Origin of the sequence: Colwellia polaris, assembly GCF_002104515.1 — a bacterium.
GTDB lineage: Bacteria > Pseudomonadota > Gammaproteobacteria > Enterobacterales > Alteromonadaceae > Cognaticolwellia > Cognaticolwellia polaris.
This window is the reverse complement of sequence record NZ_NBOE01000017.1, coordinates 1-57,671: the sequence shown is the minus strand read 5'-3', so window position 1 is coordinate 57,671 and position 57,671 is coordinate 1. Positions and strand designations below refer to the sequence as shown.

Genomic DNA, 57,671 nt, shown 5'->3' with positions numbered 1-57,671 from the left:
TTTTAGCGCAGATATTAAAGCACTGCTTGATTTTGTGACTACGGTATCTTTTGTCAGTGCACCGATATACGCGTGGTTAAATTATAAAGTAATGATGGGTGCAGATGTTGATGATGAACTCAAGCCACAAGGCTGGTTTAAAGTGTATACCTTAACTTGTTTAACGGTATTAACCTTATTTAGCCTGTTTTTCTTATGGTGGAAGTTTTTATCTTAACGCTTTCATCTTAAAATTTTTGTTTATGAATAAGACTAATTTTATTCGAGATTAACCATTGTTTAATGTTGTGCGGATAGTTGAACAATGATTGAATTTTTATATATCAAATAACACAAACAAGAGACTATTAAGTCTCTATATGTAAGTAGAGTAAAAATAATGATGCATATTAACGGCAGTTGTCATTGCGGTGAAATAACTTTTGAAGCAGAAATTGACGAAAATAAGGTAATATTATGCCATTGCCTTGACTGTCAAAAACTATCTGGTACCGCGTTTAGAAGCGTGGTTATCTCAGAGCCCAATGGTTTAACATTTACTAAAGGTAAAACCAAAGAATACATAAAGATTGCAGAAAGTGGCAATAAACGAGCACAGGGTTTTTGTCAAAATTGTGGAAGTGCAATTTATGCAACTTCAGAGGAGCCTACAAACCGAGTGTATGGCATAAGAGCAGGTTGCATTGAGCAACGCAATTTACTGATACCTAAAAGCCAAATTTGGCATAACTCGGCAGTTCCTTGGCTTAACGAAGTATCAAATATTCCAGCGTTTGAAACAATACCGACTAAATAATTAATTAGGATAACTTACGATGAAAAAAATTAGTATTATGCTCTGTGCCATAGCGCCGTTATTATTGAATAACATGGTCTTTGCCAAACAACTAGAAAATGTAGGTTCTGAGCCTAAAAATGTTGAATTTTTAAATACAAAACCGGCATCAAAGAAGTTACCTTTTTCTGAGGCAGTGCGTGTTGAAAATACCTTGTATTTGTCAGGCCAAATAGGCTTAGATCCTAAAACAAGTAAACTGGCAAAAGGTGGTGTTATTGCTGAAACTAATCAAACGTTAACGAATATACAACAAGTGTTAAAAAGCCACGGGTATGGCATGGAAAATGTTGTAAAGTGCACTGTTATGTTGACTAATATTGCTGACTTTGCAGCATTTAACCGAGTTTATACACGTTTCTTTTCACCACCATACCCAGCTAGAAGTGCATTTGCGGTAAATAAACTTGCTTTAAATGCGACTGTGGAGGTTGAGTGTATTGCTAGCACTCATTAATTGATTGTATTTGCCCAATACTATAAATATTATCTTCATTTAATTATCTTTAAAGTAAAACAGAGTGTTATCACTCTGTTTTTTATTTTTTCTGCAATATTTTTTCATCTAATGTAAGTACGTGTATCTAATTAATTTAGCGTTAGCATTCCTTTAATTATTGTTGACTTAACATAAGGGGATGTAATCGATTTTAGACCGAAAAAATCTACTGCGCTTGTTTGTCTGTTTAGTTTTAAAATTCCATGTAAAAGGGCAAATGAATTTACTACACCAGCTTTGAAGCAAATAATTGGCATTAAACTACAATAAATTCACATATAATTGCTAATTGCTGCTGATAGCGCTTTAATTTAAGGCGCTATCAGGGTATGTTATGCGTTTTTATTCTAGGCATGATTATTAATGAGCAAAAATACTTTCTATCGTGACTTACATTCACAAGTTGAAGCATTGATCAGCGATGAAGCTGATGTTATTGCGAACATGGCAAATGTTAGTGCTTTATTGTTTGAGCAATTGGCTGATGTTAATTGGGTGGGTTTCTACCGAATGATAAACAATGAACTTGTGCTAGGTCCATTCCAAGGTAAAGTAGCTTGTATACGCATACCGGTAGGTCGTGGTGTTTGTGGTACAGCAGTAAGTGAAAACGAAGTACAACGCGTTGCGGATGTGCATGAATTTGATGGTCATATTGCTTGTGATGCTACGACTAATTCAGAAATCGTATTACCCGTAAGCTTAAACGATAAAGTCATTGCAGTGCTTGATATAGACAGCCAAGCCTTTAATCGCTTTGATGCTGACGATCAAGCAGGACTAGAAAAAATAATTAGTTTATTTGAAAATGTTATGATCACGCATGGCGTGTTAAACTAATGAAAGAATTTATTGTTATTCATGACTATCTTGTCTCAGAAGCCGTTGTTGGTGATTGGGATGGTCAAGAAGAAGTAGTCGCTGAACGCATAAACGAGATTTATCATACCGTTTATGATTTAGCAGAAGAAGATATTGCGCCAGAGGAACTCGAGCAATTGCTTGCTTTGGTGTGGGATACGTGGATAGGGCAAGAAGCCTTAGCTGAAATCGAAAGTGAAGATATTTATGATTGGTGCCGACATTTGTTGGAAAATCGAGAACAATATCTTGCAGATCAGAATCAAAATTTTTAAAAGTTGTATTTATGGAAACTAAAAAAGAAAGCGAAGTAAAAGTAGTAGCAGACGAAGTAATTGAACCTACGTCAACTGCTGATGCAGAAGTTAAGCGTATTAGCACAAAAGAAATTATCGCCTATTTGGCTGAAAAATTTCCAGCATGTTTCTCTATTGAGGGCGCTGCTAAACCATTAAAAATTGGTATATTCCAAGATTTAGCAGAAAAGTTAGCGGGTGATGAAACCGTTAGCAAAACTCGCTTACGTCAAGCACTGAGACATTACACAAGCAGCTGGCGCTATTTAAAAGCGATTAAGCTAGATGCATATCGTGTTGATATCGACGGTAACGACGATGCTAAAATTGATCAAGAACAAGCTGATTACGCAAGCAAAACACTTTCGGAAAGCCAAGAGAAATTTGGTAACAAAAAACCTAAAGACAAAGCTGCAAAAAAACCTTATAAAGGTAGTAATACTAAGGGAACTAAACCTGCGGCTAAAGACTCTACTGATAGTAGCCGTAAAGAAAAGTTCAATTCGGTTAAATCAACCAAACGTGCTGTTAGCAAACCTGCTGTTAAACTTAAGCCTGTTGAAACAAGTAATGTTGTTGTCGGCAAAAGTATTAAAGTGCAATTAGGGCAATCATCAATGGACGCTGTTATTACAGAAGTTTCAGGTAAAGATGTTAGCGTACAATTAAACTCAGGTATGGTTGTTAAAACACAAGTTAAAAATATTTTTACAGAATAAATTTGGAGTAAGTGAATGCATAAATTTTGTCGTTTAGCTGTTGCGGTATCGTTGTCACTTGCCAGCATTTCAATATTTGCTGACAGTAAAGAAGACAACTTAGTTTTACCTGTATTAGCGCCAGAAAGTCAACACGCTACATCTACTAAGCGAATAACGGCGCAATTTACGCGTGCACACTACAAACAAATAAAAGTTGATAACTTACTCTCTGAGCAAATATTTGATCGCTACATTAAACAGCTTGATTATGCTCGTAATGTTTTTCTTGCCTCAGACGTAAAGGCATTTGAGCAATATCGAGATGAATTTGACACGGTAATTTCACGTGGAAAACTTGATATTGCTTATGAAATTTATAATCTTAATCTACAACGACGATTAGAAAGATATCAGTATGCTCTTAGTTTATTAGAGAGTGAGAAGCCTTTTAATTTCGAACTAGACGAATATTATAATTTTGATCGTGAAGAAGCGCCATGGGCTAGCTCAACCGATGAGCTTAACGAACTATGGCGCAAAAAAGTAAAGTACGACGCCCTTAATTTGACGCTAGCCGGCAAAGAGTGGGAAAAAATTCAAGAAGTACTAGGTAAACGCTACCGTTATGCGATTAAACGTTTAAAGCAAAGTGAAAGCGAAGACGTATTTCAAGTTGTAATGAACAGTTTTGCTCGTGTAGTTGAACCACATACATCTTATTTGTCACCACGAAATGCTGAAAGATTCCAAATGGAAATGAACCTATCCTTAGAAGGTATAGGGGCAGTATTACGTGCAGAAGAAGATTATACCGTTATACAAAGTGTTGTATCTGGCGGTCCTGCAGACAAGTCTAAAGAATTAAAACCTAAAGATCGCATTGTTGGTGTATCACAAGACGATAAAGAGTTTGTCGACGTGATTGGCTGGCGCTTAGATGATGTTGTAGAACTTATTAAAGGCCCAAAAGGCACTAAAGTAAGACTGCAAGTTTTAGGCGAAGAGTCAGAAGACGATAGCACGATTAAAGTCGTTTCAATTATCAGAGATACGATTAAACTTGAAGACCGTGCAGCTAAATCAGAAGTGTATTATGAAAATGAAGCGGATGAAAACACTAAAAAATTAGGTGTTATCACCATTCCAAGTTTTTATAACAATCTTTCTCGTGATGTTAAATTAGAAATAGCTAAGCTTAAAGATGAAAACGTATCAGGCATTATTGTTGATCTACGTGGCAACGGCGGCGGCTCATTAACAGAAGCGACATTACTAACCGGCTTATTTATTGATAAAGGTCCTGTAGTGCAGGTACGTGATGGTGCTAATCGTGTACAAGTGAATAGTGATAAAGACGGTATTAGCTTTTACGAAGGTCCATTAACGGTAATGGTTGACCGATACAGTGCATCAGCTTCAGAAATATTTTCAGCCGCGATTCAAGATTATGGTCGAGGTGTTGTGGTTGGTGAGCATACTTTTGGTAAGGGTACGGTTCAACAACATCGTGGTTTAGGTCGTGTTTATGACCTTTATGAAAACCCTTTTGGTAGTATCCAATTTACTATTGCTAAATTTTATCGCATAAATGGCGGCAGCACTCAACATCGCGGTGTATTGCCTGATATTGAATTTCCATCAGCAATAGATCCAGCTGATTGGGGTGAAAGTAAAGAAGAGAATGCGCTGCCTTGGGACCAAATTCCACAAGCTCGTTATAATAAACTTAAAGATATTAGCCAAGATGTTACTTATTTAAGTTCATTACATAGTTCGCGCGTTGCGAACAATAAAGAGTTTAACTATTTGCTATCTGACATTGCAGAATACAAAGCAGAAAAAGATGATAAAACTATTTCGTTAAATTTAGTAAAACGGAAAGAGAAAAAAGAAAGCCGTAAAGCCAAGCAACTAGCTCGTGCGAATGAACGTTTAACTTTGATGGGTAAAGAAAAAGTTACTGACTTAGATGATTTACCAGATGATTTAGAAGAGTTAGATCCATTTTTAGATGAAACTGCTAAAATTACTTTCGACTTGGTCTCATTGGGTAAAGTCGTCAAAAAATAGCTTATTTATAAGCGAATATTAAAGCCACCTTTAGGTGGTTTTTTTATTTTAGAATAACCAGGCTAAATTTTTACTTGAAAATTTTGCATAATTATTCTTACATATCCTTATAAACAAAGGGCTAGTTAGCGATAAATTGTCAGAAAAACCTTGCACTATTTGACAACAGTCGGCATCTTACTAACACAAATAATATAACCACTATAATAACTAAGATAATAAGGTGTAAATTTATCTATGTCTGATCCTCAATCAACTCGACCACCGTCTATGTTGGATTCTTTAATTCCAATTTTTGTGCTTATTTGTTTACTCATAGCCGGCGTTACTTTCTTTGGTGATAGCTCATCTTCTGGACCTAATCAAATTGCTTTGTTATTAGCTACTGGTGTTGCCGCCGTAATAGGGCTTAAAAATGGTCATACCTGGCATGCTATGGAGAAGGCGATTATTCATGGCATATCAATATCTCTAGGTGCAGTACTCATTTTATTAGCTGTAGGTTCATTAATTGGTACCTGGTTATTATCTGGCACAGTGCCTACCATGGTTTATTACGGGTTAAAAATTATAGACCCAAGTTGGTTTTATGCTGCAACATGCTTAGTGTGCGGTATTGTTGCAATGAGCATAGGTAGTTCTTGGACAACTGCCGCAACTGTTGGTGTTGCATTTATAGGTATTGCTGGTGGATTTGAACTCTCTACATCAGTAACCGCCGGTGCTGTAATTTCAGGTGCTTACTTTGGTGATAAGCTTTCACCTTTATCAGAAACCACTAATTTAGCACCCGCAGTTGCAGGTAGTGAGTTATTTGAACATATTCGTTATATGCTTTGGACAACTATCCCATCTATTACTATTGCATTGATTCTTTTTCTTATTATAGGTTTTAATCACTCTTCAGCAGAAGTTGGTAGCACAGACAGCATAGCGTCATTAACCAGCACACTTGAAAATACATACAACATTTCAATTTTAAATTTAATCCCCCTATTTATTTTATTGGTTATGGCCTATAAGAAAATGCCAGCATTCCCAGCCGTTGCAATAGGTGCGGTCATTGGCGCCATTTGGGCATTAATTTTTCAACAAGAATTAATTTCAGCGATGGCGGCTGAGGGTGTAGAGTCAACTAAAGCCGTTATTATGGTGGTTTGGACCGCTTTTTTTGATGGTGTAGTTGTAGAAACCGGTAATAGTGAAATTGATCAACTATTAAGTCGTGGCGGTATGTCAGGCATGCTAAATACTATTTGGCTTGTTGTTACTGCGCTAAGTTTTGGTGCTATTTTAGAGCACTTAGGCATGTTGAAAAAGTTTGTCGAAACAATTTTAGCGAAAGCTAAATCAATTGGCAGTCTAATAGCAAGTACGGTGGCAACGTGTATTGGTACCAATTTAATTACTGCGGACCAATACATGGCAATTGTAATGCCCGGTAGAATGTATAAAGAAGAGTATAAAAAACGAGGTTTACATCCCGTTGTACTTAGTCGAACTTTAGAGGACTCAGGTACCATTACCTCTCCTTTAATTCCATGGAATACTTGTGGTGCTTTTATGTTTGGCGCAATGGCATTAACTTCTTATGACTATATATTTTATTGTTTCTTTAACTTAATTAACCCTATATTAGCCGTGACATATGCATATTTGGGCTTTAAAATTAAAAAAATAGTAACAAGCACATAATATATATTAAATATAAATAAATATTCACAAAGCCTGTTTATTACAGGCTTTTTATTACCTGTTAAAAATGCAATTTACTAATAGGTAAATTATGCAATCTATTGAGGATACACATGAGTGATTTTGCCCCAAGATATTTAGCTGACTATAGCGAATCAAACTTTTCAATTTCTACAGTCGAACTAGATTTTAAATTAGACGAAACTAAAACCCGTGTTACTAATCGTATGAAGATGACACGTAAGGTAGCGACCAAAGATCCCCTAGTTCTTGATGGTGAACATTTAACGCTTTTGTCCGTATTAATAGACGATGAAATATTATCAAGTGATGATTATCAACTAAGTGATAACAGTTTATCTTTGCTGGTAGACAAAGCTGAGTTTACGTTAGAAATTATTACTGAAATTAATCCACTAGATAACACCGCGCTTGAAGGGTTATTTAAATCTGGCGATGCTTATTGTACACAATGTGAAGCAGAAGGTTTTAGACGCATTAGTTATTATTTGGATCGCCCAGATATTATGGCAACGTTTAGCACTAAAGTTATTGCAGACAAAGAGAAGTTTCCATTTTTATTATCAAATGGTAATAAAGTTGCTGAAGGAGATTTACCTTCGGGTCAGCACTTTGTGCAATGGCATGACCCATTTCCAAAACCCTGTTATTTATTTGCTTTAGTTGCTGGTGATTTTGATATTTTAAAAGACAATTTCACTACCAGTTCAGGGCGTGATGTTGCTTTAGAGATATTTGTAGATAAAGGTAATTTCAATAAAGCACATCATGCCATGGCCTCATTGAAGCATTCAATGAAATGGGACGAAGAAACTTTCGGGCTCGAATACGATCTTGATATATATATGATCGTTGCCGTTGACTTTTTTAATATGGGCGCAATGGAAAATAAAGGCTTAAATGTATTTAACAGCAAATTTGTTTTAGCTGATGAAACCAGTGCAACAGATGTTGATTATTTTAATGTCGAAGCTGTTATTGCCCATGAATATTTTCATAATTGGACAGGTAACCGAGTTACTTGTCGAGATTGGTTTCAATTAAGCCTAAAAGAGGGTTTAACGGTATTTAGAGATCAACAATTTAGTGCTGATATGCATTCTGCTGCTGTTAATCGTATTCAAAATGTTCGTGTACTGCGCTCGTTACAATTTGCTGAAGACGCAGGGCCAATGGCGCATCCGATCAGACCCGAAAAAGTAATAGAAATGAATAACTTTTACACCCTAACGGTTTATGAAAAAGGTGCGGAAGTTATTCGTATGATCCATACCTTGTTAGGTGCTGATAAATTCAGAGCAGGCATAGATTTATATTTTAAACGTTTCGATGGTATGGCAGTAACATGTGATGATTTCATCAGTGCAATGTCAGATGCTTCAGGTGTTGACCTAACCCAATTTAAACATTGGTATACGCAATCAGGAACTCCAATAATTAATGTGAATGAAAGCTTTGATATTAAAACATCTGAATACACACTTACTTTAGCGCAATCGAATGGAGACAACCCAGCATTACATATTCCCATTGGCATAGAATTAATTACGGCTAAAGATGAACAGAATCAATCAACCTTGTTGCAATTAACGGAAAAAGAGCAATCTTGGACCTTTAAAGGTTTTAGCCAAAAGCCAGTATTAGCTTTGCTAACGGGTTTTTCAGCGCCTGTTAAAGCCCCCTTTAGCCAACCGGATCAAGATCTACAAATTATAATGACAAGAGCAACAGATGAGTTTTGTCGTTGGGATGCAGGGCAAAAGCTGTTAACTACTTACATTATGCAGTTATTACATAATCCAGCGTTAGTACTGCCTGAAAGTTTATATAGCGCATTTGTTGAAATTTTAAATGCTGATATTTCAGAGGCCTTTAAAGCTGAACAGTTAACGTTGCCAAGTTTTAGTGAATTAGCCGATAGTATTGATGAAGTTGACCCGATAGCTTTACTCAATGCCATTGAAAATATTCAGCATCAAATAGCCAGTAAACTAGCACCTATGTTGTTAAAGCAATACCAACAAAATATACAAGCTGACTATGCTAATGATGGTAAAGCTATTGGAAAACGCGCATTAAAAAATATATGTTTAAGCTATTTAACTCGTTTAAATGATCACCAAAATTTAGTTACTCAGCAGTATCAAAGTTCAAATAATATGACAGATACATTGGCTACGCTGAGCTGTGCAGCAAAAAGCTCTCATGAAAAACTTAATGAGATGATGGTAGATTTTGAAGGCAAATGGCAAGACATAACACTCGTTATGGATAAATGGTTTGCCATTCAAGCCAGTGTTAATGATGAGTCTATATTTGACAACTTATCGAAACTTATTGCCCATCCGTTATTTAGTTTGAAAAACCCAAATAGAGCGAGATCGCTTATCGGCGCATTTGTCAATAGTAACCCACGTTATTTTCATTGTGCTTCAGGCAGGGGATATCAATTTTTAATTGACCAATTAATTAAACTTAACGATATAAACCCGCAAGTAGCGTCTAGATTAATAACACCATTGATACAATTTAAGTCTTTTGATCAAGACAGACAAATTATGATAAAAGCTAAACTTGAACAGTTAGCTAAGCAAGAAGTACTTTCTAAGGATTTAAAAGAAAAACTTGATGCGGCACTAGCGTGATAGGAAAGCTGAATGAAGTATTACTTTTACTTGAATATAACTAATCAAGAGTATTTACCTTATTATCAAGGACGAATTCAATCGATTGTAGTGATGTCAGATCAGGGCGTTAAAGTTGAGTTTCCAGCTATGCATTTGCGAAAGCATCTTAAAGGAACAGGTATAAAAGGGCACTTTTGTTTACAAACTCTCAACAATAAATTTTTGTCATTAGATAAAATATCTTGATTAGAGTTTTTGCTTTAAACAGTGGTCAGACCATCCTAGGTGAAAAGTACAAGGTTACAATTACTTTGTCGAAGACTATTTCTGTTCACTAGTTAATAAATGCAGCTCAAATACTAGCCGTTTAAAACATGCGTTTTAAACGGCTTTTCATTCTCATCAGATGACTTAACTCAAGTCTTTAATATAAAGGGCTTTAACTGTTGTTTTAGCGCTTGCCACATGATGTAAATGATGTAATTATTGTTTTATACCATGATAGATGGATATAAAAATAAAAATGCAGAATTACATTTGGGGAGAAATGATATGAAACAGAACCTTCGCAACGGCTTTTACAAAAAGCCACTTGCTGTCAGCATTGCCGCCGCCTTAATTACATTGACTAGTGCTAATGTTCAGGCAAAAAACTTTCAGTTAGGGAACTTCGATATCAGTTTCGATTCTACGTTCTCTGCAGGCACAAGCTGGCGTGTAGAAGATAGAAATTGGAATGATAATGTCGGTAAGTCTAATAATATTAATAATGGCTTTGATTTTAGCCAATATCATCCAATACTCAATGTAAACCCTAATGCAGCAACTGTATGGGATGGCGCTGGAAGTTATTCAACCAATGGCGATAACGGCAACCTTAATTACGATTCAGGTGAAAGTTTTTCTAAGTTAATTAAAGGCTCACACGATTTAGACATTCGTTATGATAACGTTGGTTTCTTTGGTCGTGCGATGTATTTCTATGACTTTGAAATGGTCGACGGTGAAAGAGCTTGGACTAACCCAAGTTCAGGTGTAGTTAATGACCCTTGTCGTGATGATGAAGCACGCGATCAAGTTTGTCGTGATGTTCGTGTTTTAGATGCTTTTGTTTATGGTGATTTTAACTTAGGTGAAATGCCATTTTCTGTTCGCGTTGGTCAGCAAGTAATAAGCTGGGGTGAAAGTACACTAATTTCACACGGTATCAGTGAGCTCAACCCTGTTGATATCTCTCGTCTTAAAGCTCCAGGTTCAGAGTTAAAAGAAGCGTTTATTCCTTTTGGTGCTGTTTGGGCATCTTTAGGTGTAACTGAAAACTTTAACGTTGAAATGTTTTATCAATATAACTGGGAAAAAACGGTATTACCGGCCCCAGGAAGCTACTTTTCAACTAATGACTTTGCTGGTGACGGTGGACAATTTAATAACGTACAATTGAACTTCGCCAGTAACCCAGATATGGATCTTGATTCACTGATTACAAATTTAAATGGTTTAAGAGCACAAATTCTAAACGGCAACCTTGCATTGGCTGATGCCGGTAGTGCTTATGTTGGTGGTTTCCCAACTAAGTTAACGCTACGTGAAGAGGGGGCTGAAAACGATCCTGAAGATGGTGGCCAATATGGTTTACGTTTATCTTGGTATTTACCAGAGCTAAATGATACAGAAATTAGCTTCTACCACATGAATTACCATAGTCGTCGTCCTGTATTTTCTGGTGTAACAGCAGATTTTACTCCTGAAGCTTTAGCGCATGATGTTGGTATGTTAGCTTCTACAGAAATTACTTATGATAACTATACTGATTTAAAAGCATTTTCACGTGTAGAACTTGATTATATTGAAGATATTAAGCTTTACGCGTTAAGTTTTAACACTGCCGTTGGTACAACATCTGTTGCGGGTGAAATAACTTATCGTCAAGACGAACCTTTACAAATTGATGATGTTGAATTGTTATTCGCCGCTATGCCACAACAATTAGCGAATAATCTAGGTCGTACAGAGTTAGATGGTATTTCACAAATGCCAGTATTTGCCGGTGGAGAACGTGCAAACGGTTATATATTGTCTGATACATTACAGGCACAAATGACGTTAACTCATCTTTGGGGACCAAGTTTTGGTGCCAGCCAATTGGTAACATTGCTAGAAGTTGGTGCCATTGATATTCAAGATATGCCGGATCAAGACGTTTTACGATTGAATGGTCCTGGTACTGCAAGAAACGGTGGTGTTGCAGGTAAAGAAGGTTTGGAGTTAGCTTTACAAGATGGCGTTGAAACCAACCCATTTCCAAGTGCCTTTGCTTGGGGATATCGTTTTGTAGCAAAACTTGATTATAACGATGTATTTGCTGGCATAAACGTTTCGCCAAAAGTTGTGTTTTCACATGATGTAAACGGTATAACACCGGATCCTTTATTTTTGTTTGTTGAAGATAGAAAGTCAGTCTCACTTGGTTTAGGTTTCGATTACCAAAGCCGTTGGTCAGCAGACTTAAGCTACAACAGCTTCTTTGGTGGTGTAGGCACGACCAATCAAATGGAAGATCGCGATTATGTATCTTTTAACATTAAGTATTCAATTTAAGGTTGTATGAGGACTATTTTCATGAGAAATATATTTAAAAGTACCTTTAAAAAGGTAACGCTAGTATCAATGGCGGTCACAGTAGCATTAGCATCGGCTTCTGCATCAGCAAAAGTCAGTGATGAAGATGCGGCTAAATTAGAGAAAGAGTTAACACCATTTGGTGCTGTTCGTGCAGCGAACAAAGACGGCTCTATTCCATCTTGGACAGGTGGTATAAAATCAGCTCCTGCTGGTTATACAGTTGGTGATCATCATGTTGATCCATTCCCTGAAGATAAAGTACTGTATACTATTACCGCTGCCAATTTAGCTGAATACAAGAGTTTATTAACACCGGGGCAAATCAAGTTATTTGAAACTTACCCTGATACTTATAAAATGAATATTTATCAATCACGCCGTTCAGCGTCGTATCCTGAGCATGTTTATCAAGCAAGTGTAGATAATGCGACTAAAACTGAATTGGTTGAAGGTGGTAACGGTATCATTGAAGCTGCAGTTGGCATTCCATTTCCGATGCCAACAAGTGGTTTAGAAGCAATTTGGAATCATATTTTACGTTATCGTGGTGAAAAAATTGTTCGTGAAGGTGGTCAAGCTGCACCTACGTCTTCTGGCGATTACACCTATATGGGTTTTGATGATCAATTACTAATTCCATACGGTGTTAAAGGTGTTAAATCCGCAGAGCTGCAAGAAACGAATATTTTATTCAAGTTTAAGCAAAAAGTAACAGAGCCAGCTCGTTTAGCAGGTACGGCATTATTAGTTCATGAAACTATGGATCAAATAAAAACACCTCGTCAAGCATGGACATACAATACGGGTCAACGTCGAGTTCGTCGTGCACCTAACGTTGCTTACGACGCACCTGGTACAGCGTCAGATGGCTTAAGAACTACTGATGATTTTGATATGTTTAATGGTGCGCCAAATCGTTATAATTGGACACTAAAAGGCAAGCAAGAGTTATTAATTCCTTATAACGATTATCGTTTGCATAGCGACAATTTAAAATATGACCAAATATTACAACCGGGTCATATTAATCCAGAACTCGTACGTTATGAAAAACATCGTGTTTGGGTTGTTGAAGCTAACTTAAAGTCTGATACTCGTCATACTTATAAAAAACGTGTGTTTTTTATCGATGAAGATAGTTGGCAAGTAGCGGTTACCGACATTTACGACAATCGTGACGAGCTTTATCGTGTTGGGGTTGCTCATGGTATTAATTACTATGAAGTACCAACACAATGGTCAACGTTAGAAGTATTTCATGACCTACAGTCTCGTCGTTATATTGCGATGGGCTTAGATAATGAAGCTAACATGTACGACTTTTCGGCAGATTTACAAGATGTAGACTTTACTTCTTCGGCATTGCGTCGTGAAGGTAGAAGATAAAATAACTAAATGATTAAAACGGCTGGCTAATGCTAGCCGTTTTTGTTTTAAATGTTATCAAGAGTTTTTATGCCAGGTTGAAGAATTAGCAGTTTGTTGATGGTAGTTAAAATCAATAACGGTGGCGATGGACTATACTGTATGGCTTGTAAATATCTATTTTTTCAGATAAATAGTAAAGCGCTTAATTAATCAATTTGATAATAATTTTCATTCCTCATAATTTTAGCTAAACTAAAATATGAGGGTAATCCGATGCGCTGAACTCTGTTCACGCTAAATTTATAATATTTCAACCTTAGACATAAATCTTAGTCTAAATGAATGGAGCTAATATAGTTAATGATGCGTCTTCTCATTCTTTTACTCAGTTTTCTTACTATCCCAATTATCAATGCGCAACCGCAAGACGCGATTGTTGCTCCTTTAGCGAGCAAATCTCTTTTACTTGATATTACAATTGTAAACCAGTCTACATTAGTCGCTGTTGGCGAACGTGGTCATATTTTGCTTTCTCATGATGGTGAGGTATGGCAGCAAGCTAAAGTCCCCGTGCAAGCTACATTAACTGCTGTTTATTTTTTCGATGAAAATAGAGGTTGGGCTGTTGGTCATGACGCTACTATTTTAGCGACTAAAGATGGCGGTTTAACCTGGCAATTACAGCAACATTTACCCCATGTTCAAAAGCCGTTATTAGATGTGCTATTTACCGATGAAAATAACGGTATAGCTATTGGTGCTTACGGCCTATTTTATCGCACAGTTGACGCTGGTGAACATTGGACTATTGAATATCACAATGAATTTCTTTTCCCAGAAGATCAAGAATATTTAGCTGAACTAAAGTTACAAGACGAGAAAGCTTACCTAGATGAACAAAGTAGTATTCTTCCTCACTTTAATCGAGTGGTTGCTGATGGTCGTACTTTATACTTAGTAGGCGAAATAGGCTTAATTGCAAAAAGTAATGACTTTGGCATAAATTGGCAAAAGTTTGACGAAATATATCCAGGTTCATTTTATGATATAAACCGTACCCAACAAGGCAACTTAGTTGTTGTCGGCTTACGTGGCCATATATTTCGTAGTTTACGTAACGGTACACCTTGGCAAGAAAGCGATAGCCATGTTACAGCACTATTAAGTGCTATTGTACTAACCGATGATGAACGTATATTTGTCCTAGGTAATAACGGCGTATTATTAGAAAGTCGTGATGACGGCTCTACTTTTACAAAGCATCTCCAAAAAGATGGGAAACCTCTGATTGCTGGAGTTTGGTATAAAAATAAAATTATTGCCGTCTCAGATGTTGGCATAAAAACCATTAACGTAATGAAGTAATTGTCATGAAACTTAATTCTTTTTTCAATGTAGTAGAAGCTACACTCTTTCGCCGTCGTTTAGCTGTTTTGATATTTTTTATCTTAACCAGTATTTTCTTGTTGTTTCAAGCATCTCAAATTAAGCTTGATGCCGCTTTTACTAAACACATTCCTCTAAACCACAGTTATATGAAAACCTATCTCGAGCATCGAGAAAACTTTGGTGGTGCAAATAACGTATTAATTTCAGTTTGTGATACAAGTGACGATATCTTCAACCCTGATTTTTTTACCGCTTTAAAAGGTGTCCACGATAAATTATTTTTCATACCTGGTGTTGATCGAATTCAGGTTAAGTCATTATTTTCACCTAGTACTCGCTTTGTAGAAATTGTTGAAGATGGATTTGCGGGCGGTCCTGTTATTCCTGCAAATTTTCAACCAGACGAAGCCGGTTTAGCCATTGTTAAAGGCAATATTGAAAAAGCGGGCATTGTTGGCAGTATAGTTTCAGATGATTACAGCTGTTCTATGGTCAAAACTTCGTTAATGGAAATTGACCCAAATACAGGTGAAAAGTTAGATAGTATTGTTCTTGCTGCGCAACTCGAAAATGAAATTCGTGGTGAGTTCGAAAAAGACAATATTTCTGTGCACATTATCGGCTTTACTAAAATGGTGGGTGATGTAGCTAAAGGCGCAAAAGGTGTTGTGCTATTTTTTGCTATTGCCATAGCTATTACAACCTTAATGGTATTTTGGTTTTGTCGTTCGATTTCACTTACTATTTTACCTATTGCTTGTTCATTAATTGCGGTGGTTTGGCAGTTAGGTATGCTATCAACCTTAGGCTTTGGTTTAGACCCAATGTCGATTCTAGTACCTTTCTTAGTTTTTGCTATAGGTGTTAGTCATGGCGTTCAAATGATTAACTCCATTTCCAAAATGGTTAACAATGGTAAAAGTAGCAAAGAAGCGGCCCAAGCAAGTTTTAGAGTCTTGCTAGTGCCTGGTGGTATTGCATTACTCTCTGATACTGTTGGCTTTATGACTTTATTGTCAATCGATATAGGTATTATTCGTGAATTAGCAATTACCGCTTCTTTAGGTGTTGCCATGATCATATTAACTAACTTAGTGTTGTTACCGTTGCTAGTTTCTTATATGAAAATACCTGCAAAAAAAGCTACAACCAACGAAAAAGTTAATTCAGGCACTGACGGTATTTGGCATTTAATGTCGACTTTTGCTACGCGTAAAGTTGCAATATTTATTCTAGCCTTTACCGCTGTGCTTTATATTGTGGGTTATATTAATGCTCAGAATATGAAAATAGGTGAGTTGCATGCTGGTGCACCTTCGCTACATGAAGAGTCACGCTATAACCAAGACACCTTTTTAATTACCGATAAATATGCCATTAGTGTCGATTACATGTCGATTATTGTGGAAACGACTGCCGATGCTTGTACTTACTATGATCAAATGAATATTATTGATCAATTTCAGTGGCGCATGGAAAATGTCGAAGGTGTTCAATCAGCGGTAAGTTTAGCTTCAATAGCCAAAATCGTAAACTCAGGTTATAACGAAGGTAACCCAAAGTGGCGAGTATTATCACGTAATCAACAAACCTTAGTTCAGTCTATAGCACGAGTACCATCGTCTAGTGGTCTACTTAATAGTAATTGTAGTGCAATGCCGGTAATTCTATTTTTAGAAGATCATAAAGCAGAAACAATTACTCGTGTCGTTGATGCAGTTAAAGTAGTCTCTAAAGATCTAGGTAAAGATGACTTAGTCTTTAAACTTGCTTCTGGTCCAGTTGGTGTTATGGCAGCTACTAATGAGGCTGTAGAAGCTGCTCAAATCCCTATGATGCTTTATGTTTATGGCGCGGTAATCATTTTATGTTTATTAAGCTTTAGAAGTTTAAGAGCTACCATAGCTGTTGTTGTGCCACTTTATGTTGTATCAACGTTGGCCCAATGGTTAATGACTGCATTAGATATTGGTTTAACAGTATCTACATTACCTGTTATTGCATTAGGTGTTGGTATTGGTGTTGACTACGGTATTTATATCCTTTCAACTATGAGCGTAAAACTGCGAAATGGTGCAACAGTACAAAGTGCATATTTTGACGCTTTAAAAGAGCGAGGCAGTGCTGTATTAATTACCGGTGTTACTTTAGCTATTGGTGTTTCAACGTGGTTTTTCTCAGATTTAAAATTCCAAGTTGATATGGGAATACTGTTAACTTTCATGTTTTTGGTGAACATGATTGCCGCTGTGCTGGTACTACCAGCTATTGCAGCATTTCTGTGGCCTGAGCGAAAATAAATTGTAATTAATTGATAATATAATTATGCATAAATAAACAAGAAAATGGCCGAAAGGCCATTTTCTATTTATAACTTATGAATAAACAATTGAATGTTTTCATACTTGTTACATAATTAGACTGTTTTTAAAGTAATGCATCTAAAATAGTGCTCGCAATCGCCTGAGTTTATTAATAAGATCAAGTTTATAGTCTATTATTCTATATAGACTAAAATACAATAATTATTTCAAGCGTTTTATCCAAAAAGGAAAAAGGCATGGCGTTAGTAGACGGTTTACCTTCAGTGATACTTTCGAACGTAGCACAGTTAATTGAAAAAAAAGTTCCATCAGCAACTGCTCCTCTTGTTAAACAGTTTGCAGAGCTGCTTTATAGAAATATTTCAACCTTAGATTTAGATCATAGAAATGATAGTGACATGTATGGTGCCACACTAAGCCTTTGGAATACTTTAAATGACCACCAAGATGATAAACCTGTGATTAAAGTCTTCAATCCGCAGGTATCTAAAAACGGTTGGAAATCTAGTCATACAATTATCGAAATTATCGTTAAAGATATGCCATTTTTAGTTGATTCTGTACGAATAGCATTAAGTCGATTAAATCTAACACCGCACTTAATGTTGAATTCGCCAATAAAAATCATTCGCGATAAAAGTAAAAGTATTACTCAACTTTCTTCTTCTGTTGACCAGTCATTCAAATCAACCTCAGTTGAAACCGTATTTTTTATTGAGATTGATCGTCAAAATGATGCAAAAGTATTAACGAATATTGCTAAAGAATTACACTCTGTTGTTAGCGATATTTCGGTTACAGTTAACGACTGGAAACCGATGAAAGCACGCTTAAGTGCTGTAATTGATGAAGTTAAAAAATCTAAATTACCTTGTTCAAAAGAAGAACAGGAAGACAGCATCAGCTTTTTAGATTGGATTTTAGCGGATAACTTCACTTTATTAGGTTATAGAGCATACGATATCAAAGCTGTAGAAGGTGATTTAGCCCTTGAAGCAGACGTAAAATCTAGCTTAGGTTTAATGAACCAATACGACGGCAGTAAAACACGACTTATCTCCGCTTTAAGTGGAGCTGCTCGTGAAATAGCGCTAGGTAAAAACTTACTTATTTTAACTAAAACTAATTCAAAGTCGCGTGTTCATCGTCCTGCTCATCTTGATTATATAGGTATTAAACGTTTTGATGATAAAGGTAATGTATTAGGTGAAGAACGTTTTGTAGGTTTGTTTGGTTCAGCATATTACACAAACAGTGCTCTAGATTTGCCATTGATTAAGTCAAAAGTTGCTGGCGTGTGTCAAAACTCTGGTTTTGCTGAAGGCACTCACGCTTATAAAGCCTTGATTAATATTCTTGAGACTTACCCGCGTGATGAAATTTTACAAAGTTCACCTGATGAATTGCTGAAAAACGTTCTGGGTATTTTCCAAATGCAAGAACGTGACTATTCTGGTTTGTTCATGCGTCGTGATGCTTTTAATCGCTTTTATTCTTGTATGGTTTATGTCCCGCGCGAACGTTACAACACGGCGTTGCGTATTAACACCCAAAAGCTATTGCAAGAAGCGTTAGGCAGTGATGAAGAAGTAGAATTTACTACTTACTTTTCAGAGTCAGCACAAGCTCGTACTCACTATATCGTTAGAGTTAAATCGACAAAAGCAGACATTAATGTGAAAGAAATTGAAAAGAATTTAAATCATGCAGCTCGCAGCTGGGATGATAACTTAGCAGACGCCTTAAACTCGCATAAAGGTGAAGCTAAAGGTAAAGCTTTAAGCCGAAAATACATTAGCTTTCCACAAGCCTACAAAGATGAAGTATTGCCAGGTACCGCAATCGTAGATATTGAAAAATTCGAAGCGTTAACGTCTGAAAATCAACTTGAAATGTTGTTTTATCAACCTCAAGAAGAAGATGCCAATAGCCGCTTTGTTAAATTAAAACTTTTCCACTCAGGTGAGCCTCTGCATTTGTCAGATGTATTGCCTATGTTAGAAAACTTTGGCTTACGCGTAATCGGTGAAAGCCCTTATGCAGTCAAAGCCGATAACGGTGAAGTATATTGGATTTTAGATTTCTCTATGCTGTTAACAGGCAAAGGAAAGTTCAATTTAGAAGTCGTACAAAGTTTATTCCAAGATGCTTTCGCTAAAGTATGGTCTCGCGAACTAGAAGATGACGGTTTTAACCGCTTAATACTAGGTGCTGAATTAGGTGGGCGTGAAGTATCAATTATTCGTGCTTATGCTAAATACGAGCGTCAAATTGGTGGAACATTTAGCCAAAGTTATATTGAAGACACTTTTGCTCGATACCCAAGCATTGCTAAGTTATTAATTAAACTATTTAAATTACGCTTTACACCGAACAAAAAGTTAAATGAAAAAGCGATCGAAAAAGTCCATACAAGCCTTGAGTCTTCGTTAGACAGTGTAGCCAGTTTGGATGATGATCGTATTATTCGTCGTTTTGTTGAAATGGTTAATGCGACTATACGTACAAACTATTTCCAACCGCATGCTGTAACGGGTGAAAAATCTTATATTTCATTTAAAATTGTCCCTTCACAAATTTCGGATGTGCCATTACCAATTCCTGCGTTTGAAATTTTTGTATATTCTCCGCAAGTAGAGGGTGTTCATTTACGTGGTGGTAAAGTTGCTCGTGGTGGTTTACGTTGGTCTGATCGTCGTGAAGACTTCCGCACTGAAGTTTTAGGTTTAGTTAAAGCGCAACAAGTTAAAAATACAGTTATTGTGCCTGTTGGTGCAAAAGGTGGTTTTGTTTGTAAACAACTTCCAGACGGCGACAGAAACGCAGTATTTGAAGCCGGTAAAGAATGTTACCGTACTTTCATTCGTGGTTTATTAGATATAACAGACAATATTGTTGATGGTGAAATTGTCCCGCCAGTTAATGTTGTACGTTTAGATGAGGACGACCCATATCTAGTTGTTGCAGCAGATAAAGGTACAGCAACTTTTTCTGATGTAGCTAATGCTATTTCTGATGAATACAATTTCTGGATGGGTGATGCTTTTGCCTCAGGTGGTAGCGTAGGTTACGATCATAAAGCCATGGGTATTACGGCTAAAGGTGCATGGGAGTCAGTAAAACGTCACTTTCGTGAAATGGATATCGATTGTCAAACAACTGATTTTACCTGTATTGCCATTGGTGATATGGCAGGTGATGTTTTTGGTAATGGTATGTTGTTATCAAAGCATATACGCTTACAAGCAGCGTTCAACCATATGCATATATTTATTGATCCAACCCCAGATGCGGCTAGTTCATATGTTGAGCGTGAGCGTTTATTTAATTTACCAGGATGTACTTGGGATGATTACAATAAAGACTTGATTTCTGAAGGTGGTGCTATATTTAGCCGCCAATCTAAATCAATTAAGTTAACTCCTCAAATTAAAAAAATGCTTGGTACACAAAAGCAAAATATGTCGCCACTTGAGTTAATGCAAGCCATATTAAAAATGCAGGTAGATCTGTTATGGAATGGCGGTATTGGTACTTATGTTAAAGGCTCTAAAGAGTCTCACCTAGAAGTTGGCGATAGAGCTAACGATGCCTTACGTATTAATGGTTCAGAACTCAATGCTAAAATTGTGGGTGAGGGGGGTAATTTAGGTTTTACTCAACTTGGCCGTATTGAATTTGGTGCTAAAGGTGGTCGAATTAACACTGATGCCGTTGATAACGCTGGTGGTGTAGATTGTTCAGATAATGAAGTTAACATCAAAATTTTATTAAACGGTTTAGTGCAAAATGGTGATTTAACCATTAAACAACGAAATAAAATTTTATACGATATGACCGATGAAGTTGGCGATATTGTTATTGATGACTGTTATCGTCAAACTCATTCATTGTCGATCACTGAACTTCGTGGTGGTGGTCAATTAAAAGAACAAGCACAATTTATTAGTGAACTAGACCGTTCAGGTAAGCTTGATAGAGCGCTTGAGTTTATTCCAAGTGATGAGGAAATTGCTGAGCGTTTAGCACTAGGTAAAGGGTTAACTCGTCCAGAGTTATCAGTACTGCTTGCTTATAGTAAAATGGTACTTAAAGAAGAGCTTGTTTGTCCTGAAATTACCGACAACGAATATCATCAAAGTTTACTCATTGAAGCTTTCCCTAAACAGTTACAAGCAAGCTACAGCGCGCAAATGCAAGGGCATCCGTTACGAGCTGAAATTATCGCGACACAACTAGCGAATAATATTGGCAACGATATGGGCTTTAACTTCGTCCATCGTATGAAGGAAGAAACTGGCGCTAGCACATCAGAGATTGCAAACTGTTATACCATGGCAAGTGCTGTATTTGAGCTTTCTGATGTTTGGAAGCAAATCAGTGATTTAGATAATAAGATCTCTACAGCCATACAAACTGAAATGCTATTTCAATTACGTAGAACGGTACGCCGAGCAACACGTTGGTTCTTACGTCATCGTAACAAATCACTTAATATTGCAGAATCAATTGCTTTTTATCATAAAACTTTTGTTGAGCTTTCGAGCAACATTGCAAATTTCATGATTGAAAAGGAAGCAACGCAAATTAAACGTGTTGAAACTGACTTAGTTAAAGCTGGTGTGCCTGAGTCTATTGCTTTGAGAATTTCTTTATTAAGTACCTTGTTCTCAGTAATGGATATTGCTGAAATTTCAAAATCTGATGAAGTATCAACTGAATTAGTAACAGACCTTTACTTTAAACTTGGTGCAAAATTAGATTTACATTGGTTCCTAGACCAAATAACTTCTCAACCTGTTTCTAACCATTGGCAAGCATTGGCTAGAGCATCGTTTAGAGAAGAGCTAGATTGGCAACAACGCTCGTTAACCTCTGTTATATTACGCGGTAATAAAACAGCAACAGACGTAGATACTATGATTGAGCAATGGCTTGTAGAAAGCGCTCAACCTTTAGAGCGTTGGCAGCATATTTTGGCAGACTTTAGAATTGGTAAAACCCACGAGTTTGCTAAATTCTCGGTTGCATTACGAGAATTGATGTTGTTAAGTTTACACTGCGACCCAGTGAAATAAGTGTTAAGATCCCCGCCAAGAGCGGGGATTTTTTTGTTATCAAGTTTATTTCATGCCAGTTTTTGTACAGGCATTATTATATTTATTTAAAGAGGTATTATGTTTTACTCAGCTATTCGTAAAGTGTTTTTTAAATTCGACCCAGAAGCAATTCACGAATTAACGATTAAAGGCTTTAAAGCTACAGGTGCTTCGCCACTTAATAAACTTTACAAGCAAACTTTACCCAATAGGCCTGTCGAAGTTATGGGCATTAAATTTCCTAATCCAGTTGGTTTAGCGGCAGGTTTAGATAAAAATGGCGAATGTATTAAAGCTTTTGAGGCTTTAGGTTTTGGCTTTGTAGAAGTTGGAACAGTTACACCACGTCCGCAACCTGGTAATGAAAAACCACGTATTTTCAGATTGCCTGAAGCTAACGCTATTATCAATCGAATGGGCTTTAACAATAAAGGTGTTGATTACCTTGTTGATCAAGTTATTAAAGCTAAATACAGTGGTATTTTAGGTATTAATATTGGTAAAAATAAAGATACGCCAGATGAAAATGCCAAAGATGATTACATTCATTGTATGCGTAAAGTTTATGACTTTGCTACCTACATCACGGTAAATATTTCTTCACCTAACACTCCGGGCTTGCGTTCATTACAATATGGTGATGCTTTAAATGAGTTATTATCTGCATTAAAAGCGGAACAAACAGCGCTTGCTGAGAAATTTGGTAAATATGTTCCTGTTGCGGTAAAAATTGCGCCTGATTTAAATGCTGATGAAGTCGACTCTATTGCACAATGTTTAATTGCTAATAATATTGATGGCGTAATCGCGACAAATACTACTTTAGCGCGCGACAAAGTGGCACATTTACCTTACGGTAATGAGCAGGGCGGGTTAAGTGGTGCACCGGTAAAAGACAAGAGCACAGAAGTTATCCAGCTACTTGCAAAAGCATTAGACAACAAATTACCCATTATTGGCGTTGGTGGTATTGCTTCAGCAGCAGACGCTCAAGAGAAAATAGCTGCTGGTGCAAAGCTTGTTCAAGTATATACGGGGTTTATTTATCAGGGACCTGAGCTAATTAAAGATATTGTAAAAAGTTTTAAGTAAGAGTAATGCTAACTTGTTTTGCCAACTTTAATTGCTTAATTAGCTGTTCACTTTTACGCTTGAAAAATTAGTACACAATATAAGTTAACTGGCTATAGTTTCTCAATATAAAAACTGCAAATAAAGCATTATCTGTTTAAAAATTTAAAAGGCCATCAACAATATTATTGTTGATGGCCTTCTTTTGTTTTCGTACTGAAAATATTTTTTATGAAACGAGATAATTAAGACTTACTTACTAAAATAGCTTCTAATCGCTCCATACGCTCTAAAAGTAATTGTAAGCTGGTATCAAACTCATTTACTGTAGTAGCCGTGAACATTTGTTGTTTATCACGACTTTTAGCGTTTGCATCTAGTGTACTTAATGCAGAAGACAAGCTCTTAATTTCAGTTTTTACACTGTTTAATGCCATTATTTGTTCAGACACAGAATTAACCGAAAACTCAGTCGCGGTAATTTTATCTTTTAATTCGTTTATTGTATTACTTTGAAGGCTCATTGCTTCTATGGTTTTATCTTGCTGCTGTACTATTTTTATACTTGTAGAGTTCAGCTCTTTGATCTCTTTTTGATTTTTTCGCCAAGCAGAAGCCCACAGTTTATCCATTTCAGAAAGTAGTAATTCAGTTTTTTCACCAATAGCTTCTAATTTAACTTTTAACGCTATTGTTGATTCACCCATTTCTTCGCCTGTGGCTGAGAGCTGGTTTTCTAACTGTTGTATTCGTTGCGAACTTGATTCTAATGAACGAGTAACATTTATTTGTTGTTGATAAAAATACCAAGCAGTTGCACCTAGCGCAACATAAGGCATTAGCAATAAAAGCGCTTTTATCATAGATGAAGGTTTTTTTGTTTTAACCGTGTGCTTTGACTCGTGGACTTTCTGTGATTTTATTGCAGGTTCACGAGCAACTTTAACTTGATCTTGATCTATGGTGATTGTGGGTAATTCAGGCTCTACACGTTTTGACAAAAGAACATCCTACTAGCAGTGGTTATCATATTAATTAAGTTTTAACTTTATATGAATGATATTTTAACAGTTGAGAGTAACTTTATAATAATTCTTAAATTTTGTACAAAAAAACCGACTAATAAGTCGGCTTTTTATGCAATTAAATGTAATGCTAATTACACGAGATGATACTAATAGCTGTCGTTATGTACGCTTTGAACAGCTCGACCAGATGGATCGGCCATATTAGCAAAACTTTCATCCCATGCTAATGCTTCTGGTGTACTACAAGCAACTGATTTACCACCTGGTACACAATCAGCAGCAGATGCAAGCGGAAAGTGTTCTTCAAAGATACATCGGTAGTAATAAGCTTCTTTAGTATCTGGTGTATTAACAGGGAACTTAAATTCAGCACTTGCTAATTGTTGATCGCTAACTTGTGCTTCAACATGTTGTTTTAAGCCATCAATCCAAGAGTAACCTACGCCATCAGAAAATTGTTCTTTTTGACGCCACAAAATCTCTTTAGGTAAATAACCTTCAAAAGAAGAGCGTAAAATAGCTTTTTCCATTTTACCACTGCCGCACATTTTATCTTCAGGATTAATGCGCATAGCAACATCCATAAAGTTTTTATCTAAAAACGGTACACGTGCTTCAATACCCCACGCTGACATAGACTTGTTAGCACGCAAACAATCATACATGTGTAATTTATCAAGTTTACGTAATAGCTCGTTATGAAATTCTTCAGCGTTTGGTGCTTTATGGAAATATAAATAACCGCCAAAAATTTCATCAGCACCTTCGCCCGAAAGTACCATTTTAATACCCATAGCTTTAATTTTTCTCGCCATTAAATACATAGGTGTAGAGGCACGAATAGTGGTTACATCATACGTTTCTAAGTGGTAAATCACTTCTTTAAGCGCATCTATACCTTCTTGCTCTGTAAAAATAACGCTGTGATGTATAGTACCAATGCTATCTGCTACAGTTTTTGCGGCGACTAAGTCTGGAGAGCCAGCTAAACCACAAGCAAAAGAATGTACTTTTGGCCACCAAGCCTCTGAAAGGTCGTTTTCTTCAATACGTCTAGCGGCAAACTTTTGTGTGATGGCAGAAATTAACGAAGAATCTAAGCCACCTGAAAGTAATACGCCATAAGGTACATCTGTCATTAAATGACTTTTAACTGACTCTTCAAGTGCTTCACGAATTTTTTCTTTGCTAGTATTGTTATCTTTAATAGCAGAATATTTTTGCCAGTTACGTTGGTAATATTTGACCAATTTGCCTACACGACTATCTAAAACATGACCAGGAGGGAATTCTTCAACAGTTTTACAAATTGGCATTAATGCTTTCATTTCTGAAGCAACGTAGAAGTTACCTTCAGCATCATAACCCGTATAAAGTGGAATAATACCCATATGATCGCGGGCAATTAGATAACTATTGTCAACTTCGTTGTAAAGGCAAAAAGCAAACATACCTTGAAGTTTATCAACAAAATCACTACCAAATTTTTCGAACATTGGAATAATAATTTCGCAATCAGACGCCGTTTGGAAAGGGTAGTCAGGTGTATGTTGGCTAGCTAATGTTTTATGGTTGTAAATTTCACCATTAACCGCTAAAACTAAAGTTTTATCAGTGTTATATAATGGTTGTGCGCCGTGCTCAGTATCAACAATTGATAAACGTTCATGTACTAAAATAGCGTTATCATTGTTGTAAATGCCAGACCAATCTGGACCACGATGACGAAGTAAACGAGAATATTCTAAAGCTTTAGGACGAAGTGCGTCTGCACCTGTTTTAATATCTAATATACAAAAAATCGAACACATTGAAGTGCTACCCCTTTATATTAATTAATGACAAATTGTGTGATGAATACGCAAGTAAATTTACTGAAGCGTATGTCGCTGTTTAACTTCAAAGTACACATAAATATGTTGGCAGAGAAATTATTGCTCAGCAAATTGCTGTAGCTACACTTTGACACCATTTCATAATAAATCAATAGAATTTTTACTCTAAAGTAATAAAAAAGAAAAAGAACATCTGTATTCGATATAATAAACGCTAGTGTTAAAAAAATAGATACCTTAATATGTTGATGAAAATAATCGATAAATTCATTTTTTGATTCGAAATTTAATCCCAATAAGGTTATCAATGTTAAGTACATTAAAAACAATAAAACTAAACACTTTGGTTATCGCTATGTCGCTAAGTTTAGCCTCTAGTGTAAGCAGTGCAGCAGTAAGTAATAAAATAGCGAACAATGTTGAATTAACTGTTGAAGAGTTACGTATTGATAAGGCAATTAAATCAGTGCCTGAAGTCGCCCTAAGATTAAGTGAGCGCGTTGACGAGTTTACTCAGCAGGTGAATAAAGCGAATAATTACACAGCTTTAACGCAATTAGTTATTCGACATGGCGCTGGTCTATGGCTTGATGCCAAAACATCATTTAATCAGTTAAATGATGTTGATGACCGTCCTCTATATTGGGCACGATTACAAATGAGCAAAGCACTTCGCTCGGCTAAAACCTTTGCTGGATTATTTGAGAGTCAACAAGACAAATTGTTATGGTCATTTGAATTAATTTCACGTGGTAATACGGATATTAAGTTTGATAAAAAAGCAGATAAAAAAATATTATTGACCGGTTTCGATCCGTTTTTTCTTGATAGACATATTGACCAAAGTAACCCTTCAGGCGTTGTAGCGCTATCTTTAGATGATATTGTGGTGAGTATAGAAGGGCAAACGGCAGAAATAGAAGTCCTTATGATCCCTGTACGTTTTGCAGACTTTGATCAAGGCATGATAGAAGAGCTACTTAAACCTTACATTGCAAACAAGTCCGTTGATATGGTGTTAACCGTTAGTATGGGGCGCGAGAATTTTGATTTAGAGCGCTATCCTGCATTACGTCGCAGTGCGAAAGCTCCAGACAACCTTAATGTTTTAACAGGTGCTAGCCAAGAAAATCCTTTAGTTCCATTGTATAAAGATAAAGCATTAAACGGGCCTGAGTTTGTTGAGTTTAGTTTACCTATAACGACAATGTTAAATGGTGAGGGTAAATATAAAATCAACGACAACCGTAAAGTATCAACGCTAACGCAGGGCAGTTTTAATGGTCAATCATTAGTAGCGCTTAACAAGCAAACATCGGTAAGCGGCTCGGGCGGCGGATACCTTTCAAATGAAATTTCGTACCGCAGTATATTACTTCGAGATCAGTTTAATTTAACATTACCTGTTGGACACATACATACCCCTAGAATTAAGGCTTTTGATAAAGAGGCATTAGTAGATATTGTTAATCAAACGAAAAATATTATTACCCAGGGAGTAGCATCTTTATAGCTATTGACTTGAACTTGACTTAAGCAGATATAAAAAACGCTACCTCAGGTAGCGTTTTTTATTTCAACTTAGCTCTATATGTTAAACAGTTAGATGTTATTGGTTACATCTACTGATAGTTTTAGCATTTGGCCCGGTTGTAAATATTTTTTGCGGTTAAGGTTATTCCAACGTTCAATGTCGATAATTTTAACATTAAATTTGTCAGCGATCCGTGCAAATGAGTCTCCCTTGCGCACACGATATTGAATGTTACGCATGATCGCTTTTTCACTCGGGGTTAACTGGTTTGATGAAATTTCTTTAACCGCCGCTTTTTGCCAAATAACGAGTTTTTGCCCTGGTTTAATTGTGTCTCTAGGGGCCATAGCGTTCCATTTCGCAATGCTTCGAGTTGAAACATTATAAGCACGGCTTAAATCCCAAAGAGTGTCGCCCGATTTCACAATATGTATACGCTTCTCACCAGCTAAAACTTTATTTTGTGTTTTAGCTAAACGTTGGTTTTGTGAAAGCAAGTAACTGTCTAACGAAGCGGTAGCTACAGGTATTAATAAGAATTTACCGGCTCTAATTTGGTTACCTTTAACGTTATTAACTTGTCTGATTAAGTCTATCTCAGTATTAAATTTTTGTGCTATTTTGCCTAAACTGTCACCGTTTTTAATTTTATAGCGTTGCCAAGCTAATCGTTCTTTTTTGCTTAACTTTGCTAAGCCTTCTTCAAAAACTGCTACTTTATGGCTAGGTAAAAGTAAATAGTGTGGACCATCAGGATCAGTAGCCCAGCGATTAAATCCAGGGTTAAGTCTTTGCAATTCAGTTAGCGATAACTCAGCTAATTGCGCCGCTTTGGCTAAATCGAGTTGTGAACCAATATTGACATGTGAAAGCACTGAGCTATTTTCAATCTCGTGTAATTTGATTTTTAACTCATCGCTGCGCTTAACAATGTCGGCTAGCGCAAGCAGCTTAGGCACATAGGCACGAGTTTCTTTAGGTAAGTCTAATGACCAAAAGTCAGTAGGAAGATTTTTCTTTTGATTTTTTCTTACTGCTCGCCTAACTCGACCTTCTCCAGAGTTATAAGCAGCTAAAGCAAGCATCCAATCGCCATCAAAAAATTCATTTAAGTATTTCAAGTACTTAATTGCACCTTGAGTTGATGCAACCACGTCACGGCGACCGTCATACCACCAGTTTTGTTTCATGCCGAATCGTTTACCAGTACCGGGTACAAATTGCCACATACCCGAAGCTCTACCATGTGAGTATGCAAAAGGATCGAATGCACTCTCAACTATAGGTAATAAGGCTATTTCGATTGGCATGTTGTTAGCTTCTAACTCTTCAACAATGTAGAACAAAAAAGGCTCGGCGCGTTTTGCTACACGAGTTAAATAAGTTGGGTGCTTAACAAACCAATCTCTTTGACTCGCAACACGTGAATTTTTAGGAATAGTAAGATTAAGGTTGCTCCGTATTCTCTGCCATACATCATCAGAAAAATAATTTTCTTTATCTTCATTACCTAGGTCAACATTGCCATCGGCAACAGGGTGAATTACATCAATCGCTTCATCAACTAATAGCGCTTGATTAATCTCAGCTACTGAGGCTACGTCAATTAGCGCATCCGCTTCTACATTAGTATTGTGTTGATCAGATTGGTTTTGATTTAATATTGATTGGCAACCGGACAATAAAAGAACGGTTGCTACAGATAGGCTTATATACTTCATGAAATATCTATTTGGGTTTACTTGGCGCCAGTGTTACTTATTTAGGGCTGTTATTCAAGATTTGTACAATTAAAATAGCTTAGAAGTTGTCTTTCCAGCCACGAATAATCGTAAATGTTTGTAATTTATCTTGAACAGCACTTTCGCTATATTCGCTAGCACTGGTCATTAAACTTGCTTCATGACTGCGTAAAAAAGGGTTTATTTTCTTTTCAAGCATAATGGATGTTGGGATTGTTGCAATACCATGCTCACGTTTTTGTAGTACCTGGTTGTAATAATGCACCAGCTCGGTATTACAAGGCTCAACGGTTAATGCAAAGTTAAGATTCGCTTGAGTATATTCATGAGCACAATAAACATGTGTGCGCTCAGGAAGGGCACTTAATTTCTCTAGCGATGACAGCATTTGTTCTGGTGTACCTTCGAACAACCTACCACAACCTCCTGAAAACAGGGTGTCACCACAAAATAGATTATCTTCTGACAAATAGGCAATATGTCCACTGGTATGGCCTGGAAGATCAATCACTTTAAATTCTAAATCTAAATCGCTTAATTTAACGGTATGACTCTCGTTTAAAGCAACATCACAATGAGGAATGTTTTCACTCTCAGGGCCATAAATAGTTAATGGCCATTGCTTAGCTTTACAATATTCAACGAGCTTGTTAATACCACCAACATGGTCAGCATGATGGTGTGTGATCAAAATAGTTGATAACTGTAATTGTTGTTGCTCAATAAAATCGATACACACTTGGGCATCGCCAGGGTCTACCAGCGCGATATGTTTACTTTCAAGCGACGAAACAGCCCAAATATAATTGTCTGAAAAGGCTTTGATCATTGAAACTTTCATTTTTGACGTGCTTTGTGTTTGCTGCATCTGTGGCTCCTGAGTATACTGACGTAATGATTATACTGATTTTTTTAATTGTTTAACATAATGAAACCAGCATTAGCGTTTAGGCAACCTGACTATCCTACATCTTGGCAAAATTTGCCTAATGGTGAGCTTATTGTGGCTAATATTAATCAAACATTAGCGCCATGGTGGCCTAAGTTTTTTGGTTATCATTTGCTTAAAATTGGTGCATTAAGTGGAGAGATTGATAGTTCTCAAAGCCCAATTAAACATCAATTAACCTTAAGTGAGCAAGCTCAAAAGTGTAACCTTGTTGGTGACATTGATGATTTACCGTTACTTGAACATAGTGTTGATGTTTGTGTGTTAGCACATGCTTTAGAGTTTTCGTTAGATCCTCACCACGTTGTACGCGAAGCTAATAGGGTATTAATTCCGAATGGTTATCTTGTTATTACTGGCTTTAATCCATTTAGTCTTGCGGGTTTGAACCAATTTATACCTTATAGACGCAATAAAACGCCTTGGAATGAAAGATTATTTTCTCCCATGCGAGTTAAAGATTGGCTGCATTTAATGGGGTTTGAAATTCAATTGGTTAAACGTTTTTTACACTCGACATTGGCAAGGCAAGTTACTCAAGGTGTTATCAGTAACCATTGGCATAATATAGCATCACGGTATTTTCCAAGTTTAGGCTCAGTTTATGTCATTGTGGCAAAAAAAAGAGTGCTACCTTTAACGCCTATTAAAGCCAAATGGCAAATTAGACCTCGTTTTGAACCGGTAAAAGTGCCTACAATGAATTCATCAAGAAAAAACAATCAGCAAATTAAATAAGTCGTGATACGTTTTGTGTCAACATCCATACATAACCAGTAAATTAAGGTCAACAATATCCATGCAACGCGATGAATTTGAAAACTATTTAAACACCTTGTTAAAGCCTGAACAAATTAAAGATTTTTGTCCTAATGGTTTACAAATTCAAGGAACAGAACAGATCAATAACGTGATCACAGGTGTAACCGCTACTCAAGCATTAATTGATCAAGCCATTTTGGAAAAAGCCGATGCTTTAGTGGTACATCATGGTTTTTTTTGGAAAAACGAAAGTTATGTTATACGCGGTATGAAGCATAAGCGTATCAAGGCGTTACTGGAAAATGATATTAATTTATTTGCTTACCATTTACCTTTAGATATTCATCCTACTTTAGGCAATAACGCACAATTGGCTAAGTTATTTTCTATTAATAATGTCTCGCCATTAGAGCAAGGCAACCCACTCAGTGTCGCAGTTCGCGGTGATTTTATTGACGAACTAAGCCCACAAGCGCTTGAACAAAGAATAAATGATACTCTCAACCGCAATTGCATGCATATCGCACCACCTTCAAATAAAGCAATAAAAACTGTTGCTTGGTGTAGTGGTGGTGGTCAAGGGTATATTGAATTAGCTGCTGAACAAGGCATAGACGCTTTTATCTCAGGTGAAGTTTCTGAGCAAACTACACACGTTGCACGTGAAATGGATATACATTTTTATTGTGCTGGCCATCATGCAACCGAACGTTATGGGGCAAAAGCATTAGCTGAGCATTTTAATCAGCAACTACCAATAAATGCCAAATTTATTGATATTGATAATCCTGCTTAAACTAACAGCACTCATAAAAAATTAGGTGATTTTGTTTAATATTACTTTATGAAATTTGAAGTTTAAATATGATAATTTGGCATTTCAGTATGCATGAAATGCCTTACTTATCTCTGTATTTTTTTATAAACTTTTAAACCATTGTACTACTCGTCCTAAGACCTCATACCAAGCCACACTTGTTTGTTGTAACTTTTTCCCACTTGGAAAATAATACTGCCATGGCCTATGCTCGTTATGCTTAACCCAAGGGCTAACGGGTGCTGGAATTGCATATACGCCATATTTTTCGAAATAGGCCATTGCCCGTGGCATATGGTTGGCACTGGTTACTAACACTACATTGCTATTAATTACTCGCGGCGAAATTAGTTGTGCTTCTTCTTGGGTATCTTGTGGAAAGTTTTCAGTAATAATTCTATGAGCAGGCACACCTAATGACACTGCAGCTTGTTTAACTTTTTCAGCATTTGAACTAACATCACCACCTGAGAATCCAGAGGTAATAATTTGTGCTTCAGGGTGCATATTATAAATACGTAAAGCTTCAACTAATCTTGCAAGTGAACTGGAATTTAATTGGCTAGTCGCTGGTAAGCCAGCAACTGTAGTATGCGCGCCACCTAAAATAACAATATAGTCAACCGGCTTAACACTACGAGTAAATGCAGGGTAGTTATTTTCTAACGGCGCCATTAACGTATCTGAAATAGGTGGAAGAGTAGATAACAGCAATAATGAGCTACCGCTAAGCAGGGCGACAAAACTAAGCTTTGGCTTGATGCGATAAAATATAACGGCGAAAAGTAGCAAAATTATTGTAATACTCAATGGCATTATCATCAGGCTAATAATTTTTTTAAGTAAGAATAAATCCATATCTAAAATTCCAAATAGTTTAATTATTTCAAGCTATTGAAGCATAACAAGTCTGTCACTGATTAGCAGTAGCTATTTTTATAGGAAATTATTTTGTTTAGACGTCTAAAAGTCTGTTGATATTTAATTTTAGATAAGGTTAAATACCCGCGTTGAAAATTAAAATATATTTTACATCAGCTTATTGCGTAGTTTAATTTTATTGCCAATAGCTTTTTATTCTAATTTTCACACCAGAAGAGGCGCAATTGCCAGGTAAGTAACAAGAGGATCCCATCCTTTGACTGTTACCAAGGGGGACAATTGCCGAGAATGTTGATACTGGGAGATATCGCATTCGGTCGCTAGGGCTGAATCCTTAGGGCTGTCACCGCTAAAATTAATTTTTTAGTAAAGGGTGGAGAGCTTCTGGCTGAAAAGTACCGTTCAATTAAGCTTTTAATTGTTATTCGCTCTACGCTCAGTCATGCTCTTCCTGTTAGTTATTAGCCTTGAATATTTACTGCACTTTACAAAATACCTTACAGTAAATAGGCTCTTAGGAAGATATTTTATGTTAAACTGTTATTCTTTGCCGTTAATAACGGATGTAAGCTCAATCGAAAATTTATCACACAATATTAGTTTTGAAGTTCTTGAAATCACTTATCAGGAGAACTTACATGTCTGCTAATCAAAACCAAACCAATATCATTACACCAACTAATATTACCGTGGCAAAATTTGGCGGTACGAGTGTTGCTGACTTTGAAGCCATGTTACGTTGTGCTGACATTATTAAAAATAATACGGCTAATCGTGTAGTCGTGGTTTCAGCAAGTGCAGGAGTGACAAATCATTTAGTGCGTTTGAGCCAAGCTGATGTGCCAAGCAATGAGCGTGAACAAATTTTAAGTAATATCGCTGATATTCAATATGCCATTACACAACATTTTACCAATTTTGAAGCGATTAATAGCGAAATAGTTACCTTACTAGAGTCGTTACGTGTATTTACGGATCAACAAGCTGCGAATCACACGATGAAAAATAGTGATGAAATTCTAGCTTTTGGTGAGCAATTCAGTTCACGTATTTTTGCGCAAGTTTTACAATCTGTTGGTGTCAATGGTCACTATTTTGATGTTCGCCAAGTGATGAAAACCGACAGTTTGTTTGGTAAAGCTCAAGTTGATTTAAATCAGTTAGCCAGTAATGCTCAACAGTTATTATTACCATTGCTGAATGATAAAGTTATTGTTACACAAGGCTTTATTGGCAGCGACCAAGACAACAATACCACCACACTTGGCCGTGGAGGCTCAGACTACAGTGCAGCCCTATTAGCGGAAGCACTACAAGCCAACAATTTAAGTATATGGACTGATGTAGTAGGAATTTTCACTACTGATCCTCGCATTACTGATCAAGCGCGCTCAATTAATGAAATAAGTTTTGGTGAAGCCGCAGAAATGGCAACCTTTGGCGCTAAAATACTTCATCCTGCAACGCTTATTCCTGCCATGCGCCAAGATATCCCAGTATTTGTTGGTTCAAGTAAAGAGCCCGACTCTGGCGGCACAAGAATACAGCGTGAAGTAAACTCTAATCCTACTTATCGCTCAATCGCATTGCGCCGAGAACAAACACTTGTAACGGTAAAGAGCCCACAAATGCTACATGCGAGTGGTTTTTTAGCAAAAGTGTTTACTGTATTAGCAAAGCATCAATTAAGTGTCGATTTGATCACAACCAGTGAAATAAGTGTAGCGCTTACCTTTGATAACCCACATGGTTCAACACAGGCTTTATTAACTAAAGCGGTAGTTGAAGAGCTAGAACAGCTTTGTGAAGTCAGCGTTGAGCATGGTTTGAGTTTAATTGCAGTGATCGGTAATAAAATTCATGGCACTAAAGGTGTTGGAAGTAGCATTTTTGATAAAGTAAATGACTTTAACATACGTATGATTTGTCATGGTGCAAGTAATCATAACCTTTGTTTCTTGGTGCCCGAAGCTGATGCTAATCAAGTTGTAGAACGTTTACATAATACGTTATTTACAAGCTAAATATTGTCATTAGCGTTAGTACAATAAACGTCATTTATTAAAAATAAGAAAGGGACATTACACTGTCCCTTTTTACTTTCTTTATTGTGAAAAATTAGCTGCTTTTAAGGCTATTCATAAGCCAAAGGATCAGTAACATTATTATCAGCAAATGCTTCTAAGCGTTCTTGGCAAGCACCACATTTGCCACAAGCTTTCTCGCGGCCATTATAACATGTCCATGTGTTTTCATAACTTAAGCCCATTTTTAAGCCATCAGTTAAAATATCAGACTTATTATTAGTTAAGTATGGACTAAAAATTTCTACAGCTTCGTAGTTTGCTATTTTACAAACGTCATTCATTTTCATGACAAATTCTGGGCGACAATCAGGATAAATTGCATGGTCGCCAGAATGTGCGCCGTAATATACTTGTGAAGCTTTTACCGAAACTGCATAACCTACTGCTAATGACAATAAAATCATATTACGATTTGGCACCACGGTAGATTTCATGCTTTCTGCTTCGTAATGGCCTTCAGGTATTTCAATATCATCAGTTAACGATGAACCAGCTAATAACTGATTTATTGCAGAAATATCGATAACTTTATGAGCAACACCTAATTGTTGGCAAACCTTGCTAGCACAAGCAATTTCTTTTACGTGCTTTTGACCATAATCAAAGGTTAAAGCATACACTTCTTTACCATCTTTTAAAGCGCGGTTAAGTACCGTGAATGAATCCATGCCGCCTGAAAAAATTACTACGACTTTATTACTCATATTTGTAGTTCTCTTGAGGTATAATATAAAACTTGCGCATTCTACTCGAAATTATCTAAGCATTAAAGTAATGACCACACGTTATAAAATAAATGAATTGTTTGAAACTTTACAAGGCGAGGGCTCTTTTACCGGCCAACCGTCAATTTTTCTTCGTTTACAGGGCTGTCCTGTAGGCTGTTCTTGGTGCGATACCAAGCATACTTGGGAGATTCATCCTGAGTTAGAAATTTCAAGTGAAACACTTTTAAATAAGTCAGAAGAGACCGAACAATGGTCAAATTTATCACTTGATAATATAGCCGAAATATTCAATCAACAGGGCTATAAAGCTAAACATATAGTGATCACTGGTGGCGAACCCTGCATGATAGATTTAACCGAGTTGTGTCTGTATTTTGAAGCCCAAGATTATAGCTGCCAAGTTGAAACGTCAGGTACTTTTGAAATAAACGTATCAGAGCAGTGCTGGGTAACCGTTTCACCGAAAGTAAATATGCGTGGAGGTTATAAAATTTTAGCTAGTGCCATGCAACGCGCTAACGAAATTAAGCATCCAGTAGGCACCGAACAACACATAGACGATTTAAAAGCGTTATTAGCTGAACATAAAGTTGAAGACAAACAAATATACTTACAGCCTATTAGCCAAAAGCAACGGGCAACTGAACTTGCTATTGCCACGTGTATTGAAAACAACTGGCGCTTATCTGTGCAAGTGCATAAATATATTGGCATTGAGTAGAGTCACTATTAACGTGAGTTTTTTCTAATGAAGTTGTGCCTAACTATAGCGGGGCAGTCTAGTCGGCTGCCAAATTAAATCGGCTGTAGAGTGCAACTAATTTTACAAAGATTAGTTTTTCTTTGAACCAATTTCACAGACATCGCTAGCTTTTCAATACCATGAGATGGCGTCCACTTTCGATATTCTCGAAAGCCATGTTTCTCGTATAAATTAATGGCAGGTTGATTTACAACAGCGGTTTCAACTATGGCAGTGGTAATATCAAATTTGTTAAGAACATAACTTATCAATTTGTCTGCGATACCTTTCCTAAAATACTTTGGATCAACAGTTAAGCTATGAATATCTAATTGCTTTTCGAGTATTTCTATTTCAATAATGGCTGCAAGGCAGTTATTGTCTATAAAGCCGTAAAATTCAGTTGTTGAATTAACAATGTTTGTAGTACTGCGTGATAAAGGAGGGAAATCATCTACATCGATAAGCTGAGCTTCAACCTTGTAAGAACGTTGAAAAACCGCATGAATTTTATTAGCAATAGCCTCATTATAATTTTCAAGTTTTGTTATCATATTAAGCACTCCTCTGATCTTTTTCTCTGACTTTACTCATTGCATAGATTTTTTAGTACACCCAACCATCTCAATAATTTGTAGGTATACCTAATTCATTAAACTTTTGATTTAAGTATGTTTAGTTAAATCAATGGTAACTTTATTATTACGTCAACGCCTTGTCGATTTGGTTTATTCACCGCAGTTATACTGCCGTTATGAAATTGGCAAATTAAGCGCGCTATGTATAACCCTAAACCCAAGTGTGGTTGGTCATTATTGTGTTTTGTTCTAATAGATACCATAGAGTCGAACAACTGTTCACTCATTTGCTCGGGTAATAATTCACCATTATTGCTTATGGTTAATATTACCTGCTGGCTTGATTCTTTAACACTGACCTCAACATTCTCATCACTTGAAAATTCTACGGCATTGGCGATAACTTTATCTAAAAGCTGGGCAATATGTTCTGGTGAGCCTGATACTTTTAGTCTCTCTATTGTCATTTCATTTGATAAGAAATTAACTTTTGGATAGATCAAACGATAGCCATGCATACAGCCGTTATACACTTGTGCTAAATCGAAGACGTTTTTTTCGGTATTTTGCAACATTTGTTCAATACGTGTTGCTTCATTCATATTGGTTAAAATTAAGCTGAGTCGTTCAATCCCATGTTGTGCGCGCACTAGGTAAGGGTTTTTATGTTCGGCTTTGTCCTCGCTATTGTTTACGATTTCATCAACGCTTTCATTAGTTAGTTTTTGTGTGTTTTTTGTTTGTTGTTGAATGGCTAACGTTTCTAACGATGTACGCACTACCGCAATGGGTGTGCGAAGTTCATGCGATAATCGCGACGACATATTTTCTAAATAATGATTATATTGCCCAAGGCGATTAACGGCGGTTGAGAAACTTCGTGAAAGATCGCCAATTTCGTCATTCGTGGTTGACGTATCAACATTACCGCTAATACGCCCATGCTCGTCTATGGCCATTTCTGCTTGATTACTCAACGTTCTTATGCGGTTTGAAATACGTGTAGCAAATAAGAAAAAAGCTAACGCGCCCAATAACATAATAGCCAGTATTGAGCTGAACAGTTTTTCTAATGCTTGGTTTCTTAAAGTACGAATACCATTGGTGGTTTCTTCAACAATTACCGCGCCTTTTACGATTTCGTCAATAAAAATAGGATAAGCGGCTGATAATACTACCGCTTGTTGGTCGGTAGTTAAACGCCATTGTGACATAGGCTCACCTGATAAAGCACTTTCTATATGTTTACCGGTAAGGTTTTCTGAGTCGTAAAGTTGGTCAATAAAGTTACGGGGTGGCTGGGTTAATATTTTTTCATATAGCGGTTTTAGAATGTTGTGTTCAAAGCTTAACCACGCCGAGTATATAACATTAATATCTGCGTTTTTATCACGCTTATTGTCAAGATTTACGCGTTTATTCCATACGCCATTAGCCTGCTTAATATTGCCCGTTGTGGCTAATACGCGATGATGTTGGTCGACAACCCAAATACTTGAATTAGTGTAACTCATACCTTTTACAATGCGCTCAATTTCAGGCGAGGGCACTAGGATAGTGCCTAGTGTATCAGCAGAGCTTGGATCGGCTGATCCTAACGAGGCTTCAACAATACCTAACGGACTATCTACATCGTGCACGGCAAAGGCTATGTTATCGTTAAATTCAGTCAATGGCACCCGTACTTCAACATTATAACCCTGAGGAGTATCACGCCAATGGCCTTGAATTTGTTTAGCGGGAACAGGAATATTATTTTCAACATCTGTTATACGGTAAGCGTCTATCCAGCCCGTTGTTTTATTGCTGATAATAAAGCGGCTAAATATTCCTTGTGGATTAATAAACGCGAGTTCTAAATGGTCATTATTGATAATACTGCGGGCATTGCTGTTGCGGTAAATAACCTTGTCGTCGATTACCGCAAAGTATAAATATAAATATTTGCCGTAAGTGCCTACGGCGGCAGTAAAGTTTATGGATAATTGCTCAGGTGTAAGTTGGCTGTAAAGCTGATTGTTTTGTTGATAAAAATGCGCCTTGTTAGCAAAATCGGGCCAATCTTGGTTTAAACCATCAAGTTGAATGGGCGCAGACAAACCATAGCTGTATAGATCTTTACCTTTTTCAACACTGGGTAAAAAGCTTGCTTGGTTATTAAATAAGTTTGCCCGCTCATGCATGGCGGTTGCCAATGCTCTTGCTGTACCAATAATGGTTTGTTCTTGACCATATCTAAGGTATTTTTCCATTTCCCAAACATACTGATAGCCAAACCAAGGAATGGTAAATAAAAAGCTCGATAATAATAACAGCTTACTTCTTAGACCAAAACGCCACTTCATTGCCATATTTGCTTAACTACCTGTTGGTTCAACTGCGCTTTGGTTCCAACGATAACCCATGCCATATACGGTTTCGATACAATTAAATGTAACATCAAGCTGGTTGAACTTTTTACGAATACGTTTGATATGAGAAGTAATGGTGGAGTCATCAACATATATATTTGAATCTTGCATTAATTGGCTACGGTTTTTTACATGACCCGGGTGTTTTGCTAAGGCAAACAACATCCAAAATTCAGTGATGGTTAATTCAACATGTTGATTTTGCCATTGTATGGTCATGCGTTGGCTATCTAATGTTAAGGGCCCAATCGTTAATAGGTGATCAGCTTGTTGTGGCTTACCTAAGGCGTCTTGGCGACGAAACAATGCCGCAATGCGGGCTGATAGATGCGGTAAGCTGATATCTTTTGTTAGGTAGTCGTCAGCGCCAATACGTAAACCTGAAACCGTATCTACATCACTGTCGCGCGCGGTTAAAAATATAATAGGTAAAGTGGTCGACTTAGAGCGTAACCATTGGCAAAGCTCAAAGCCAGCGTCATATTCATGTTCAAGGCCTATGTCTAATATAGCTAAATGAGGTAAGCGTAAGTTGAATGCTTCCATCGCACTATTTTTATTAGCGTAAGTTTGCACCTGATAGCCTTGCATACGTAGCACATCAGCATAATTTTCTCTGATGGCGGCATCATCTTCGACAATAGCGATTCGTTTAGACATCTTTAATATTTATCCTTTATTCTTTTGATTAACAACTCTATAGCTTATATAGCTAGATAATATCGAATAAATATCGCTGATGCTGCTAAATGTTGTAATTGCCATAATGTTGCCACATTTGCTCAGTGAATTGCCATTTTTGCGTCCTTTATCCGTCGTTTTTCTCGCGTTTAATAACATCATCAAACAACGGAGCCAACTAAATAACCCGTTAGGCTCTTTATATTTTTAAACTTAAATTTAACGATTTAAATTTTGTAAACAACCGATGAGAGAATTACGATGAAAAATCAATTAACCAATACAGAAGTAAATACACCAGTATCAGCAAACACCAATAACCAAGGCACAACATCGGTATTTGGCAAAACATTAATTAACGTAGCATTAATCTCTGCCTTAACCGTGAGTCCAGTATTTGCGAATGACTATGATAAAACTAAACAAGTGAAGGCTGAACAAGTGAAGGCTGAACAAGAGCGCTCAGCTCAAATTAAAGAAGAAATTGGTTTTGGTACCGGAATGGTTATTGGCGCTATTATAGGTGGTCCTGTTGGTGCATTTATTACCGGTATAGCGGGTAATTTTATTGCGAAAAACATTAATGCTACTGACGAAATTGATAGTTTGTCAATTGCCTATCAAGCTGAAAAACAAAGTAATGAAACATCATTAGCCCGTTATCAAGAAAAAATTGAGCAAACCGAGCAACGCTACCAAACTGAATTGTTGGCATTAGAAAAAAACTACCAAGCAGCAAGCTTATTGCAAGCACAAAATTTATTAATGAGTTTACAGTTTTCAACCGGTTCTAGTGAAATAAAGCCGCATTATCAAGAGCAAATTGCCAGTTTAGCGCGCATCGTTCAACAATCACCTAACTTAACGTTAGATCTTTCTGGCTATACTGATAAACAAGGCAGTGACGAGCTTAATCAAGCGCTTTCTTTAGCGCGTATTAACGCTGTTAAAAATGCGCTTATTGACCAAGGTGTAACCGCTGAACGTATTAATTTATTTGCCTTTGGTGAACAGAAAACGGTTGTTGCATCAACAGATAAAGAAGTCAGCTTTTATGATAGAAGAGTGGTAATTAAGTTAAAAAATACGGCTTTAGCAAGTGAAAAAAATAAACTAGATAGCGGGCAAACTGCAAAGAACTTCTAAGTTATTAGCACAGCGTTATAAGATGAAGCTGAGTGCTTTGTTTTACATTCAACATTAGCTATAGAAAAGCCAAGGACTCTGCCTTGGCTTTTTAATTTAGTCGTTTTAAAGCTTAAACATTATTTACCTAGAGTAAACTTAGTGTCAGCGTCACGTAATAAATATAAAGCTGCACAAGCCGCTAACATTGGCCATGCGGCAAAAAATAATAAATTATTAAAAACGTCATAATATTGCGCATAAGCTGAGAATGTAGAACCCGCATGCATTAGAAGAATTAAGCCATAAGTGATACGTTTTTTAATACCAAATAAAAAGGCCAATACTAGTACTAACTGCAATGCCCCTAGTACATAAGCAATTACCTCATTTAATCCATCGATGTTATAAAAATGCTCAAAAATTTTAATGCTATGACCTGGGTTAACAAATTTATCTATTGTCCATACAAACATCACGATAAAAACACCTAAGCGTAAAAGTAGAAGTGACCATTCAAGTTTGTGCTGAATATTGTTGTTGGCTAGGGCAGTATCTGTCGACATGTAAATTCCTCAAATTAAAAAAATGTTAGTAACAAAGCTAGAAGACCGAGTACTTGTGGTTAAATTTCATTAATTTACAGTTATTTCTGAAAAGCTTGTTTTAATGTATACGTTTGGTCGATTTATACACGTAATACGCTATTATTTATGCAATATAGTCGAAATGTAATCGTAATATAAACGCTGAAGTTTATTGAAATTATTACCCGTGTTTATTCATCTGAAAATATCTTTTAACTAGGTTTTTAATTATTGGAGATTAAAATGAAATTAGATTGCTTCTCAATTAGTTTGGCAGTGAAAGATTTGCAAGTCTCACGAGACTTTTATGAAAAGTTAGGCTTTAGTGTTTTCGCTGGTGAAATGTCACATCACTATTTAATTATGAAAAACGGTTCAACGAATATAGGTCTTTTCCAAGGCATGTTTGAAGGCAACTTGTTGACCTTTAATCCTGGCTGGGACCAAAATGCACAAGCATTAGAGAGCTTTACTGATGTTAGAGAGTTACTCGGTAAAGTAAAAGCAAAAAATATAGCCGTGACTCATGAAAATATTGATGCTGAGAAAGGCCCAGCGAGTTTTTCAATTGTAGACCCTGATGGAAACACTATTTTAATTGATCAGCACCGCTAAATGTTAAGGCATAAGCTTTTCAAGTTCTTTACGTTAAAGGCTTGGGCTTAATTCATTTATATTATTTATATTCGGCAAAAAATGCTATTGAAACAGAATTCTTAGTGCTACTTTTATACTAAATAGCCTTACAAATCGGTAATGTAAGGCCGATTATTCAGCCATGTTTTCTGTAAGTTATGCACGCGCTATTAAACTTAACAGCACCTAAAGCGCTGTCTATATTTAACTATTTAACAGGCTATTGTGTATAAGTTGTTTACTCAACAATGCGCTTAAATGGCGGTAAAGAGTTGAGTAGGTCTTTACCGTAGCGTTTATTAACCACACGTCTATCCATTAAAACGATAACACCGTAATCTTTTTCATTTCTAAGCAGTCGCCCAGTGGCTTGAATAAGTTTTTTAGATGTTTCGGGAACCGAGATAGACATAAACGGATTACCACCTTTAGCAATAATGTATTCAGCTTGTGCTTCTTCTACGGGAGACGATGGAACAGAAAAAGGTAATTTGGTAATAATTACATTAGTAAGGTATTCGCCCGGTAAATCTAACCCTTCTGAAAAGCTTTGTGTGCCAAAAATTATACTGTTTTGTTGTTTATCACAAAGTGCTTTATGGGTTTCAATAATTTTTTGTCGAGACTGCTCACCTTGCACTAAAATGCTAAGTTTGTTTTTTTCACGCAGGGCTGTCACCACTTTATCCATTTGCCAGTACGAAGAAAACAACACTAATGTTGCTTTACCACGTTCAATTTGAGCGGGTAGTTTAGCAATAAGTTCATCAGTAAATGCATCTGCACTGGGTTCGTGTTGCATTTTAGGCATTATAAGCTGAGCATTGTTTTGATAGTCAAAAGGCGAATCAACTTTTTGATATTGACTGCCGTCGTCGTTTCTTAAGCCTGCTTGTCTTCGGAAATGGTCAAAAGAATTTAAAGCCAAAATTGTAGCAGAGCACAATACCGCGCCTTCACACTTCGACCAAAGCATATCTTCTAAAGTAAAGCCTACTTCGATAGGCGAACCACTTATAAGATAGTCGCTACGTTTACCTTCAATTTGCTCTAACCAACGGGCCATTGGCGCGCCTTTTTCACTGTCGGTTTTCGCATACATTTGCCAAAGTGCATTAAAGCTTTCTAAGCGTTGGATCATAAAACCCGACTCGGCTAACAAAGGCTCAGCTAAATACATTTGGGTGTCGCCATCTTTAACCGACTCCATCAACATGTTATATAGCTTGTTTAAATGTGCTAAACATTTTTTAGAACTTTCGCTTAAATCTTCTGCCCAATCTTTTAAAGATTTAGGAATAATACCGTTCTCGAAACGATATTGAAGCGCTTGATTTTGACTTTGTTTTATTGTGCTATTAGACGATGATTGATGAAAATAAAGACTGCGATTATTATCAATAAAGCTCAGTACTTTTTGCATGTCACCCAAAATATCGTGGCAATCATCAGCTAATTTTATCGAAGGAGAGATTGCGCTGTTCGATTTTACTAGCTTAGCTATTTTATCACCGGTTTCTTGCAACTTGTTAAGCCAGTCAATGGCTCCCTTGATGGTAATGCTTGCACTAGAGTGGTCACGCGTTACTTTTGGTAGGTGGTGAGCTTCATCAATTATGTAAAAAGTGTCTTCAGGTGCCGATAAAATTCGGCCACCACCGAGCTCTAAATCGGCAAGTAATAAACTGTGATTTACCACCACAACATCTGCAGCTTCCATACTCTCTCTGGCTTTATGAAATGGACAATGGCTATGCTCAGATAAGTGTTTTAAGCAACTGTGTTTGTCGGCCTGAATTTGTTGCCAAATATGATGATTTACCGGCTCAGGCCAAGCGTCAATATCGCCAGGCCAGGTATTATCGGTAAGTGCTTTATGCATTTTATTTAACGTGCGAATATCGCTGGCTTGTGGTTTTTCAGCAAAGGTAAAACCTGCTTGAGGACTATCGTCGTTTGCAACCGCTTGCGCTAGTTTTTGTCGACAAACATAACGTTGTCGACCTTTGGCAAGGGTAAAGTTAAAATCTAAACCACTGTGTTTTTTTAAAAAAGGTAAATCTTTATCGACTAATTGTTCTTGTAAGGCAACAGTTGCCGTGGCAATACATACTTTTTTGTTACGACTTAATGCCAGAGGAATAGAGCCTAAAGCATAAGCTAATGACTTACCTGTGCCTGTACCTGCTTCAATAGTAATTATTTTACGGGCTTTGTCGTAATCGCCAGCTAATGTTTTAGCTATTTCAGCAATTAAAAAGGTTTGTTGCTTACGCGGATTAAAGTTGGTTAGGTTTTCACCTATGGCTTTGTAGGAAGTTCGAATAACTTGCTTAATTTTATCGCTTAACATCGCGGCTGTAGTTTCCTATCGACAATAGATGATTTACACTGCTGTATATATTAACAGTTTGTTATGAATAATTAGAACCATTAATGCAAATTTCTGAACAACAATTTATTGCACAAGCCGAGTCGCTAGATAATCAACGTGGTTTTTTACTCACGCGTAGCGCTAACGATCGCAATAATAATATCGAAATAACCTTATGGCTAAAAACACCACAGGGCCCAGTGCAGTTAATTATTGATAACGAACGTGCGGTGTTTTTTGTTGAAGTAGATGATGTAAATCATGCGAGCGATATTTTGCTTAAGCAAGGTATTAAAGTAGCTGAAATAAAACCGCTAACCTTAAAAACATTTAATCAAGTACAGGTAGCTGCGGTTTACTTTTTAACCTTAAAAGCATTTTATCAAGCTCGAGAAGCGCTGAAGCAAAAAGGTATTAAGTGTTACGAAGATGATATTCGACCCGATGATCGCTTTTTAATGGAGCGCTTTATTACGGCCGATATTACTTATGCGGGGCAACAAGCACAATTAGCAAGATATTCTTCCCTTAGCCAAGCAACTAGTTTATATAGTAACTGCTATCAACGTTTTGAGCAGGTTAAGTGCAAACCTATTGATAAAAAAAAGCAAACCGACATTACACTTTCAACCGTTTCACTTGATATAGAATGCTCTATATCGGGCGAGTTGTACTCTATTGGTTTGTACAGCGAAGATTGTCAGCAAGTCATGATGATTGCAAATGAGCAAGAGATTGCTCGCGAGCAAACTAACTCACAAACTCAAACCATAAATAGTGATGTTGATATTGCATGGCAACCCGATGAACGACAGCTATTACTGAGTTTACTCGCTTGGTTTACTGAGCACGATCCTGATATTATTATTGGTTGGAATGTTATTAATTTTGATTTTAATTTATTACAAAAACGCTATGATTTATATGGTATTAAGTTTGCCATCGGGCGAGATGGTAGAACACCTTATTGGCGTACCAATAAAGCGAGCGAACAGCAATTTATCGAAATTAGTGGCCGTGTGATCCTCGATGGTATTGATTTATTAAAAACCGCAACTTATAACTTTCCCAGTTTTTCTCTCGATAATGTAGCAAATACTTTGCTCGGTATAGGTAAAAAGGTTGACGATGTTGATAATCGCCTGCAAGAAATAACCGATAATTTTCATCATAATAAAACAGCGCTAGCCGCTTATAACCTAGAAGATTGCCGTTTAGTTATATTGATATTTAAGCATACTCAATTATTAGAGTTTGCCATGCTTAGGGCGCAATTAACTGGTTTGTCGATCGACAGAATAGGAGGCTCGGTAGCCGCTTTTACCAATTTATATTTACCGAAGTTACATCGAAGTGGTTATGTTGCTCCTAACATGGGTGATGGCGATCAAGGATTTGAATCACCAGGTGGCTTTGTTATGGACTCAACCCCTGGGCTTTATCAAAATGTGTTGGTATTAGATTTTAAAAGCCTATACCCAAGTATTATTCGAAGCTTTAACATTGACCCTATGGGTTTAATTGAAGGATTAAAATCACCAGAGTCAGCAATAGAAGGCTTTGATGGTGCTTACTTTTCAAGAGAGAAACATTTTCTGCCTGATATTATCACTGAGCTTTGGAAAGAGCGTGATATTGCCAAAAAAGATAAAAACGCCGCCTTGTCCCAAGCAATAAAAATTATTATGAACTCGTTTTACGGCATTTTAGGTTCAACAGGTTGCCGATTTTTTGATCCACGCTTATCGGGCTCTATAACCAAACGAAGCCACAGTATTTTAAAAACCACCAAATTATGGATAGAAGCTAAAGGTTACCAAGTTATTTACGGCGATACCGACTCGATATTTGTGCATGTGGGGGATGAAAAAACGGCAGAAGAAAGCAGGGCACTAGGTAAAACATTACAAAGTTTTATTAATGAACAATGGCAAGCACTACTGTTAGAACAATTTAATATTGTCAGTGAGCTCGAAATTGAGTTTGAAACCCACTTTATAAAATTTTTAATGCCGACTATACGCGGTCAAGATGTTGGTACTAAAAAGCGCTATGCTGGTTTAGTGCAAAAAGGTGAAGAGCAACAGCTTGTATTTAAAGGCTTAGAAAGTGTTAGAACCGACTGGACCGAATTAGCAAAACAATTTCAACGCAGCTTGTATTGGAAAATTTTCAACAATGAACCTGTGGTAGATTATATAAAACAAATGGTTGCTGATACGTTAGCGGGCAAACATGACGACTTACTTTACTATAGAAAACGTTTACGCCGAAAACTTGAACTGTATGTAAAAAATGTACCACCCCATGTGCGAGCAGCAAGATTAGCAGATGAAATATATCAGCAACAGGGTAAACCGCTTAAGTATCAAAATAAGGGTTGGATTGAATATGTTATGACCGTTAATGGACCGCAAGCAAAGGGCTGTAGAAATGCAGCTTTAGATTATCAGTTTTATATTGATCGACAATTATTAGCAGTAGCAGATGCCATTTTACCTTTTATTAACACCAGCTTTGATGAAATTACCAACAGCCAAATGAATTTATTTGAGCACTAGTGAATTGAGCTATTACAAAGAGATTATTCATACGGTAAGTATTCACCCCTCGTTGATGAAACCATTTTATTTTGCAAATAAAGACAATAACTAAGTTATAGCAAAATAAAGCGTGCTTCTTAGGTTAATTCACGTTATAAATAATTATAGATGGCTAGATAGCTAAATAAATATTGCAAAATATTAACTGTGGAATGTATTTATCATGAAAAAAGAAACTAAAATTATTAACGCTGGCCGTAAAAAACAATGGACTCGTGGGGTGGTTAATCCGCCTGTTGAACGCGCTTCAACGGTAGTTTTTAATTCTGTAAAAGAAATGAAACATGCCACGGCGAATAAAACCAATCAGGTATTATTCTATGGCAGACGCGGTACTTCGACAGCTTTCGCATTTAGTGATGCCATGACAGATTTAGAAGGTGGGGCCGGCTGCGCATTATATCCTTCAGGCACTGCCGCTATTACCAATGCCATATTAGCCTTTGTTAACACTGGCGATCATATTTTAATGGTTGATAACGCTTATGAACCTACGCGTGATTATTGCGATAAAGTACTAGCCAAACTTAATATTGAAACCACGTATTATGACCCTTTAATTGGCAAAGACATTGAGTCATTAATTAAACCCAATACTCGCGTTATTTTTCTAGAATCTCCGGGCTCAATTACCATGGAAATTCAAGATGTACCTGCTATAGCCGAAGTAGCACACCGCCACAACTGTATTGTAATGTTAGATAACACATGGTCTGCTGGCGTTAATTTCCAACCGTTTGATCATGGTGTTGATGTTTCAATACAAGCGGCAACTAAATACATTGTTGGCCATTCAGATGTAATGTTAGGTACGGCCACGGCCACCGAAGAGCATTGGCCACAATTACGCGAAAGCAGCTACATCATGGGGCAATGTACATCGCCTGACGATTTATACCTTGCTATGCGTGGTATTAGAACTTTAAGCGTACGATTACAGCAACACCAAGCCAGTGCATTAAAAATAGCCAATTGGTTATCTGCACGTGCCGAAGTTGAAACCATTTTGCATCCTGCACTGCCTTCTTGCCCAGGCCATGAATTTTTCGAACGTGACTTTACCGGCTCAAATGGCTTGTTTTCTTTTGTATTAAATAAAGGCAATCAAGCCGCGTTAACAGCATTTTTAGATGGTATGGAACACTTTAAAATGGGGTATTCATGGGGCGGTTTTGAAAGCCTTATTTTAGGCATTTCAAACGTAAAAAAAATGCGAACAGTAACCGATTGGCCCTATGAATACCCGCTGATCCGTTTACATGTGGGCTTAGAAAATGTAGATGATTTAATTGAAGATTTAGAACAAGGCTTTGCACGGTTTAATGACGCTTTATTGTAAGGCGACTTATGCTGTTCACCTGATATAAAAGTAGTTAACCTGCTTTATATAAAATTAGAAAGCGTCAAAGCATAAGGCAGGCGCTTTATTTTCATTATTTCATCAATATCTGCTAAATTATTTAGGTAGTTAAATCACGCTTTTATCCTGAGTGTTAATTAAACATTTCAGCTACACATTTCAGCTATACATTTTTAAAAGTAGGTGTAATTTCAAGTCGATTAATTAGCTGTTTATCCAGAGTTCAGGTTACTTATGACAAATTAGCAGCCTACATTAGTCAATTTGGTAAAGTTTCAGTAAAGTAAATGAGCTTTATTTCAAAAATTTTTTAACTCAAATTATTTAATATTCTTCTGACTATTTAATATTTTTTCTGTCAAATCTCACTCTAAATATCCTGATTAATATCAAGTATGTGACCTTATTTCTTTGGTATTTTAACTCGATAAATATCAAGGGATTTTTAACGTAGTGAACTTGCTATTTTAATCTTACGATTTAATTTATTTACTTTTCTCAAGTTTACAATTCCATATTCTCTACTAGTATGTATAAAAATTAAACAATAACACTCAATCAGTAAAACGGACTTTACTATGAAATATTGCAGCCCAATTTTTATAATTACCTTTCTTTTATTTTCTCTAAATTCAATTGCAAGTACCTATGTTGGCCAAACGAATGGATCGTTTCGTGTCGATGAAACAGGCAGTGCCGCATATAACGTTCCACTTAATATCCCTTCCGGCATCGCTGGCGTGCAGCCTGAACTTGGCTTTTCGTATAATAGTAATGGTGGTGATGGTTTGATGGGGCGCGGGTGGAACTTTTACGGTGTATCGTCAATTTCCAGATGCCCGAAAAATATGACTCAAGATAACGAACAAGGGAATGTTAGTTATTCTGCAAACGATCGCTTGTGTTTAAACGGCCAACGTTTGGTTACTTGGGGTAATCAAACCAATAAAACCTTATCCAACAATAATTATTGGTCGGCAGGTAAATATCACACTGAAATTGACAACTTTAGTATTGTAACCGCGCATGGTAATACTAGCCAAGGGCCAACTGCTTTTACTGTTGAAACAAAATCAGGCGAAATACACTACTACGGCTTGGCTTCAAGCGTGAATACGAATGATAGTATGGGCCAATCTATGTCTATCGGGCTTAAGGTTTATGGTGGCGCTAGTGAAAGCAGTGGCGATGCATTTATTAATGTTGGTAGTAGTAACTTAGCCAAAACATGGGCATTAAAAGCGATTAAAGATGTAAAAGGTAATTATATTGTTTTTCGTTATCATGAAGATTCGGCTAAAGGTGAGCATTATTTAAAAGAAGTTCACTATACCGGTCGTACCGATGGCAAGTCACCCTTTGCTCGCGTGGTATTGAATTATACCGATAATCCTAAATTATTTGTTGGCTGGGCAGCGGGATCTCCGGTAACAATGAGTAAATTACTAGCAAGTGTTACAGTTTTTCAAGATCATGAAGTATACCGTCATTACGCGTTAAATTACTTTACTTCATCTGTATTAGAAGAAAAAAACTACCTAGAAACTATTCAAGAATGTACAGATATAAACAAATATAATTGCCTTCCTGGTACCACATTTGGCTGGCAGAAACCTGTAGAAAAATCTACAAGTTATGTCTGGAGAACTGAGCCTGAAACAGGGTATAGATACCAAAAGGCAATTACCGAAAACTTCACACCTTTTAGTGCATATTCAACAACAAAAGGTAAGTCTGATAATCGAAACTATAATCATATTATTGATTTAAATGGTGATGGTTATTCCGATATTGTTTACCCTTCAGGTAGTCATTGGTATGTAAGGTTAGGGCCTTATTATAATAGCAATACACGACTTTCAAGTATTGGCGTAGCTAAAAAACAGTTTGCTCAAACCATTGATTATAATGGTGATGGCCAACGAGACTTATTGGTCGCTAATAGCGAAACCAGTAACTGGACGATTATTTCTTATGTACCTAGTGTCGCTACTGTAAACAAATGTGAAACTGAACCTAGTTATCAGCATCAATGTGAAAATTTTCAGCAGGCGTCTAATTTAACTATTGTAAATACTGGTGTGCGCGCCACGGGCTTAGAAGGCAATGCACAAGTAGCTGATTTAAATGGTGATGGTTTAGAAGATATTATTTTTAGTAAAAGTGGAAGATTACAGGCTTATATTAATAACGCGGGCAGTGGTAATTTCATTCATGACAGTAATGTTGGTGATTCATCGCATAGTACATCGAGCGAATTCTTCGCAAAAGAGCTGACAAGAAAATCTGCGAATATTAAAAATGCATCTGGTGTTGATGTAAATGGCGATGGTCGCAGCGATCTCGTTATTAAAGTGTCAACTAGAACGCATAGCTGTAGTGTTGCCCCTCGTTATATCATTTACAAAGGAGAGTGCCAAGATGCCGGTGGCACATGGTATATAGACAACGCTTCAATGTATCAATTATTAGTTTCTAACGGTGATAAATACGTACAACAGCAAAACTTAGGTGATCTCAATACCGTTAGAGTGGCAGACTTAAATGGCGATGGCTATACAGATTTAGTCTATCAAATTGGCTCAAATTGGTATTATAGATTATCTAATGGTATTGAGTTTCTTGCTCCGCAATCTATGGGGTTATCGACTAGTGATACTTTAGATCATCTAATGTACTTCATTGATTTAAACAGTGATGGTAGGGCAGATATTCTTTACCCAGCCTCATCAACAAACTGGCATATAATTCTTTCTCGACCAAGCCCGTCAGCCAATAAACTAATATTTGAAAAACGAGGAACTAAATCATTCACTAAAAATTCTGCTGTTCGATTTGGTGACATGAACGCTGATGGCAAAATTGATTTATTAACAACGACTAATGATTCTGGCTGGAAAACTTATTTAGCTTCATACCCTAATAAAAAAGACCATGCGATAAACAGCATCACAAATGGTTGGGGTGTTAATACCGCCATATCATATAAAAACATTACCGACACAAACGTATATTTTAGACAAAACTCTAGTTTTAATAGCAATAGTGATTATTTTTCGCCCAAAGCCGCATTTTATGTAGTTGATAACGTAAGTACTCAAACCTCTTTAACTGATAGTGTTAATGTAGGTTATCAATATGGTGGTTTACTGCTCCATAAAAAAGGCCGTGGATTAGCGGGTTTTGAAGTATTACGCACAACGGATAATCAATCAGGCATAATTACTGAAACTGCTTACCATCAACATTGGCCATACGTAGGTATGCCGTTAAGTACCTTACAAATGAAAAACAATATTATTTTAAATGCTTCAAATAATATTTTAAATTCTAGAACCACTAATAGTGGTGGCATTATGCCTTTTATCTCTACTAGCACAGAGCAAAATAACAGTTTAGGCAGTGATAACAGCCAATATAATATTAGTACCACAAGAAGTGTTTTTTCGTATGACAGCTACGGTAATGTTAACTCTTCTACCATTACCATGTCAGACGCACAAAACAGTACAAATAAACTTGTTACTGATACAACAAACACTTATGGCAGTAGTGTTTTGTATAAACAAAAAGGAAGGCTAACCCATAGTACTGTATCAAAAAGACTTTATGAAAATAATAGTTTAAAAAGTAATATCAGCCGACAAAGTTCATTTACCTACTACTCAGGTAGCTTATTACTTAAATCATCAACGATTTCACCTGAAAATAATAAAACGAAAATCACTAGCACACTTATTTATGATGCGGCAGGTAATAAAGTTGAATCTTGGTCTAGTGCTGCTAAAACTAATACCGGAAGTAACTTTGAAACCAGAAAAAGTTATACCACATATGATAGTCGCTATCGTTATGTTGCCTCAGTTAAAAATCACTTAAATGAGACAACAACATTTAAATATAATGGCGTTTCGGCAAGCTCCGTAAGAGGTTTGATTGATTATGCTGACACCACTGACGCTAATGGATTGCAAGGTCGTAAATATCAAAATCTGCTTGGCCAACCAACTAAAAGTCGACTCACAGGTAAAAGCCAAATATATAGTTACAATTATCAAGACTATTGCGCAAACACTAACTGTGCAAATAGCCAAGCTTTTGTTCGTATTCGAAAGTTAAGCGATGGCCGCCCTGAAAAACAAAAATTCCTTGATGCCTGGGGCCGCGAAATAGAGTCGCGAGTTAAATTACAAGATGGTAACTGGAGTGTTTCTAAAGCTACCTATGACCAACAAGGAAGAGTTGAACGAAGTTATGAACCAGGTAAAAACAGCGCGAGTAATTATTATACTCAGCCCACTTATGATGATTTAGGTCGAGTAATACAAACCCGCAATGCAAATGGGGGCTATGCTGAAGTTGAGCGTTATGGTCTGCAAAGTGTTCAAATTAATGATAAAGGCCATCGCACAGAAATAATAAAAAATTATTTAGGCCAAAACTTTCAAATATTCGATGCTATAGGGAATGAGCTTAGGTATCAATACAATGCTTATGGTCAATTACTAAACGTTCGTGCAATTAACACGAGTAATGTAAGTAGTTTACGCACTTCAAATACCTATGATGTTTATGGCAATAAACTGACAACAAATGACCAAGATAAAGGTTTATGGCGATATAGTTATAGTGGGTTTGGAGAGTTATTAAATCAAACCGATGCTAAGTCACAATCAGTAAGTTTTACTTATGATGTTTTAGGAAGAAAAACAAGGCGTTATGATGCTAGTGGTACGGTTTGTTGGGACTTTGGTAATAATAATGACAAGTCTAGTTACAGTGTGGGTAAACTTAAAAAGTTACGTTACTTTGAGGGACAAAACCAAGCTTGTAGCACAGCAACGCCTTCAAGTTACATGCAAACTCAAACATATCATAGTTACGGTTTACCTTATCAGCAAACCCTTAAAGTTGAAGGTATAAACTACACATCAACAACCACACACGATAATTTTAATAGACTTTATACCAAAAGTTACCCAGCTAATAATTTTATAGTCAGAAATACCTATCAAAATGGCTACATGAATAAGCAATTAAATCATCGAAATGGTCGTGTTTATCGTCATGTCGAAAACGTTAATGGTCGAGGTCAAGCCACAAGAATTAAATTTGCTAATGGTACATCGGAGTCTCTTGATTATTACGCGGATACTGGTTGGTTAAAGAGTGTAGATGCAAATAAAGGCATATTGACTTTACACGGCTTTGATTATCAATACGACAAAATAGGTAATCTAAGCGAGCGCAACGTATTTTTTGGCTTAGGAAATCGTAGTAATTTTTCTGAACATTATACTTATGACGACCTAAGTCGCATTACAAATCGCAGTATAGCTATTTCAGATGCTGGCGATGGTGTTGGTATAGATCCAGTTGATCCAATAGACCCATGTAATGGTGGTGGGGGTGGTGGTAATTTATTATTAAGCCAATCTATGATGAAAGTTACCTCAGGAATGAGTTTTACTAAGCCAATGCCAGGGCCCGCTCCATTACCTCCTGCCTGCTTAGATGGAGCTGGGGTAACAATGGCAAGCGCCTCAGTTTCTGATAACACTAATAATCAATATTATCAATTACCGAGTCGATATCGAATGAATGAAATCTATCGCTATGACGATTGGGGGAATATTAAATATAAAACTTCTATAGGCTATTATAAATATGACAACAATAAAACAAATCGTTTATTAGGTGTTTACCAACGCAGCAATTACAGTGGCCAGCAACGAAACAGTTTGACTTATGACAACAATGGTAATGTAGTAAATGATGGTAAGCGAATTTCAAGCTATACTAATTTTGATAAGCCTTATTTGATTAGCCAAGGTACTAGCAAAACAGCATTTACCTACGGACCAAACAGAGAAGTATATAAACGCGTTGATACGCGAAGCGGTAAACAGACTAAAACCCTATATTTAGGGGGATATGAACAAGTTAAATTACCCAGCGGTATTACAGAGCATAAGTTTTACGTAGGTAATGTAGTGATAACCGAGCGTAGTAATAATGCTAACGATGAGTTCTATTTACATAAAGATCATCAAGGTTCAACCACATCGATAACGAATGCCAGTGGTAGCCTAGTACAACAATTTATATACGACCCTTGGGGCAAGCAATACAACGTACACAGTAATAGTATTTTTAGTGCCTATTCAAGCCCAGGTATTAGTAGGGGGTATACGGGTCATAAAATGATTAATGATATGGATATTATTCATATGAACGGTCGGACTTATGATCCTACGTTGGGGAGGTTTTTGCAGGCTGATCCGCATATTCAGGCACCGATGAATAGTCAGAATTATAACCGCTATAGTTACGTGCTGAATAACCCGATGAGTTATACCGACCCAACAGGTTACTTTTTTAGTAAGCTTTGGAAGAAGGTTAAACCATTTATTGGAGCGATTGCTGCTGTTGTTGTTTCCATATATTGTCAGGGATGTGGTGCTACGATGTGGAATGCTGCTATGACAGGTGCTGCAATTGGAGCAGGAAGTGCGGCAATTAATGGAGGTAATATATTAAAAGGAGCCTTTACAGGGGCTTTAGCGGGGGCTGCATTCCAACAAATAGGGGCCAATTTTAATGGTGCGGAAGGAAGCGGTTTTTTTGCTGAAGGTGGCTTAGGTCATATAGCTACGCATGGTGCAACTGGTGGTGTAATGTCTGTCTTACAAGGAGGTAAGTTTGGGCATGGATTTCTAGCCGCAGGTTTAACCAAAGCTCTTAATATCAATAAAATAATTGGTACAGCGGCTAAAGATGCAGGATTAAGGGGTGCTGTTGCTGCTGTTGTTGGTGGTACTATTTCGAAAGTTACTGGCGGGAAATTTGCAAATGGCGCTATTACTGCGGCATTCGCTCAAGCCTTTAATGGTGAATCCCAAGCAGAAATGATTGAAAAGAATGCATTACAGTTTCGGGAAAGAATAGCACATTTAAACACTAAATATCGTGAAGATAGAAGTGTGATTGCAGGGTGGAGTGAAGAATTAGGTTTAACAAAAAACCCAATGTCTATTGTAAATAGTAGAAATAATGCAAATGTATTTCAAACCTTAATTGTTGATGAAATGTCTTCAATTGTGACCAGTGAGGCTTTAAGTGCTATGGCAAAAATTGTAGGAATGAACGAAACCATTTCTGGAGATAATTTAACTCAAGCAGCACAAGCAGTAAGTCCAGTGGCGCCTAAAGCAGGTATATATGCTCAAGCTATGGGGGCTATTTCATTAGCAAATAGCGCAACAATAATGAATGAATTTTTAACCCCTAACTCTGATTTTTTACAATTTAATAGGGATATGGATGCAATGTATATAGAGAGGTACAAAAAGTGATTTTTAATAAAATAATATTACTCTTATTTTTTGTATGTATTTTATCATATGGTATCGGCACTAAAGCATGCTCTTTGACAGAAAAACAATTACGTATTGTGAATATTAATGTGATTAAAGATCACAGAGAAAAAAACAATTTAGATATATTTAAATTACATTATAAAAAAATTCAACCTCTCGGGTGGGTTTATGTATTTGATGAGTATAACTATACATATGAAACTTTAAATATTTTAGGGAAGAAAAAAACATTTCATTACTTTGAAGATGAGCTTTATGAGTTATTGCTAACTGAGCATACTTTATCTACGGAAGGATATTTTCGAAAACATCAGGAAAAAGAAATGAACTCGTTAGAAATTATTTCTGAAGCAATTAAAAAATTAGCAAGTAATGATTTTGATAAATGCTCAGAACTAGCATTCCATTATTATCTTTCGTACACAAATTATTTTCCAAATCAATCAGCTAAAAAAATAGACTTTTATTTAGATGAGAAATCTATTTTTGCTATTTATGATAATGATTATACCTCTGTACAATTTTTAACTATAAGTAGCATGAAACCAAACAAATTAATTAAAGGGTCAGTTACAAACAAGCTAAATAACATGAATTAAGAATAATAAAAACAGCTCCCCTAATTATTGACTACAAAAATAGCCAACAAGGCTCTTAAGTTGCCCGAAGGTTTGGCTTCTTTGGGAGCAAAGAAATAATTAACAAGACATTTATCCTAAATTGAAAACCCTAAGATCTACGTTAAACTAAAATATCCCCACTACTTTATCGTAAGCGTATGGGGATCGACACCTAGCCGCGCTCAATGTTCCATGGTAACAGTGGTTCAATATTGTTTGCTTGCTCGGCAAAAAATTAACTAGACACCCATTCTAAATTGAAATTACTGAACACTGAACTAAACTAAGAAAACCCCACAACATTATCTCAGGTGAGTTATGGCTACGCCAAGGAAGCAGCAAATTAGTTTAGAAGACACCCCGTATTATCATTGTGTGGCGCGTTGTGTTCGACGCGCTTTTTTATGCGGTGAAGATACCTTATCAGGATAAAGCTTTGAACATCGCCGAGAATGGATAGAAGAGAAGTTACACTTTCTCAGCCAAGTGTTTGCCATTGACGTTTGTGCTTATGCGGTAATGAGTAATCATTATCATGTGGTGTTATTTATTGATGAAGAAAAAGCCCAACAATGGAGTATGAAAGAGGTGATTGAGCGCTGGCACCGCTTATACAAAGGCACATTACTCACACAACAATACTGTCGGGGTGATGTACTGCCAAAACACTTAATGACTATCGTTGAAGCCACCGCTGAAGTGTATCGCAAACGCCTGATGAAAATCAGCTGGT

At 36.7% G+C, this 57,671-nt stretch carries 38 protein-coding genes, 1 pseudogene and 1 riboswitch (1 of these 40 running past the window's edge); of the genes and pseudogenes, 28 read left to right on the top strand and 11 right to left on the bottom strand.

Annotation, left to right across the window (positions count from 1 at the left end; all coding sequences use genetic code 11):
• The 16 genes from B6A32_RS18380 to pyrD form a co-directional block, all read left to right on the top strand.
• Positions 1-217: the end of an NRAMP family divalent metal transporter gene (locus B6A32_RS18380; RefSeq protein ID WP_233131473.1), read on the top strand. It extends 1,082 nt beyond the left edge of the window; 217 of the gene's 1,299 nt are visible here — the last part of the coding sequence; the start codon falls outside the window, past its left edge; the stop codon is at positions 215-217.
• Between the two features lie 162 nt (positions 218-379).
• Positions 380-796 (top strand): GFA family protein, encoded by a 417-nt coding sequence (locus tag B6A32_RS18375; RefSeq protein ID WP_332888783.1) that lies wholly within the window; start codon positions 380-382, stop codon positions 794-796.
• Between the two features lie 19 nt (positions 797-815).
• Positions 816-1,292 carry a RidA family protein gene (locus B6A32_RS18370; protein ID WP_085306377.1) on the top strand — a complete coding sequence of 159 codons (477 nt, stop codon included), beginning with the start codon at positions 816-818 and terminating at the stop codon, positions 1,290-1,292.
• A gap of 405 nt (positions 1,293-1,697) precedes the next feature.
• Positions 1,698-2,174 (top strand): GAF domain-containing protein, encoded by a 477-nt coding sequence (locus B6A32_RS18365; protein ID WP_085306376.1) that lies wholly within the window; start codon positions 1,698-1,700, stop codon positions 2,172-2,174.
• Entirely contained in the window at positions 2,174-2,470 is a 297-nt protein-coding gene (locus tag B6A32_RS18360; protein ID WP_085306375.1) for a hypothetical protein, read from the top strand. Before B6A32_RS18365 ends, B6A32_RS18360 begins: the two co-directional genes overlap by 1 nt.
• An 11-nt stretch (positions 2,471-2,481) precedes the next feature.
• The gene (gene proQ / locus B6A32_RS18355) at positions 2,482-3,210 is read left to right on the top strand and encodes an RNA chaperone ProQ (RefSeq protein WP_085306374.1); all 729 of its coding nucleotides are present in this window, start codon (positions 2,482-2,484) and stop codon (positions 3,208-3,210) included.
• Between the two features lie 15 nt (positions 3,211-3,225).
• A complete protein-coding gene (prc, locus tag B6A32_RS18350; RefSeq protein ID WP_085306373.1) occupies positions 3,226-5,262 on the top strand; it encodes a carboxy terminal-processing peptidase in 2,037 nt (678 codons plus the stop codon).
• Positions 5,263-5,499: 237 nt separating this feature from the next.
• Entirely contained in the window at positions 5,500-6,957 is a 1,458-nt protein-coding gene (gene nhaC / locus B6A32_RS18345) for a Na+/H+ antiporter NhaC (RefSeq protein ID WP_085306372.1), read from the top strand.
• A gap of 113 nt (positions 6,958-7,070) precedes the next feature.
• Positions 7,071-9,623, top strand: coding sequence for an aminopeptidase N (gene pepN / locus B6A32_RS18340; RefSeq protein WP_085306371.1), 2,553 nt, complete (start codon positions 7,071-7,073; stop codon positions 9,621-9,623).
• A gap of 12 nt (positions 9,624-9,635) precedes the next feature.
• Positions 9,636-9,851 carry a DUF2835 family protein gene (locus tag B6A32_RS18335; RefSeq protein WP_085306370.1) on the top strand — a complete coding sequence of 72 codons (216 nt, stop codon included), beginning with the start codon at positions 9,636-9,638 and terminating at the stop codon, positions 9,849-9,851.
• 306 nt (positions 9,852-10,157) lie between these two features.
• Positions 10,158-12,203: a DUF1302 domain-containing protein gene (locus B6A32_RS18330; RefSeq protein WP_085306369.1), complete on the top strand. Its 2,046-nt coding sequence runs from the start codon at positions 10,158-10,160 to the stop codon at positions 12,201-12,203.
• A 21-nt stretch (positions 12,204-12,224) separates the two neighbouring features.
• Complete coding sequence (locus B6A32_RS18325) at positions 12,225-13,613, top strand: DUF1329 domain-containing protein (RefSeq protein WP_085306368.1); 1,389 nt, start codon at positions 12,225-12,227, stop codon at positions 13,611-13,613.
• A gap of 342 nt (positions 13,614-13,955) precedes the next feature.
• Positions 13,956-14,960 carry a WD40/YVTN/BNR-like repeat-containing protein gene (locus tag B6A32_RS18320; protein ID WP_233131472.1) on the top strand — a complete coding sequence of 335 codons (1,005 nt, stop codon included), beginning with the start codon at positions 13,956-13,958 and terminating at the stop codon, positions 14,958-14,960.
• Between the two features lie 5 nt (positions 14,961-14,965).
• Positions 14,966-17,284 (top strand): efflux RND transporter permease subunit, encoded by a 2,319-nt coding sequence (locus B6A32_RS18315; RefSeq protein ID WP_085306367.1) that lies wholly within the window; start codon positions 14,966-14,968, stop codon positions 17,282-17,284.
• Positions 17,285-17,544: 260 nt separating this feature from the next.
• On the top strand, positions 17,545-22,386 hold the full coding sequence (locus tag B6A32_RS18310; protein ID WP_085306366.1) for an NAD-glutamate dehydrogenase: 4,842 nt from the start codon (positions 17,545-17,547) through the stop codon (positions 22,384-22,386).
• A 99-nt stretch (positions 22,387-22,485) separates the two neighbouring features.
• Positions 22,486-23,499 (top strand): quinone-dependent dihydroorotate dehydrogenase, encoded by a 1,014-nt coding sequence (gene pyrD / locus B6A32_RS18305; protein ID WP_085306365.1) that lies wholly within the window; start codon positions 22,486-22,488, stop codon positions 23,497-23,499.
• A gap of 224 nt (positions 23,500-23,723) precedes the next feature.
• Here pyrD and B6A32_RS18300 read toward each other — a convergent pair whose 3' ends face one another.
• Positions 23,724-24,479: a hypothetical protein gene (locus tag B6A32_RS18300; RefSeq protein ID WP_085306364.1), complete on the bottom strand. Its 756-nt coding sequence runs from the start codon at positions 24,477-24,479 to the stop codon at positions 23,724-23,726.
• 173 nt (positions 24,480-24,652) lie between these two features.
• On the bottom strand, positions 24,653-26,317 hold the full coding sequence (gene asnB / locus B6A32_RS18295; RefSeq protein ID WP_085306363.1) for an asparagine synthase B: 1,665 nt from the start codon (positions 26,315-26,317) through the stop codon (positions 24,653-24,655).
• 331 nt (positions 26,318-26,648) lie between these two features.
• Here asnB and B6A32_RS18290 point away from each other — a divergent pair, with 331 nt between their 5' ends.
• A complete protein-coding gene (locus B6A32_RS18290; RefSeq protein ID WP_233131471.1) occupies positions 26,649-27,854 on the top strand; it encodes a C15 family peptidase in 1,206 nt (401 codons plus the stop codon).
• 89 nt (positions 27,855-27,943) lie between these two features.
• Here B6A32_RS18290 and B6A32_RS18285 read toward each other — a convergent pair whose 3' ends face one another.
• Together B6A32_RS18285 and gloB are read right to left on the bottom strand one after the other, a co-directional pair.
• Positions 27,944-29,596 (bottom strand): lytic transglycosylase, encoded by a 1,653-nt coding sequence (locus B6A32_RS18285; protein ID WP_085306362.1) that lies wholly within the window; start codon positions 29,594-29,596, stop codon positions 27,944-27,946.
• Between the two features lie 79 nt (positions 29,597-29,675).
• The gene (gloB, locus tag B6A32_RS18280) at positions 29,676-30,485 is read right to left on the bottom strand and encodes a hydroxyacylglutathione hydrolase (protein ID WP_085306361.1); all 810 of its coding nucleotides are present in this window, start codon (positions 30,483-30,485) and stop codon (positions 29,676-29,678) included.
• A gap of 60 nt (positions 30,486-30,545) precedes the next feature.
• Here gloB and B6A32_RS18275 point away from each other — a divergent pair, with 60 nt between their 5' ends.
• Both B6A32_RS18275 and B6A32_RS18270 read left to right on the top strand, forming a co-directional pair.
• Complete coding sequence (locus B6A32_RS18275) at positions 30,546-31,304, top strand: class I SAM-dependent methyltransferase (RefSeq protein WP_085306360.1); 759 nt, start codon at positions 30,546-30,548, stop codon at positions 31,302-31,304.
• Positions 31,305-31,365: 61 nt separating this feature from the next.
• A complete protein-coding gene (locus tag B6A32_RS18270; RefSeq protein ID WP_085306359.1) occupies positions 31,366-32,124 on the top strand; it encodes a Nif3-like dinuclear metal center hexameric protein in 759 nt (252 codons plus the stop codon).
• A 123-nt stretch (positions 32,125-32,247) separates the two neighbouring features.
• Here the strand turns inward: B6A32_RS18270 and B6A32_RS18265 are convergent, their stop codons facing one another.
• Complete coding sequence (locus tag B6A32_RS18265) at positions 32,248-33,003, bottom strand: ElyC/SanA/YdcF family protein (protein WP_085306358.1); 756 nt, start codon at positions 33,001-33,003, stop codon at positions 32,248-32,250.
• Positions 33,004-33,232: 229 nt separating this feature from the next.
• Positions 33,233-33,419, top strand: a riboswitch (Lysine riboswitch).
• A gap of 246 nt (positions 33,420-33,665) precedes the next feature.
• Here B6A32_RS18265 and lysC point away from each other — a divergent pair.
• Positions 33,666-35,051 carry a lysine-sensitive aspartokinase 3 gene (gene lysC / locus B6A32_RS18260; protein WP_085306357.1) on the top strand — a complete coding sequence of 462 codons (1,386 nt, stop codon included), beginning with the start codon at positions 33,666-33,668 and terminating at the stop codon, positions 35,049-35,051.
• 110 nt (positions 35,052-35,161) lie between these two features.
• Here the strand turns inward: lysC and queC are convergent, their stop codons facing one another.
• Positions 35,162-35,818: a 7-cyano-7-deazaguanine synthase QueC gene (gene queC / locus B6A32_RS18255; protein ID WP_085306356.1), complete on the bottom strand. Its 657-nt coding sequence runs from the start codon at positions 35,816-35,818 to the stop codon at positions 35,162-35,164.
• Positions 35,819-35,888: 70 nt separating this feature from the next.
• Between queC and queE the strand changes: the two genes are divergently transcribed.
• Positions 35,889-36,563: a 7-carboxy-7-deazaguanine synthase QueE gene (gene queE / locus B6A32_RS18250; protein ID WP_085306355.1), complete on the top strand. Its 675-nt coding sequence runs from the start codon at positions 35,889-35,891 to the stop codon at positions 36,561-36,563.
• A 74-nt stretch (positions 36,564-36,637) separates the two neighbouring features.
• On the opposite strand, the gene B6A32_RS18245 is transcribed toward queE, so the two are convergent.
• The 3 genes from B6A32_RS18245 to pdsR all read right to left on the bottom strand — a co-directional run bounded on the left by B6A32_RS18245 (position 36,638) and on the right by pdsR (position 40,233).
• Positions 36,638-37,138: a GNAT family N-acetyltransferase gene (locus B6A32_RS18245; protein WP_085306354.1), complete on the bottom strand. Its 501-nt coding sequence runs from the start codon at positions 37,136-37,138 to the stop codon at positions 36,638-36,640.
• A 125-nt stretch (positions 37,139-37,263) separates the two neighbouring features.
• Positions 37,264-39,513, bottom strand: a complete 2,250-nt coding sequence (gene pdsS / locus B6A32_RS18240) for a proteobacterial dedicated sortase system histidine kinase (RefSeq protein ID WP_085306353.1) — start codon at positions 39,511-39,513, stop codon at positions 37,264-37,266.
• Positions 39,514-39,519: 6 nt separating this feature from the next.
• The gene (gene pdsR / locus B6A32_RS18235) at positions 39,520-40,233 is read right to left on the bottom strand and encodes a proteobacterial dedicated sortase system response regulator (RefSeq protein WP_085306352.1); all 714 of its coding nucleotides are present in this window, start codon (positions 40,231-40,233) and stop codon (positions 39,520-39,522) included.
• Positions 40,234-40,515: 282 nt separating this feature from the next.
• On the opposite strand from pdsR, the gene pdsO reads away from it, so the two are divergent.
• Positions 40,516-41,400 (top strand): sortase-associated OmpA-like protein PdsO, encoded by an 885-nt coding sequence (gene pdsO, locus B6A32_RS18230; protein WP_085306351.1) that lies wholly within the window; start codon positions 40,516-40,518, stop codon positions 41,398-41,400.
• Between the two features lie 119 nt (positions 41,401-41,519).
• Here the strand turns inward: pdsO and B6A32_RS18225 are convergent, their stop codons facing one another.
• On the bottom strand, positions 41,520-41,945 hold the full coding sequence (locus B6A32_RS18225) for a MauE/DoxX family redox-associated membrane protein (RefSeq protein ID WP_085306350.1): 426 nt from the start codon (positions 41,943-41,945) through the stop codon (positions 41,520-41,522).
• A 264-nt stretch (positions 41,946-42,209) separates the two neighbouring features.
• On the opposite strand from B6A32_RS18225, the gene B6A32_RS18220 reads away from it, so the two are divergent.
• Positions 42,210-42,581 (top strand): VOC family protein, encoded by a 372-nt coding sequence (locus B6A32_RS18220; protein ID WP_085306349.1) that lies wholly within the window; start codon positions 42,210-42,212, stop codon positions 42,579-42,581.
• A gap of 259 nt (positions 42,582-42,840) precedes the next feature.
• Here the strand turns inward: B6A32_RS18220 and dinG are convergent, their stop codons facing one another.
• On the bottom strand, positions 42,841-44,955 hold the full coding sequence (gene dinG, locus B6A32_RS18215) for an ATP-dependent DNA helicase DinG (protein WP_085306348.1): 2,115 nt from the start codon (positions 44,953-44,955) through the stop codon (positions 42,841-42,843).
• An 83-nt stretch (positions 44,956-45,038) separates the two neighbouring features.
• On the opposite strand from dinG, the gene B6A32_RS18210 reads away from it, so the two are divergent.
• The 5 genes and pseudogenes from B6A32_RS18210 to B6A32_RS19645 form a co-directional block, all read left to right on the top strand.
• Complete coding sequence (locus tag B6A32_RS18210; RefSeq protein ID WP_085306347.1) at positions 45,039-47,537, top strand: DNA polymerase II; 2,499 nt, start codon at positions 45,039-45,041, stop codon at positions 47,535-47,537.
• A gap of 205 nt (positions 47,538-47,742) precedes the next feature.
• Complete coding sequence (locus B6A32_RS18205; protein WP_085306346.1) at positions 47,743-48,918, top strand: cystathionine beta-lyase; 1,176 nt, start codon at positions 47,743-47,745, stop codon at positions 48,916-48,918.
• Between the two features lie 599 nt (positions 48,919-49,517).
• The gene (locus B6A32_RS18200; protein ID WP_085306345.1) at positions 49,518-56,294 is read left to right on the top strand and encodes a toxin TcdB middle/N-terminal domain-containing protein; all 6,777 of its coding nucleotides are present in this window, start codon (positions 49,518-49,520) and stop codon (positions 56,292-56,294) included.
• Positions 56,291-56,917 carry a hypothetical protein gene (locus tag B6A32_RS18195; RefSeq protein ID WP_085306344.1) on the top strand — a complete coding sequence of 209 codons (627 nt, stop codon included), beginning with the start codon at positions 56,291-56,293 and terminating at the stop codon, positions 56,915-56,917. The genes B6A32_RS18200 and B6A32_RS18195 overlap by 4 nt, the downstream gene beginning before the upstream one ends.
• Positions 56,918-57,457: 540 nt before the next feature.
• Positions 57,458-57,671, top strand: a pseudogene (locus tag B6A32_RS19645) (transposase); the annotation flags it as partial.

What these genes read in the sequence shown, in the direction of transcription:
- B6A32_RS18290 (WP_233131471.1), top strand. Translation starts at nt 26,649, where the DNA reads ATGTTAAGTACATTAAAAACAATAAAACTAAACACTTTGGTTATCGCT.
- B6A32_RS18375 (WP_332888783.1), top strand. Translation starts at nt 380, where the DNA reads ATGATGCATATTAACGGCAGTTGTCATTGCGGTGAAATAACTTTTGAA.
- proQ (WP_085306374.1), top strand. Translation starts at nt 2,482, where the DNA reads ATGGAAACTAAAAAAGAAAGCGAAGTAAAAGTAGTAGCAGACGAAGTA.
- B6A32_RS18365 (WP_085306376.1), top strand. Translation starts at nt 1,698, where the DNA reads ATGAGCAAAAATACTTTCTATCGTGACTTACATTCACAAGTTGAAGCA.
- B6A32_RS18245 (WP_085306354.1), bottom strand. Translation starts at nt 37,138, where the DNA reads ATGATAACAAAACTTGAAAATTATAATGAGGCTATTGCTAATAAAATT.
- B6A32_RS18265 (WP_085306358.1), bottom strand. Translation starts at nt 33,003, where the DNA reads ATGGATTTATTCTTACTTAAAAAAATTATTAGCCTGATGATAATGCCA.
- B6A32_RS18210 (WP_085306347.1), top strand. Translation starts at nt 45,039, where the DNA reads ATGCAAATTTCTGAACAACAATTTATTGCACAAGCCGAGTCGCTAGAT.
- B6A32_RS18275 (WP_085306360.1), top strand. Translation starts at nt 30,546, where the DNA reads ATGAAACCAGCATTAGCGTTTAGGCAACCTGACTATCCTACATCTTGG.
- queC (WP_085306356.1), bottom strand. Translation starts at nt 35,818, where the DNA reads ATGAGTAATAAAGTCGTAGTAATTTTTTCAGGCGGCATGGATTCATTC.
- prc (WP_085306373.1), top strand. Translation starts at nt 3,226, where the DNA reads ATGCATAAATTTTGTCGTTTAGCTGTTGCGGTATCGTTGTCACTTGCC.
- B6A32_RS18225 (WP_085306350.1), bottom strand. Translation starts at nt 41,945, where the DNA reads ATGTCGACAGATACTGCCCTAGCCAACAACAATATTCAGCACAAACTT.
- B6A32_RS18330 (WP_085306369.1), top strand. Translation starts at nt 10,158, where the DNA reads ATGAAACAGAACCTTCGCAACGGCTTTTACAAAAAGCCACTTGCTGTC.
- B6A32_RS18205 (WP_085306346.1), top strand. Translation starts at nt 47,743, where the DNA reads ATGAAAAAAGAAACTAAAATTATTAACGCTGGCCGTAAAAAACAATGG.
- B6A32_RS18325 (WP_085306368.1), top strand. Translation starts at nt 12,225, where the DNA reads ATGAGAAATATATTTAAAAGTACCTTTAAAAAGGTAACGCTAGTATCA.
- B6A32_RS18320 (WP_233131472.1), top strand. Translation starts at nt 13,956, where the DNA reads ATGATGCGTCTTCTCATTCTTTTACTCAGTTTTCTTACTATCCCAATT.
- B6A32_RS18310 (WP_085306366.1), top strand. Translation starts at nt 17,545, where the DNA reads ATGGCGTTAGTAGACGGTTTACCTTCAGTGATACTTTCGAACGTAGCA.
- pdsR (WP_085306352.1), bottom strand. Translation starts at nt 40,233, where the DNA reads ATGTCTAAACGAATCGCTATTGTCGAAGATGATGCCGCCATCAGAGAA.
- nhaC (WP_085306372.1), top strand. Translation starts at nt 5,500, where the DNA reads ATGTCTGATCCTCAATCAACTCGACCACCGTCTATGTTGGATTCTTTA.
- pdsO (WP_085306351.1), top strand. Translation starts at nt 40,516, where the DNA reads ATGAAAAATCAATTAACCAATACAGAAGTAAATACACCAGTATCAGCA.
- B6A32_RS18370 (WP_085306377.1), top strand. Translation starts at nt 816, where the DNA reads ATGAAAAAAATTAGTATTATGCTCTGTGCCATAGCGCCGTTATTATTG.
- B6A32_RS18200 (WP_085306345.1), top strand. Translation starts at nt 49,518, where the DNA reads ATGAAATATTGCAGCCCAATTTTTATAATTACCTTTCTTTTATTTTCT.
- B6A32_RS18315 (WP_085306367.1), top strand. Translation starts at nt 14,966, where the DNA reads ATGAAACTTAATTCTTTTTTCAATGTAGTAGAAGCTACACTCTTTCGC.
- B6A32_RS18220 (WP_085306349.1), top strand. Translation starts at nt 42,210, where the DNA reads ATGAAATTAGATTGCTTCTCAATTAGTTTGGCAGTGAAAGATTTGCAA.
- B6A32_RS18335 (WP_085306370.1), top strand. Translation starts at nt 9,636, where the DNA reads ATGAAGTATTACTTTTACTTGAATATAACTAATCAAGAGTATTTACCT.
- B6A32_RS18360 (WP_085306375.1), top strand. Translation starts at nt 2,174, where the DNA reads ATGAAAGAATTTATTGTTATTCATGACTATCTTGTCTCAGAAGCCGTT.
- pyrD (WP_085306365.1), top strand. Translation starts at nt 22,486, where the DNA reads ATGTTTTACTCAGCTATTCGTAAAGTGTTTTTTAAATTCGACCCAGAA.
- dinG (WP_085306348.1), bottom strand. Translation starts at nt 44,955, where the DNA reads ATGTTAAGCGATAAAATTAAGCAAGTTATTCGAACTTCCTACAAAGCC.
- asnB (WP_085306363.1), bottom strand. Translation starts at nt 26,317, where the DNA reads ATGTGTTCGATTTTTTGTATATTAGATATTAAAACAGGTGCAGACGCA.
- B6A32_RS18285 (WP_085306362.1), bottom strand. Translation starts at nt 29,596, where the DNA reads ATGAAGTATATAAGCCTATCTGTAGCAACCGTTCTTTTATTGTCCGGT.
- lysC (WP_085306357.1), top strand. Translation starts at nt 33,666, where the DNA reads ATGTCTGCTAATCAAAACCAAACCAATATCATTACACCAACTAATATT.
- gloB (WP_085306361.1), bottom strand. Translation starts at nt 30,485, where the DNA reads ATGCAGCAAACACAAAGCACGTCAAAAATGAAAGTTTCAATGATCAAA.
- queE (WP_085306355.1), top strand. Translation starts at nt 35,889, where the DNA reads ATGACCACACGTTATAAAATAAATGAATTGTTTGAAACTTTACAAGGC.
- pepN (WP_085306371.1), top strand. Translation starts at nt 7,071, where the DNA reads ATGAGTGATTTTGCCCCAAGATATTTAGCTGACTATAGCGAATCAAAC.
- B6A32_RS18270 (WP_085306359.1), top strand. Translation starts at nt 31,366, where the DNA reads ATGCAACGCGATGAATTTGAAAACTATTTAAACACCTTGTTAAAGCCT.
- pdsS (WP_085306353.1), bottom strand. Translation starts at nt 39,513, where the DNA reads ATGGCAATGAAGTGGCGTTTTGGTCTAAGAAGTAAGCTGTTATTATTA.